Source organism: Curtobacterium sp. MCPF17_002, from assembly GCF_003234115.2.
GTDB lineage: Bacteria > Actinomycetota > Actinomycetes > Actinomycetales > Microbacteriaceae > Curtobacterium.
The window spans coordinates 1-57,671 of sequence record NZ_CP126251.1 but is presented as its reverse complement, the minus strand read 5'-3'; the positions used below and the strand labels follow the sequence as shown (position 1 = coordinate 57,671).

Sequence of the window (57,671 nt, the reverse complement as noted above, 5' to 3'; positions counted from 1 at the left end):
GACATGAGCGAGACGATGAGCCCGGACACCAGCGGGATGACGAAGAACACGCAGAGGTACGCGGTCCCGACGAGCGCGAGCAGGAACGGCGTGCTCCGCCGACGACCGCGACGGACCGGAGCGGGACCGGCGGCGCCCGGCCCGGTGCCGACGCCGGCGAGACCGGCGGTGCCGACCGCGCTCACGACTGCACCACCGCGTTGAAGATGCCGTTCCACTCCGAGTACTCGTCGTAGTTCTCGAACACCCGGAACTCGTGCGACTTCTCGAGGACGTCCGACGACGGGAACACCAGCGGGCTGTCCGCCACGGTCGGGTCGTCGAGCACGTCCCGCACGTAGTCCTCGGCGCCGGGCACCGGGCAGACGTAGTTCACGTAGTCCTCGACGATCCCGGCGGCCTTCGGCGTGTAGTAGAAGTTCATCCACGCCAGCGCGGACACCGGGTTGGACGCCTGCCGCGGGATGAGCATGTTGTCGTGCCAGGTCATCTGGCCCTCCTCCGGCGTGACGAACTCCAGGTGCGGGAACCCGGACTGCTGCGCCTGGAAGACGTCGCCCGACCACGCCTGGGTGATCCAGGTGTCGCCGTTCTCGAGCCGGTTGATGTAGCTCTGGTCGTAGAAGCCGGTGACACTCGGACGCAGCTTCCGGAGCCAGTCCTGCGCCTTCCGCCAGTCCGAGGGGGTCGAGGTCTCCGGCGAGATGCCGAGCGCGAGCAGGCCGAGCGACCCGAGTTCGGTGTTGTCGCTCATCAGCCCGATGCGGCCGGCGAACTCCGGGTCGAGCAGGTCCTGGAACGACGTGATCTTCCGCCCGGTGTACTTCGGGTTGTAGGCGAGCCCGGTGAAGCCGGTCTGCCACACGACGGAGTGCTCGTTGCCCGGGTCGTAGATCGGGTCCTGCACGGACTTCGATGCGTTCGCGGCGAAGTTCGGCAGCCGCGAGTGGTCGAGCTTGCAGACGAACCCGTTCTTGATCATCTCGGTGAGCTCGTACCCGTTCGTCATGACGACCAGGTCGTACCCGGTGGCGCCGTGCGCCCGGAGGATCGGCGACACGGTGGCGTAGAACGTCGCGTTGTCCTGGATGACCGCCTGGTAATCGACGGCGATGCCCGTCTCCTGCTTGAACAGGGCGAGGGACTCGGACTTGCCGTGGTCCGAGTCGATGTAGAGCGGCCAGTTCGCGAAGTTGAGCTCCTTGGTCGCCTTCGCGTCCTTCCAGAACCGGTTCCAGTCCACGGTGTCGTCGGCCGAGGCCGCCGACCCCTTGATGCTGCAGCCGGCGAGGAGCGCCGCCACCGCGGCGGCCCCGCCGCCGGCCAGGAAACCGCGTCGGCTGACGCGGCCGGACGTGAGTCCGCGGAGCAGGTCGGGACCCGGCTCCGGCACGGGACTCACGCGACCGCTCCTGCGGTGGCCGGTGCGGACTGGAGGCGCGGGTCGGCTCCGGCGGTGACGGTCTGGTCGGACGCGGGGTGCGCCTCCAGGCCGAAACCGTGGTCGACGCCCCACGTGAGCCAGACCTCGGTACCGGTCTGGACACGGGGCCCGCCCTTCGAGTTCTGCGCGAAGACGGAGACGCGACCCGCGCCGGGCACGTCGACGAGGTACTGGGTGCTCACCCCGGAGAACGAGACGTCGACGACGCGGCCGGGGCCGAGGATGTTCCGGCCGGCCTCGGGGGTGGGTTCCGTGCTGCGGATCTTGAGCTTCTCGGGACGGACGCCGACGACGACGCGACCGGAGGTGGCGACGGCCCGCGCCGCGGGGACCGCGATGGTGCCGGCGGCGGTCGCGACGACGAGCAGTTCACCCTCGGTGCCGCGGACATCGCCCTCGAGCAGGTTCGACTGGCCGAGGAAGTTCGCGACGAACACGGTGCGGGGCAGCTCGTACAGGTCCTGCGGGCTGCCCATCTGCTCGATCCGGCCGCCGTTCATGACGGCGACCGTGTCGGCCATCGTCATCGCCTCTTCCTGGTCGTGGGTGACGTGCAGGAAGGTGAGTCCGACCTCGGCCTGGATCGTCTTCAGCTCGAGCTGCATCTGGTGCCGGAGCTTCAGGTCGAGCGCGCCGAGCGGCTCGTCGAGGAGCAGCAGGGCCGGACGGTTCACGATGGCCCGGGCCAGGGCGACGCGTTGCTGCATGCCGCCGGAGAGCTGCGCGGGCCGCTTCGACGCCGAGCCCTCGAGCTCGACGAGCCGGAGCGCCTCCTTCGCCTTCGTCATCGGGTCCGGGATCCGTCGTCGCTTCAGGCCGAACGCGACGTTGTCGAGCACGCTCATGTGCGGGAACAGTGCGTAGTTCTGGAACACCGTGTTGACCGGCCGCTGGTACGGCTTCGTCTCGGTGACGTCCTGGCCGCCGATCGTGATGGTGCCGCTCGTGGGTTCCTCGAGTCCGGCGACGAGCCGCAGTGTCGTCGTCTTGCCGCAGCCGGAGGGGCCGAGCAGGGCGAAGAACGAGCCGGCCGGCACGACGAGGTCGAGGGAGTCGACCGCGGTGTGGCCGGGGAAGGACTTGGTGATCCGGTCGAGCCGGAGGTCCGCTCCGGATTCGGCGAACGTGCCGGTCATTGCCATGGTGCCTCCAGGAGGTGTCGGGTTCAGCCGATGTAGGACATGACGTGCTTGATGCGGGTGTAGTCGTCGAACCCGTACTGGGACAGGTCCTTGCCGTAGCCGGAGTGCTTGAAGCCGCCGTGCGGCATCTCGGCGACGATCGGGATGTGGGTGTTGATCCACACGCACCCGAAGTCGAGGTCGCGGGCGAAGCGCATCGCCCTCGCGTGGTCGGTGGTCCACACCGAGCTCGCCAGGCCGTACTCGACGCCGTTCGCCCAGCGCAGGGCTTCGTCCTCGGTCGAGAAGCGCTGCACGGTCTGCACCGGGCCGAAGATCTCCTGCTGCACGGCACGGTCGTCCTGCCGGAGCCCGGCGACGATCGTGGCCTGGTGGAAGTAGCCGGTGTCGCCCTGGCGCGCTCCGCCGAGTGCGATGGTGGCGTGGTCGGGCAGCGTGTCGACGAAGGACTGCACGTGCGCGAGCTGGTTCGCGTTGTTGACCGGGCCGTAGTAACCGTCTGACCCGGTTCTCGCGTTGACGCGTGCCTCTGCTGCGAGCGCCGCCACGAACTCGTCGTGGATGCCGTCCTGCACGAGCAGCCGGGTCGCCGCGGTGCAGTCCTGCCCGGCGTTGAAGAACCCGGCGGCGACGATCCCGGCGACGGCGGACGGGATGTCGGCGTCGTCGAACACGATCACCGGCGCCTTGCCGCCGAGTTCGAGGTGCGTGCGCTTGAGGTCGCCGGCAGCCGCACGGGCCACCTCCATCCCGGCACGGACCGAGCCCGTGATGGACACGAGCTGCGGTGTCGGGTGGTCGATCATCGCGGCGCCGGTGGTGCGGTCCCCCACGACGACGTTGAGGACACCGGGCGGCAGGAACTCGGCGGCGACCTCGGCGAGGAGCAGGGTCGACAGGGGTGTGGTGTCGCTCGGCTTCAGCACGGTGGTGTTCCCCGCGGCGAGCGCTGGGGCGAACTTCCACACCGCCATGTTGAGCGGGTAGTTCCACGGGGTGACCTGGGCGACGACGCCGATCGGTTCGCGGCGGACGAAGGACGTGTGGTCGGCGAGGTACTCGCCGGCGCTCCGCCCCTCGAGGTTCCGGGCGGCGCCGGCGAAGAAGCGGATCTGGTCGACGGAGAGCAGGATCTCGTCCTCGACGAGGGTGGCGCGGGGCTTGCCGGTGTCGAGCGACTCGAGGTCGGCGAACTCCTCCGCCCGCTGCTCCATCGCGTCGGCGATCCGGAACAGGGCGAGCTGCCGCTCCCCCGGGGTGGTTCGACGCCAGGTCTCGAACGCGCTGCTCGCGGCCGTGAAGGCGGCGTCGACGTCGGCGGCGGTGGAGACCGGCGAGGTGCCGTAGACGTGCTCGTCGGTCGGGTCGACCAGGTCGAAGGCGGTGTCGGCGCGCGACTCGACCGAGGCGCCTCCGATGAAGTTCCGCACGGTGTCCGGCATGGCGGTGATACTGGCACGGATACCGCCGGTTCGGAAGACTTGTAACAACGGAAATCGTCGTGAAACACGGTGTTCACAACGGAATCCCTTGCTTTCGCGGTCAAGGCACTGCAATGCTGTCCGGCATGGCGGCAGCACCACGACGTCCGGGTCCGATCGACGACATCTCCAAGCGCATCATCGAACAGCTCCAAGCGGACGGCCGCCGTCCGTACGGCGAGATCGGCAAGGCCGTCGGGCTCAGCGAGGCGGCGGTCCGGCAACGGGTCCAGAAGCTCACCGAGACCGGCGTCATGCAGATCGTCGCGGTCACCGACCCCATGCAGCTCGGGTTCCACCGGCAGGCGATGATCGGCATCCGCGTGAACGGTGACACCCGGAGCGTCGCCGACGAACTCGAGAAACTGCCCTCGGTCGACTACCTCGTGATGACCGCCGGCAGCTTCGACCTCATGGTGGAGGTCGTCTGCGAGGACGACGACGACCTCATCGAACTGCTCAACGGCACGATCCGGGCCATCCCGGGCGTGACCGCGACCGAGACCTTCGTCTACCTGCAACTCCGCAAACAGCTCTACGACTGGGGAACGCGATGACCATCTCCGAACAGCCGACCACCCGCCTCGGGTCGTACGACCCCTTCGCGCCGGTGGACGACGCCGCCCTGCAGCAGAAGTCCCGCGACCACCTGTGGATGCACTTCGCTCGGCACGGCGCGAACCAGGCCGGCGCCGACGTGCCGATCATGGTCCGCGGCGAGGGCCACCACGTCTACGACAGCCACGGCAAGGGCTACATCGACGGCCTCTCCGGGCTGTTCGTCGTCGCGGCCGGCCACGGCCGGAAGCGCCTCGCCGAGATGGCCGCGAAGCAGGCGGAGACGCTGAGCTTCTTCCCGATCTGGTCGTACGCGCACCCCGCGGCGATCGAGCTCGCCGACCGTCTGGCCGACCAGGCGCCCGGTGACCTCAACAAGGTGTTCTTCTCGACCGGTGGCGGCGAGGCCGTCGAGACCGCGTTCAAGCTCGCGAAGCACTACTGGAAGCTCCGCGGCAAGCCGATGAAGCACAAGGTGATCTCCCGCGCGGTCGCGTACCACGGCACCCCGCAGGGCGCCCTGGCGATCACCGGCATCCCGGCGATGAAGCAGATGTTCGAGCCCCTCACCCCCGGCGGCCTGCGCGTGCCGAACACGAACTTCTACCGTGCCGCGGAGATGGGCTTCGCCGGTGCGAGCGAAGAGGAGTTCGGCTTCTGGGCGGCCGAGCGGATCCGCGAGATGATCGAGTTCGAGGGCCCGGACACGGTCGCCGCCGTCTTCCTCGAACCCGTGCAGAACTCCGGCGGCTGCTTCACGCCGCCGCCCGGGTACTTCCAGCGCGTGCGCGAGATCTGCGACGAGTACGACGTGCTGCTCGTCTCCGACGAGGTCATCTGCGCGTTCGGCCGCATCGGCACCATGTTCGCCTGCGACACCTACGACTTCGTGCCGGACATGATCACGTGCGCGAAGGCGATGACCTCCGGGTACTCGCCGATCGGCGCGACGATCATCAGCGACAAGCTGTTCGAGCCGTTCTCGAAGGGCGACACGACCTTCTACCACGGGTACACGTTCGGCGGGCACCCGGTCTCCGCCGCCGTCGCGATGGAGAACCTCGACATCTTCGAGGAGGAGGGCCTGCTGCAGAACGTGCAGCAGAACGCCCCGCTCTTCAAGGCCGAGCTCGACACCCTGCTCGACCTGCCGATCGTCGGCGACGTGCGCGGTGCCGGGTACTTCTACGGCATCGAGCTCGTGAAGGACAAGGCGACGAAGACGACCTTCGACGACGACGAGTCCGAGCGCCTCCTGCGCGGCTTCCTGTCGAAGGCGCTCTTCGACGCGGGCCTGTACTGCCGCGCGGACGACCGGGGCGACCCCGTCGTGCAGCTCGCCCCGCCGCTCACCATCGGGCAGCCGGAGTTCCGCGAGATCACGTCGATCCTGCGGAGCGTCCTGTCCGAGGCCGCGTCGAAGATCTGACCGTGACCGGCTACCGGGGCGTCTCGTTCTGGCTCGACCAGCTCGTGGCCACGGGCCGCGACGACCTGACGCCCCGGCCACCGCTCGACGGTGACACCACCGCGGACGTCTGCATCGTCGGTGCCGGACTGACGGGTCTCTGGACCGCGTGGTACCTGCACCAGGCCGACCCGCGCCTCCAGATCGTCGTCGTGGAACGCGAGATCGCCGGTTTCGGTGCCTCCGGACGGAACGGTGGCTGGTGTTCCGCCCTCTTCCCACGGTCCGCGTCGTCGATCGCGGAGCAGCACGGCCGCGAGGCCGCGCTCGCCCTCCGCGACACGGTCGACGAGGTCGGCCGGGCCGCTGCGGAAGCCGACGTGGACTGCGACTTCGTCAAGGGCGGCACCGTCCTGTACGCACGGTCCGCCGTGCAGGAGCGCGCCGCCCACGACGAGGTCGCGTCCTCCGCGGCATGGGGCGACGACATGACGTGGCGACCGGCGCGGCCCGGGGACGCCGCCGGGTCGGCCGGCGTCGCGTGGACCCCGGACTGCGCGCGCGTCCAGCCCGCAGCACTGGTGCGTGGCCTGGCGGCCGCCCTGGAGGCACGGGGCGTCCGGATCGCGGAGCACACGCCCGCCGTGTCGTGGGCTCCAGGGCACGTGGTCACCTCACGCGGGACCGTCTCGGCCGGTGCCGTGGTCGTCGCGGTCGAGGGCTACGGCGCGCAGCTCGCCCAGACGAAGCGGCGGATCCTGCCGCTGTACTCGCTCATGATCGCGACCGCACCCCTGCCCCCTGCCGTGTGGGACCGGATCGGGCTCGAGCACGGGCAGACCTTCTCGGACTACCGGCACCTGCTCGTGTACGGGCAACGGACGGCCGACGACCGCCTCGCCTTCGGTGGCCGCGGCGCCCGGTACCACTGGGGGTCCGCGATCACGCCCGGGTACGACCGGGTGCCACGGGTGTTCGAGCACCTGCGGAACGCCCTCGTCGACCTGTTCCCCGCCGTCGCCGACGCACCGATCACGCACACGTGGGGCGGGCCGCTCGGCGTGCCACGCGACTGGTGCGCCTCGGTCACGTGGGACGGCCGGGTGGGGACCGCCGGCGGCTACGTCGGCGACGGCCTCTCGACGACGAACCTCGCGGGGCGGACCCTCGCCGACCTCGTGCGCGGGGTCTCATCGCCGCTGACCGCGCTGCCGTGGGTGAACCACCGCTCGCCGGACTGGGAGCCCGAGCCGCTGCGGTTCCTCGGGGCGAACGCCGGACTCGTGGCGACCGACCTCGCCGACCGCGAGGAAGCACTGACCGGGCGTCCGAGCCTGGCCGCGCGGCTGATGGCGCCGCTGACCGGAGGACACTGATGGCCGTTCCGACCGGGGTCGACGTGGTCGTGGTCGGGGCCGGGGTCTCCGGGCTCGCCGCCGCGCGTGCACTCGTGCACGGCGGGCAGCGGGTCGTCGTGCTCGAGGCCCGGGACCGCATCGGCGGACGGACCTGGACGGACAGCGCGCTCGGGGTGCCCGTCGACCTCGGAGCGTCGTGGATCCACGGCGTCGACGGCAACCCGCTCTGGGCGCTGGCGTCGTCGTTCGGCATCGACACCGTCGAGTTCACGGTCGGGAGCTTCCAGTTCGACGGCCGACCGATCGCCTGGCACGGCCCGTCCGGAACGCGGCTGTCCCCGTCCGCCGCGTCGTCGTTCGTGGCCGACCTGCACACCGTCGACGCCGCGCTCGCCGACGTCGTCGCGTCCGCTCCCCCGCCCTCGACCTACGCCGCCGCCATCGACACGGTCCTGCGGTCGCTCCGCTGGGACGGCGACCCCGCCGCACGGATCCGCGAGTACGCCGCGCACCGCTCCGAGGACCTCTGCGGGGCCCCGGTCACCGTGCTCGACGCGCACGGCCTCGACGAGGAGCACGTCGCGGGTGACGAGGTCGTGTTCCCCGGCGGCTACGGGCAGTACGCGGCCCGGCTCGCCGACGGCCTCGACGTGCGGATGTCGGCGGTCGTGCAGTCGGTGACGCAGTCCGACTCCGGTGTGGTCGTCGGGCTCGCCGACGGATCGTCGATCGCCGCCGCGCACGCGGTCGTCACGGTCCCCCTCGGGGTCCTGCAGGCCGGGGACGTGACGTTCGACCCGCCGCTGTCCGATCCGGTGACCGGCGCGATGGGTCGACTCGGGATGGGCGCCTACGACAAGGTCTTCCTGCACTTCTCCACGCGGTTCTGGGGTGACGACTGGGTCATCCGGCAGCAGGGGTCCGCCGGCGTCGACTGGCACTCCTGGTACGACATGTCCCGGGTGACCGGCGAGCCCGTGCTCGCGGCGCTCGTCGGGGGGTCCGGGGCACGGCGACTCGAGACGCTGCCCGACGCGATGATCGTCGAGGAAGGGGTGGCCGCGCTCCGCCGGATGTTCGGCGCCGAGGCCGTGCCGGAGCCCGAGGCGTCCCGGATCACCCGGTGGGCGGAGGACCCCTTCGCCCGTGGCTCGTACTCGTACCTGCACGTCGGCGCGTCCGTCGACGACCACGACCTGCTCGGCACGCCGTCCGGCCGGGTGCAGCTCGCCGGCGAGGCCACGTGGGGCGACGACCCCGCGACGGTGCACGGCGCGCTGCTGTCCGGGCTCCGTGCCGCGTCACGCCTGCTCGGCACCGAGGTGCACGCGTCCTCGCTCGCGGCCCCGCTCCCCGTGGTTCCGGCCGTCTCGTGAGCGGCCGCCCGCCGAGATCGCACTTCGGCGGGCTCCTCGCGGCACCGCGGGCGCGAAAGTGCGATCTCGGCGCACCGGGAACGCCGCGGCGCTCGCGCCGACCCGACTCGCCGCCCGCGATCAGCTCCGGCCCCTTCGGGTGCGGGACACTCCCCCCGTGACAACGACGAGGACTCGTCCCCAGCACGAACACCGCGCACCGGTCGCGGTCGCGATCCTCGTGAACCTGGCGCTCAGCCTGTTCCTGCCGAACGAGGTGCTGTTCTTCCCGTCCTGGGTCGTCCCCGTGCTCGGCGTCCTGCTCCTCACGCCGCTCATCGTCTTCAACCCGCGACGGCTGACCCGGGAGACGACGTGGTCGCGGTGGCTGTCCTTCGCGCTCGCGATCATGCTCACCGTCGCGAACCAGCTCACCGTGCTCCGGACGCTCGAGGTGCTGCTCAGCGGGCACGCCGACGGGGGCGCGGTCCTGCTCACGGCGCTGCAGGTGTGGGTGAGCACGATCATCGCGTTCGGACTCGTGTACTGGGAGCTCGACCGAGGCGGCCCCGTCGCTCGCCGGCGTCCCGAGTTGTGGACGAGTGACGAAGCCGACTTCCAGTTCCCACAGGAGACCGACGCGAAGACGGCGGCGTGGCGTCCGGTCTACCTCGACTACCTCTACGTCGCGATGACGAACATGATGGCCTTCAGCCCGACCGACACGATGCCGATGACCGTCCGCGCGAAGATGATCATGGCGTACCAGGCGCTCGGCGGGTTCATCCTGCTGGCCCTCGTGATCTCGCGGGCGGTCAACATCATCAGCTGACCCGGTCGCCCGACCGGCGGTTCGTCGTCGTTCGACATCGGACCACCTTCGTGTCAGCGCCGGCGGACACGAGAAGTGCAGGCCGAGGGATGCAACTCGCTCGAGGAGCGGGTTACACTGGCTCCGAGTTTCAGGCTCGGGACCCAGTTCGTCCCTCGTTCTCCACTCGGAGGACAAATCGAAGCCCACCACTGTTGTCGCAGTGGTGGGCTTCATCCTTGTCCGGACCGTCATCCCGGCGGTGACTCGGGCCCGCGGCCAGCATACCGATATTCCGGGTCTGGTCCTCGGTCTTGTAATCGTTGATCGTGTGATCAACAATGGCGACATGGACGTCATCACCGGAACGCCGCAGCGGTCACCCCTCCACGAGGACACCGGCGCACCCCGTCGCACCGTGCGGGTCGCACTCGTGCAGACCCACTGGCACGCAGACCCGGACGAGCACCGCCGGCAGCTCGCGGACGGCATCGACACCGCGGCCGCCAACGGCGCCACCGCCGTGTTCCTGCAGGAGCTCACGCTCTCCCGCTACCCGGGCGACACCCCGGCGAGCGGCGTGCCGAAGGACCTGGCGGAGTCGCTCGAGGACGGCCCGACGATGACCTTCGCCCGGGCGCAGGCCATCGAGCACGGCGTGTTCGTGCACGCCTCGCTGTACGAACGTCCCGCCGACGACGACCAGCCCGACGACCCGCGCGGCTACAACACGGCGGTCCTCGTCGCGCCGGACGGCTCCCTGGTCGGCCGGACCCGCAAGACACACATCCCGATCAGCGCCGGCTACTACGAGGACACGTACTTCCGCCCGGGCAGCGACGCGGACGCCTTCCCGGTGTACGAGCCGGCGGGACTCGGCGCACGGGTGGGCCTGCCGACCTGCTGGGACGAGTGGTTCCCCGAGGTCGCCCGGTCCTACGGCATCGCCGGGTCAGAGATCCTGGCGTACCCGACCGCGATCGGCTCGGAGCCCACCTTCCCGGACTTCGACACCGCGCCGATCTGGCGGCAGGTGATCGTCGCGAACGGCATCACGGCCGGGCAGTTCATGGTGGTGCCGAACCGATGGGGCGACGAGGGCGACATCACCTTCTACGGGTCGTCGTTCATCTCGGACCCGTTCGGCCGAGTGCTCGTCGAGGCCCCGCGCGACGCGGACGTCGTCCTGGTGGCGGACCTCGACCTCGACGCCCGCGTCGAGTGGCTCCGGCTGTTCCCCTTCTACCTGACGAGGCGACCCGACCTGTACGACGGCCTGGTGCAGGAGATCGACCCCTTGCGCGACGGTCACGGCGCGCGTGAGGCGATCCGCGCCTCCGTGGCGGGTGTGCGCTCGTGAGCTGGCGGATGCCGGCGGAGACGGCGCCGCAGGAACGCACGTGGATGGCGTTCCCCCGCCCCGGCAACACCCTCGGCGACGACCCGGCGAGCGCCGAGGCGGCGCGCACCGCGTGGGCCACGACGGCGAACACGATCAGCGAGCACCAGCCGGTGACCGTGGTGGTGGACCCGGTGGCGCGCGCCGATGCCGACCGGCTGCTGTCCGGTGCCGTGGAGGTGCTCGAGGCGCCGCTCGACGACTTCTGGATGCGTGACATCGGCCCGACGTTCGTCGTGGACGACGAGACCGGCGAGGTCGGCGCCGTGGACTGGGTCTTCAACGGCTGGGGCGCGAACGCGTGGTCGACCTGGACCCGTGACGCCGAGATCGCGGCGACCGTCGCTCGGGCTGCGGGTGTCCGACGGCTCCCCTCGCTCCTGGTGAACGAGGGCGGTGCGATCCACGTCGACGGGACGGGCCGGGTCCTCGTCACCGAGACCGTGCAGCTCGACCCTCGACGGAACCCGTACGCCGACCACGCTCGGGTCGAGGAGGAACTGGCGCGGACGATCGGTGCGACCGACGTGATCTGGCTCCCCCGGGGCCTCACCCGCGACTACGACGGGCTCGGCACCCGCGGGCACGTGGACATGGTCGCGACCTTCACCGAACCGGGCGTCGTCCTGCTGCACGCGCAACCGGACCCGTCGCACCCGGACCACCTGGTGATGCCGCAGATCCGCCGGGCGCTCGAGCAGGCGACCGACGCAACGATCGTGGAGGTCCCGGCGCCGGCGACCCTGACGGACGACGGCGGGCCGGTGGACTGGAACTACGTCAACCACGTCGTGGTGAACGGTGCCGTGATCGCCTGCGGGTTCGGTGAGGCTGCGGCGGACGACCGGGCGCGGGGCATCCTGGCGGACGTGTACCCGGGGCGGGAGGTGCACACGCTCGACGCCCGAGCGGTCTTCGCCCGTGGCGGCGGTCTGCACTGCATCACGCAGCAGCAGCCGGCGGGGAACCTGCGGCAGCCGGCGGGGAACCTGCGGCAGCCGACGACGGACCTGCAGCACCCGGCCCCGTAGCCGCAGCACCCGACGCGGTGTACATCGTCACCGACGACCCTGTACACCGCGTCCGGTCCGCTGGGCCCGAGCGCATCGGTATGGTGCACCGAACCGAACCGGCCCGGGCACCGACGCCCGGCCCCGATCCAACAGGGAAGTCAACGCTCATGGCATCACCCATCGCGGTCACCGCCCCGGCAGCCCCGGCGCGCGGCGGTTCACTGAAGCGCAGCCTCGGGCTCTGGGCGATCGTCGGCCTCGGGCTCGGGTACATGACCCCGACCGTCGTCTTCGACACGTTCGGCATCGTGTCCGACGAGACGAAGGGCGCCGTCCCGAGCGCCTACCTGATCGCCCTCGTGATCATGCTCCTGACCGCGGTGAGCTACGGGAAGATGGTCCGGGTCTACCCGGCGGCCGGCTCCGCGTACACGTACGTGCGGGAGTCGATCCACCCGAACGCCGGGTTCATGGTCGGCTGGGCCTCGCTCCTCGACTACCTGCTGCTCCCGATGGTGAACGCGCTCATCATCCGCCTGTACCTCGAGCAGGTCTTCCCCGCCCTGCCGGCCTGGGTGACCGTCGTCGTCTACACGGTGTTCGTCACGACGGTGATCTGCCTGTCGATGCGCGGCAGGTCGAACCTCAACATGGTGCTGCTCATCGGCGCGATCCTCGCGATGATCGCGTTCGTGGTCTTCGCCGTGATCGAACTCGTCAAGGGTGCCGGTGCCGGGACGATCGTCAGCACCGAGCCGTTCGTCCACGACGGCGTGACGATGTCGGCGCTCCTCACCGGGGCGACGGTCGTCTGCTTCTCGTTCATCGGCTTCGACGCCGTGACGATGTACACGGAGGAGGCGAAGTCGATCCGCATCATGCCGAAGGCCATCCTCATGACGGTCCTCATCGGCGGTGTGATCTTCCTCGTGTCGTCGTACTTCGCGCAGCTCCGGTTCCCGACGAACGCCCCGTTCGGCGAGTTCACCGACGACCCGCTCCCCCAGATCGGCCTGCTCGTCGGCGGCCGGGTGTTCCAGGCGATCCTCGTCGCCGCCGGGTTCATCGCCGCACTGGCGTCCGGCCTCGCGTCGCACGCCAGCGTGGCCCGGATGCTGCTCGTGATGGGCCGGAACAACGTCCTGCCGAAGAAGGTGTTCGGTCACGTCAGCCCCCGGACCCGCACGCCCATCCCGAACGTCATCATCGTGGGCGCCGTCACGCTGCTCGCGATGTCGTTCTCCCTCGACACGATCTCGTCCTACATCAACTTCGGCGCCCTCATCGCGTTCACCTTCGTCAACCTGACGGTGATCGTGCACTTCGCCTGGCGCGAGGGCCGCCGGCACACCGTCCGCGACCGTTTCGCCTTCGTGGTGATGCCCGGCGTCGCGATGCTCCTCACGGGTGTTCTCTGGTCCCAGCTGCACGCCGACGCGCTCATCGCCGGCGGTGTCTGGGCCGCGATCGGGTTCGTGTACCTGCTGGTCATCACGAAGGGGTTCCGCGTCCAGCCGAAGGGCTTCGACGAGAACCAGCCGGTGACCGGCGTCAACAAGCAGCTGACCGACGAACAGGCCTAGGAGCACCATGACCGACACCGTTTCCGCCACCGCCACCGCGTACGCGGTCACCGACCCGACCACGGGCGAGGTGCTCCGCACGTTCCCGACCATCACCGACGACGAGCTCCGCGGGGCGATCGACGCCGCCGACCGGGCCCACACCGCCGACACCAGCACCGTCGCCGACCGAGCCGTGCTCTTGCGTCGAGTGGCCGAGCTGTACCGGGAGCGCCGCGACGACCTGGCGGCCACGATCGTCCGCGAGATGGCGAAGCCGATCGACCAGGCCGTCGGTGAGATCGACTTCTGCGCCGACATCTACGACTACTACGCCGACCACGCGTCGGAGTTCCTGGCGGACGAGCCCATCACCCTGGCCTCCGGCAGCGAGGGCTCCGCGTTCCTCCGGAAGTCGTCGATCGGGGTGCTGCTCGGCATCATGCCGTGGAACTTCCCCGCCTACCAGATCGCCCGGTTCGCCGGACCGAACCTGCTCATCGGCAACACCGTGCTGCTCAAGCACGCCCCGCAGTGCCCGGAGTCGGCGCTCGCGATCGAGCAGGTCTTCGCCGACGCCGGGTTCCCGGAGGGCGCCTACACGAACGTGTTCGCGACGAACGACCAGGTGGCCGACGTCATCGCCGATCCGCGGGTGCAGGGCGTCTCGCTGACCGGATCGGCGCGCGCCGGTGCTGCGGTCGCCGAGATCGCCGGCCGGAACCTCACGAAGGTCGTCCTCGAGCTCGGCGGTTCCGACCCGTTCATCCTGCTCTCGACCGAGGACCTCGACGCCGTCGTGGAGTCGGCGGTCGCCACCCGCCTCGAGGGCAACGGCCAGGTCTGCAACGCCGCGAAGCGCTTCCTCGTCGCCGACGACCTGTACGAGCCGTTCCTCGCGAAGTTCACCGCGGCGATGTCCGCCGTCGCACCGACCGACCCGACCACGCCCGGTGCGGAACTCGGGCCGCTCTCCTCGCCCGCTGCGGCCGATCGACTCGAACAGCAGCTGGCGGACGCCCGCGGGCAGGGTGCGACCGTCGTCACGGGTGGCGAGCGCCGGGGGAACGCCTTCACGCCGACCGTCCTGACCGACGTCACGGCGGACAACGACGCCTACCGCGAGGAGTTCTTCGGCCCGGTCGCCGCCGTGTACCGGGTGGCCGACGAGACGGCTGCGATCGCACTCGCGAACGACACCCCCTACGGCCTCGGCTCGTACCTCTTCACGACCGACGCCGAGCAGGCTCTCCGTGTCGCCGACCGCATCGAGGCCGGCATGGTCTACGTCAACATCGTCGGCGCGGACAGCCCGGAACTGCCGTTCGGCGGCGTCAAGGGCAGCGGCTTCGGCCGGGAGCTCGGCCCGCTCGGCGCCGACGAGTTCGTCAACAAGAAGCTGATCCGCATCGGCTGACGGGCCGACAGGTGGTCGGCTTCACAGCGGACTGGAGGCGCGGTGCCGGTTGGCACTGCACCTCCGGCCCGCGAGACCTGCGACCACACCGCGGGGCGGCTGCCGACCACTCACTTCGAAATCGAGTTATTCAAGGCTGCTCCGGCGGCCGTAGCGCCGATACAGCCAATGAGGATAGTGGCCGCACAGACCCCGTCGACGGCCGCCCAATTGGGAACCCGTAAACAACATTGAAAGCCGCAGAAACAGGCTCGAACTAATTAAGCTGCAACTGCATAGCACCCTGCTGTCGCGATGGCCCCGACACCGCTGTCCATGTTTAGGCCAAGAACTCGAGACAAGGTAGTCGTTCTACTTTACTTGCGCCGTTTATAGTCCGAGATTACCGTAAAAGCAATCAATGCGACGATCATTGGGATTGCCGCACCCGCTGCAAACATTTCTCTTTTTATCTAGGAGGTTGCGTATGCTGCATCCCTCAAAGGCTGTGCAGACCGAGGATGAGCAAGGAGGTTCCGATCACAGGACTGCGAACCCCAGGGCAGTCGAGACGCACTCCATCGAGCATGCGCTACTTTCGCGATCTCCTCGATTGCACGAAGAGAACTAGCGCCGACGCAACGATGAGAGCGAAAAATATTGCCAAGTAGGGCAGAGCGGAATCCACCACTGCAGGCAAACCCGGAACAAGAGTTGCACCCAGGGCCAGGATCACGCCGACTGCACCGATGACCGCGATGATGCGGAATCGTTTGCGTCGTTCTTCGTTCGTGCGAGTCACTTCAATGCCTTTCATCTCAAAGTGCGCCAAGTCCCAAGGTAATGCCGCCTGCAAGAAGTCCAAGACCCGCACCGATCGCCGCGCCTTCGCCCACGTTGTCTCCATTGGAGTAGGCCACATACCCGCCGGCGATCCCGCCGCCCACGGCACCTCCGATGAGTGCTCCTGCCACGCAACCAGCGCCGAAGGTTTCGACCGCGGTCAGAGCACAAATTCCCGCTCCCACTCCGAATCCGATGACACCGGCGATGATTGTAGAAGCGAGACCGTCACCGAGCGCATCCCGACCAGCAGGATCTGAGCGGTTGATGGGGTCTGCGCCAGCGTAGGCGTAACGGTTGGCGTTGTTGGGGTCGAGGGGCGCGTCGAGGGTGTCGCGTTCGATCCACCCGCCCGTGTCGCTGGACTGCCAGCGGTAGCCGAACTTGGTGAGCCCGGTGTCGGTGTTGCTTGAGCGGAGTCCGTTCTTGTACCCGTACGGGTTCTGCTGCCACTGCGCGCTCGCGGCGCCGTCCGTCGAGATGGTCTCGGCACCATACGGGTCGTAGGACACCGTGTACGCCGTCTTGCCAGTGTCGGCGATCGACGCGGCGGGGTTCCCGATGCCGTCCGTGACGTACATGCTGGTCGTCCCGTCCGTCGTGCGGAGATCCAACGCCTGCCCGGTCGTCGGGTCGCTGATCACAGCCGCCGTCCCGGTGCCGGCGATGGTGTGGTTCGCGATCACGGGAACACCATTGCTGTCAGAGGTGCCATACGTGTAGTCGTACTCCGCGCCCCCGTCGGTGGCCTGGTGGAGCAGCTTGAGCATGTCGGCGCCGGCGTACTCGTACGACGTCTTCACGCTGTCCTTCGTGGACGCGGTGAGCTGCTGCGCCCCGTTGTACGTGTACGTCTCACCGGGTGCGACGGTCATGTTGCCGACACCGTCGTAGGAGTACCCGGCGGTGGTGATCTGCCCGACCGCGTTGAAGCTCAGCTTCTGATCGGACTTGAGCGCCCCGGTCGCCGCGTTCGTGGCTTTCGCTTCGGTGCGGTTGCCGGCGGAGTCGTACGTGTACGCCCAGTTCGTCGGGTTCGCCCCTCCGGTCTGGGTGATTCCGGTCAAACGGTCCGTCGGGGTGTCCCCGTCGGCTGCGAGGTAGCCGTAGTTCGTTGCCTGCTTGCCGATGTTGTCGTAGGACCACTGCAGCTTGTCGCGGTCGTTCGCCGTGGACGTGGTGCAGGTCGGCGCCGTAGTGGTCGCCATGTAGCAGTAGTCGGTGTCGACCACGACGGTCGGGTTGCTGCTGTCAGACCAGGCCTGCACCTTGGTGACCTTTCCGGACTTGTCGTAGGTCAGCGTCTGGTGCGCCGCCCACGATGCCGGCTCGACACCGGCGGTGGCGGTGTTGGAGGCGCCGAGCCAGGTGTCGGTGCGGCGGCCCTGCTTGTCGGTGAGGTAGATCTGCTTCGCGGTGCCCGAGCTGGTCGGGTACGTCGTCGCGGTGAGGACCTCGGTCGGGTCGTACTCGTGCGTGACGGTTCCGGTCTGATCCGTGACCTGCACCGTGTTCCCGGCAAGGTCGTACCCGTAGGACACGGTGCCGCCGCCAGCGGTGTTCACCGTGGAGGTGAGCCGGTTCCGCTGGTCGTACGTGTTCGTGACGATTCCGGTTGCGGACTGCTGGGTGAGCTGGTTGCCGTTGCCGTCGTACGTGCTCGTCACCGTCGCCGTGCCGTCACTGAATGCGGTGGTGAGGAGCCGGTCGTCGTTGTCGTACGTGTACGTGGTGACACCGCCGTCACCGTCGGTGTGGTTCTTCACCCGGCCGAAGTCGTCGTAGGCGTACTTCTGCACCCCGAGGCTGGTGCCGGTGGGCTGGGTGATCGATCCGAGCTGGTTGTTCGTGTCGTACGCGTAGACCGTCGGGTTGCCGCTGTTGCCCGGAGCGGTGGCGGTCTTCACCGCACCCCACGCGTAGTTGTCGGTGCCCTTCTTGTTGTACGTCAGGGTCGAAGTCGCAGCCGGGTCACTGCTCGACTGGGACGAGGTCGCGTTGCCGACACCGTCGTAGCCGATGCTGGTCGACGTGCTCGAGCTCGAGGTCACCTTCGACGGCAGGTACGCCGTTGCCGATCCCGAACCGTAGTCAGCAGTGGAGGACGACCCGGTGCCGGAGGTGGACTGGGTCAGCGACTGGCTGCTGTTCTTCCCGTACATGTTCTTCGTCGTCCCCGACCCCGCATCGCCTGCGGTGCCGGTGGTTGCCGTGGCGACACCGTTGTTCGCCGGGTTGTACGTGCGAGACCGTTCCCGGCCCGCAGCATCCACCGCCTTCAGGACGAGGTCGTTGCTGTCGAGCGTGTACGTGGTGTGCTTCGCATTCGCGACCGTGGCGGACTGATCCGATCGCGGGTCAGCGACCTGTGTGGTCGTGTCATTCGCGTACGAGAACCGCGTCACCGCGGTGCCCGCGGAACCGGCGCTGGTGTTGCGCTGCTGCACCTGCGTGACCCGATCAGAGGAGTCGTAGGTGAACGTGGTCGCTCCGCCGGTCGGCGCGGTGATCGAGGTGAGGTCCCCGCTCGTGTACGCGAACGTGGTCTGCTTCCCGGTCGAGTCCGTGTACGTGGTGACGTCACCCGCCGCGCTCTTCGCCCACGAGACCGAACGGGTGCTCGAGCCGCTGGTCTGCTTGAAGGTCTGCACCCCGTTCGCGTAGGACGACGTTGCCGTCCGCCCGCCGGTTGGTCCGGCGGTGGAGACCAACGTGCTCAGCCGGTACCCGTCGGAGGTGTTGAAGCTGACCTGGTTCTGATTGCGGTCCACGATCGAGGTGGGCTGCCCGGCGAGGTTGAAGTGGGTGGTCGAGTTCGTCGTCCACCCCTTCAGCGTGTACTCGTAGTTCGTGCCAGACGTGTTCACCCGCGTCAGGGTCTGCTGGATACCCGCCGGGGTGGTGAACGCTCCCTGCGACCCGGAGGGCTTGAACAGCCATGCGGTACCGGCAGCGTCGGTGTAGACCACGCCAGCGGAGTTCGCTGAGAGGTCACCGGCACCGGCGAGGGCGTACTGCCACCGGTTCGCGTCCATCGTGTTGCTGTTCGCCCTGTTCGCCCTGTTCGTCGCTCGCGAGTTGTACGCAGCACCGATCGTGGTGTTCTGCGTCACGCCCGGCAGCGACAACGCAGTCGTCGTCACCAGCAGGTTGCCGGTGCCTACATCGACCGACGCGTTCGTCTGGTCGGTGATCGGGAACGGCAGCGTCGTCGCGGACTTCCGCTGACCGGTCTGGTTCGTGTTCGACGGACCGCCCGGCAGAGAGTTGTACGTGCCCTGCAGGTCGACCACGAAGTCCGTGGCGGCTGCGGAGACGTTCTTGATGCGGATCTTCCCGTTCACGCCGACCGGGATCGTCGCGGTCGTCGTCCGGGTCTGCGTGTTGCGGGAGTAGTCCATGACGCTGCCATCGGGCTCAGGCGCACCGTCTGCCCACGCCTTCGCGTAGCCACCATCGGCACCTTGGTGCACCTCGGTCAACGTGATCGCCACCGCGGACAGCCCACCCTCCACGGACGGGATGCCGGTCTTCGCGCCCGCAATCTGCACGGCGAGTGACCCGTTCGACGCAACGGCAGAGCCGCTGCGGGTGTCGATCAGTCGTCCGGTCTGCGGGGTGAACCCGCCGCCGGGGTTGCTCGGCATGAAGTATCCCTGCACGTCGACGATCACGTTCAGACTGCTGCCGTTGTCCGCCGTGTCGATGGTGATCTTGCCGCCGGACCCGACCGCGACCTGCGCACTCATCGCCGTGGACAACCCACCCGTCGGACCGTAATTCAGCGCCCCCGACGGGTCAGTCGCACCGGCCGGGAATGGGCGCACCCAACCCGCGACACTGTTGACGTTGTTCACGATGATGTTCACCGCCACGGCGGCAGCATTCGCCGGCACGCCGTTCGCACCCGCAGCCGTGAACGTGAAGCTCTTCCCACCGGTAAGCGGCCCTTGCGGCGCGTTCGTCGCGGTACCCGTGTTCACGATCCGCTTGCTCGACACCGGCACGAACCCACCCGCGCCCACACCGTTCGCGGTGCTGGTGTAGTACCCGGTGACATCGATCACGACGCGCGTTTGCGAGGTCTGCGTGTTGACACGGATCTTGCCGTCATCACCCACGGCCAGCAGCGACGTGTTCGACGTGTTCCCATCGACACCAGCGCCGTAGATCATCAGCAACGTGTTCGCCCCGTCCGCGTCCGGCCGACCCACGAACTGGCCCTGACCGTTCGGGTTCACCACCGTCAGCATCAGACTCACCGCACCGATACCACTGGTCGGGAGACCATCGACACCGGCGATCTGCACCGTCTTGAACGAATCCGAGGACGTCGCCCCGTCATAGACGCGGGAATGCTCGTTCATCGGGACGTACTGACCACCGGTGCCCGTCACCTCCGCGTGCGCCGCCTGCGGCGCCGAGACCACCGCCAACAACGACCCCAGCAACGCCACCAAGGTGACCACCGCGAGCATCACCCAACGAGAACGGACAGACAACGGCGACGTCGCGAACACGCGCAGAACCCCTCAACAGGTCACGACCAGCTATGCCGCCCCCATGACGGCGCTGTGCGACCACCGGAGACGCTACGGAGCTTCCCTCAGCAACGTACCCCCACATGAGGGGGTAGAAAGTCCGCTAGTGGAACCAGTACGCGGTCGACGTCCTGAGCAGCTTCGGCGACGACCCTAGGATCGGCTCGTGACCAATGGTGCCCCGCGCTCCCGCCCCACCCTCGTGACCACGGCCGTCGTCCTCTGGCTGGTGGTGATCGCGTTCCAGGTCGTCTCGACGCTCGTCGGGGCGGTCCACCGGGTGTCGACGGACGGCCCCTGGACGCTCGTACCCGTCCTGATCGTCCTGGCGATCTGGGCGCTGTTCGTGTTCGGGGCGCTACGGGTGGGCCGTGGTTCCGGCCGCGCACGGTTCTGGATGGCCGTCCTCGGCGTCCTCGGCCTGCTCGGTGTGGTCCTCCCGCCGTACGGCCTGGCGACGCTCGCGGGTGTCGCCGGCGTCGTCGCTGCGGGTCTCCCCTACCTGCCGGCCGCACGCGGGTACTTTCCGCCGTCCCCGCCGCGTGCTCGGCGCACGGCGGAACCGCGCGTGGTCGGCTGGGACCCCGACACCGGGGAACCGATCCGCGCCACCGACGGCACGCGCTGAGGGGCGGACCGCGCCGGCTAGTCCTGCGGGTCCGCGGGCTCGCCGCCCGAGTCCACGTCGCTGTCCTGCTCCGGGTCCTGGGTGGCGTCGCCGGACGCCGACCCGTCGGGCAGGTCCTCGGTGCGCTTCGCCTGCTCGTCGGTGGGCTCGCTCGATCCGTTCGGTGTCGTCTCGCTCATGATCCGGACGCTACGCGGTCGCGTCGACGCGACCGCTCAGGAGGGCGGGTAGCCGACGCTCTGGGCCGGACCCTGAGCGGACTGGAGGCGCGGTGCCAGCTGGCACCGCGCCTCCAGTCCGCTCGGTGTGGGTCTACTGCACCGCCGGCTGCGGCAGGGCGGCGAGGATCTCCGCAGCCGCTTCGCGGCCCATCCGGACCGCTCCGTCGACGTGCTGGTACCCGTGCCCGGCCAGGTCGCTCGACGCGAACCGGATCGGACCGACGGCCGCGCGCTGGTCAGCTCCGTACCGGACGAGCCCGCCGAGGTCGAAGCTCGCTGCGTAGGCACCGCGGGTCCACTCCTCGGTGCCCCAGTCGCTCTCGTAGTAGACGACGGGGCGGAGCGCCTCGTCACCGTAGTAGTGGGCGAGCGACGCGAGGACCCGTGCCTTGCGTTCCTCGGACGACAGCGCGAAGACGTCGTCGGCGTGCACGTCCGAGACGAACCCGACGAGCGTGCCCTGCTCGGAACCGAACGAGGTGTTGTCGTACGACTCGTGGACGAGCTCGTACGGGCTGAACGCCGTGCCGGAGAGCCCGGCGCCCCGCCAGAACGGCCGGTCGTAGACGGCGTGCACCTTGATGACGAAGCCCATCGACAGGTGCTGGTGGAGCTGGTGCTGGCGACGCGGCAGCGGCGGCTCGTAGGAGATCCGCGAGTACAGGGGCGGTGGCACGGCGACGAGCGCCTGCCGGGCGTGCAGCTCGATGCCGCCGTCGGCGAGCGCCACCACTCCCGCGTCACCGTCGGAGCCGGTGTCCCAGCGCAGGGTGCGCACCGGCGCGTTGAGGTGCACGTCGTCACCGAGCCGCGCGGCGAGCCGCTCGGAGACCTGCTGCATGCCGCCGACGACGCGCTTGTCGAGGATGAAGTCGGCGTCGACGAGGTTCGAGAAGCTGCCCGCGGACGCCGCCATGAGCAGTGCCTGCAGCGCCGAGAAGGCGTGCGCGGGCTTCGTGAGCATCGCGCCGGCGATGAAGAGCTCGACGTTGTCGGTCGCGACCCGGTCGGTGCTGAGGGCGTGCAGCCAGGCGCGGAAGCTCGTTTCGTCCAGGCGGGCCGCCTCCGGAGCGGCCCAGGGGCGTGCCGGGTCGACGGTGGCGACGTACTCGTCGACGACGGCGACGAGCCGCTCGATCTCGGCCGCGGTCGCCTCGGGCAGCGGGAAGATGTCCCCGGTGTACTCGGTGCGGGTGCCGTGCTCGTCGACGTAGACGCTCGAACCCTCGCGGTAGCGGTCGTACGTCTCGAGGCCGAGCTCGTCGAGGGTCTCGAGCAGCGCGGTCTGGTCCGGGGAGACCCACTGGCCGCCGATCTCGAGCGTGACGCCCTCGATGTCCTCGGTCCACGTGCGGCCGCCGACCCGGTCCCGGGCCTCGAGCACGGCGACGGTCTTCCCCTCGGCGACCAGGCGGGCCGCGGCGGTCAGGCCGGTCACCCCGGCGCCGATGATGACGACGTCTCTCTCGATCATCGTGCTGCTCCTTCGTTGGTCGTCGTGGTCGTCGTCGTGGTCGCGGCCGCCGTCGCGGTCGCTGGCGTGTGCGTGTGCGTGTGCGTGTGCGTGTGCGTGTGCACCGTCGGGCGGGCCCGGAACGGGTCCGGCGTCAGCGTGTACATGGTCTCGAGGTACTCGCCGATGCCCTCACCACCGCCCTCGCGGCCGAGGCCGGACTGCTTGACACCGCCGAACGGTGCCGACGCGTTCGAGACGACGCCGGTGTTGAGCCCCAGCATGCCCGTCTCGAGCCGCTCCATGAGCCGCTGTCCGCGCGCCGGGTCCGACGTGTACCCGTACCCGACGAGACCGTACTCGGTGTCGTTCGCCGCGGTCACCGCCTCGTCCTCGGTGGCGAAGGTCCGGATCGCCAGCACCGGGCCGAAGATCTCGTCGCGGAGCAGGTCGCTCCCGGGCTGCACGTCGGCGAGGACCGTCGGCGCGTAGAACGTGCCGGGCCGGTCGACGGGCTGCCCGCCGGTGTGGAGTGTCGCTCCGCGCTCGAGTGCGTCGGTGACGAGCCGGTGCGCCTTGTCGACGGCGCGGGAGTCGATGAGCGGGCCGATGGCGACGCCGTCCTCGGTCCCACGGCCGACCGGCATCGCGGCGACCCGTTCGGTGACCCGGCGGGTGAACTCCTCGGCGACGTCCTCGTGCACGAGGAACCGGTTCGCGGCGGTGCAGGCCTGCCCGGTGTTGCGGAACTTCGCGGCGAGCGCCCCCTCGACCGCCTCGTCCAGGTCGGCGTCGGCGAACACCAGGAACGGGGCGTTGCCGCCGAGCTCCATGCTCGTCCGGAGGACCGTGTCGGCGGCCTGGCGCAGCAGCGTCCGTCCGACCGGGGTCGATCCGGTGAACGAGAGCTTCCGGAGCCGGGGATCGGCGATCACGGGTGCGGAGAGGGCGGCGGCGTTCGTGGTGGGGACGACGTTCACCACGCCGGCGGGGACGCCCGCCTCGAGGAGCAGGGCCGCGAACAGCAGCGTGGTGAGCGGGGTCAGCTCGGCGGGCTTCACGACGACGGTGCACCCGGCGGCGAGTGCCGGGGCGATCTTCCGCGTGGCCATCGCGAGCGGGAAGTTCCACGGCGTGATGAGGAACGCCGGACCGACGGGCTTGTGCGTGACGATCGCCCGACCGGTGCCCTCGGGGTTCGTGCCGTACGAGCCGCCGATGCGCACCGCCTCCTCGGAGAACCAGCGGAGGAACTCGCCGCCGTACGTCACCTCGCCCCGGGCCTCGGCGAGGGGCTTCCCCATCTCGAGCGTCATGAGGAGTGCGAACTCCTCGCGGCGCTGCTGCAGCAGGTCGAAGGCGCGGCGGAGGACCTCTGCGCGCTGCCGCGGCGGGGTGGCCGCCCACCCGCTCCTGGCTGCCTCCGCAGCGTCCAGAGCGGCGACACCGTCTTCGGGGGTTGCATCCGCGATGCGCAGGAGCGTCTCGCCGGTGGCGGGGTCGACGACGGGGAACGTGCCGCCGTCGGCTGCCGGTCGCCAGGTGCCGCCGACCAGGAGGCCCGTGGGGACCCGGTCGAGGACGGCCTGTTCCGCTGCTGGTCCGGTCGCGTCGGGGACGGACGGCCATTCGGTCGCGGGGGCTGCCGCGGTGCTCGCCACTGCGCTTGCCGCTGCGTTCGCTGCGGTCACGGGGGCTGCCGCCGCGGTCATGCTGCGGCCAGTCCGTCGAGGACGACCGAGAGGCCGTCGCGCAGCAGCACGTCGTCGATCGCGAGCGGCGGCAGGAACCGCACGACGTTGCCGTAGGTCCCCGCGGTCAACGCGATGACGCCGTGTTCGTACGCGTACCGCACCACCCGGCCGGTCAGCGCGGGGTCGGGATCACCCGTGGCGGGGTCGACGAGTTCGATCGCGACCATCGCCCCGCGGCCACGGACGTCGCCGATCCGCGGGTCGGACGCCTGGGCGGTGCGGAGCGTCTCCAGGACGATCGTGCCGATCTCCCCCGCACGCTCGATCAACCCGTCGTGCTCGAACGCGTCGATCGCGGCGAGGGCGGCTGCGCAGGCGATCGGGTTGCCGCCGTACGTGCCGCCGAGCCCACCGACGTGCGCCGAGTCCATGATCTCGGCACGTCCCGTCACCCCGGACAACGGCAGGCCACCCGCCATGCCCTTCGCGGTGGTGACGACGTCGGGGACGATGCCCTCGTGCTCGCTGGCGAACATCGAGCCGGTGCGGGCGAAGCCCGTCTGCACCTCGTCCGCGATGAACACGACACCGTTGGCCGTCGTCCACTCGGACAGCGCGGCGAGGAACCCCGGCGCGGGCACGACGAAGCCGCCCTCGCCCTGGATCGGCTCGATGAGCAGCGCGGCGGTGTTCGCGGCGCCGACCTGCTTCTCGATCTGGCTGATCGCCCGCTTCGCCGCCTCGGCCCCGGAGAGACCGTCGTGGAAGGGGTAGGACATCGGCACGCGGTACACCTCGGGCGCGAACGGACCGAAGCCGTCCTTGTACGGCTGGTTCTTCGCGGTGAGCGCCATCGTCAGGTTCGTCCGACCGTGGTAGGCGTGGTCGAACACCACGAGGGCCTGCCGACCGGTGTGCTTCCGCGCGATCTTCACGGCGTTCTCGACGGCCTCGGCACCGGAGTTGAACAGTGCGGTCCGTTTCTCGTGGCCGCCCGGGGTCAGACGGTTGAGGGCCTCGGCGACCGCGACGTACCCGTCGTAGGCGGCGATGGTGAAGCACGTGTGGGTGAACGCGGCGACCTGTTCGGTCACGGCGGCGACCACCGCGGGGTGCGCGTTGCCGACGGAGGTCACGGCGATCCCGGAACCGAGGTCGACGAAGGAGTTGCCGTCCGCGTCGACGACCACACCGCCACCGGCTGCGACGACGGCGATGGGGACCGCCACCCCGACGCCGGCCGCCACCGCGGCGGACTTCCGGGCGAGGAGCTCGCGGGAGCGCGGACCCGGCACCTCCGTCACGAGCCGCCGTTCCTGGGGCAGCGAGGGGCCGCCCGCAGCGGCGCTGATCGAGGGTGCAGCGGTGGAGGACATGCGGCGATGGTAGGAGGGAGCGGGACCGGAACCCACTGTCCACTGTGTACATCGGGGCCCGTCCGGATCGACGCAGCGGATAGGGTGCCCTCATGCCCGCGACGCTGCGTTCCCTGCTGCACCGAGCCGACCTGCACCTCCGGCTGCTGACCGGCGCCGACGGCGGCACCGCGAACGGCGCCGACACCGGGGCCCTCGACGCCCCGCTGTCCTGGCTGCACAGCTCCGACCTCGCCGACCCGACGCCGTTCCTCGCCGCCGGCCAGGGGCTCCTCACGACCGGCACGCAGTTCGACGTCGACACCGAGGTCGCCGAGTCGTTCGCCGACGAGTACGTCGCCCGGCTCCGTGCACGTGGCGTCGTCGCGCTCGGGTTCGGCACCGAGGTGGTCCGTGACGGCACCCCGGCCGAACTCGTCGCCGCGTGCGAACAGCAGGGTCTCCCGCTGTTCGAGGTGCCGTACGAGACGTCGTTCATCGCCGTGGCCCAGGCGAACGCCGATGCCGTCGCCCGCGATGCGAACGCGCGGAACGCCTGGGCCCTCGCCGCCCAGCGCGCGATCTCCCTCGCCGCGATGCGACCGGACGGGCTCGGGGCGACCATCGCGGAGCTGTCCCGGCAGCTGGACTGCTGGGTCGGGCTCTTCGACGTCTCCGGCCGACTCGACCGCTCCCACCCGGCGAACAGCACCCCGGCTAGCAGCGTCCCGGCGAGCAGCGTCCCGGCGGACGGGGTCCCGGCGGACGCGATCCCGGCGGAGGACCTCGACCTGCTCCGGACCGAGTCGCTCCGGCTCCTCCGCGCCGGACAGCGGGCGAGCCTGCCCGTCACGACCGAACACCACACCGGGTTCACGCTGCAGACCCTCGGCAGCGGCGGACACCTCAGCGGCGTGCTCGCCATCGCGAACGGCGGCGCGCTCGACCGTGCGGGACGCGAGGTCGTCACCGCCGTCATCGCCCTCGCCGGACTCGCACTGCAGCAGAACCGCGAGCTCGCCCGCGCCCGCGGTCTGCTCCGGACCGGGCTCCTCACCATGCTCTCCGTCGGCGACCCCGGCGTGGTCGACACCACGTCGCGGGAGGTCTGGGGGCCCCTCCCCGCCGAGCCCGTCCGGATCGCGGCCGTGGACGTCGCCCACCACGACCTCGACACCGTGGTGGACCTCCTCGAGCTCTGGGTGCAGGACCGTCCCGGCCACCTCTTCTTCGCGGTCGACGACGCCCTCTTCCTGTGCGTCAGCGCCGACGACACCGCGGTCGTCGAGGAACTCGTCACCCGGTACGACCTCCGGGCCGGGCTGTCCGACGGTGCGTCCTACCGGTACTTCGGGCGCGCCCGGACCGAGGCGGTGCAGGCACTCGACCGCCGGCGTGAGGGTCGCCCCGGGACCACCGAGTTCGGCGACCTCGCCCGTGAGGGGGTCCTCGCGCACCTCGCCCACGTGGACGTCGACGCGGGTGCGGTCGCGCGGGCCTTCCTCGCGCCGCTGCGGGGCCACGACCGGACCGCCGGTACCGAGCTGACCCACACGGTCCGCACCTGGCTCGAGCAGAACTGCGAGTACGACCGCGCGGCACAGACGCTCGGCGTGCACCGGCACACCGCTCGCGCACGGATCGAGCACGCGGGGCGGCTGCTCGAGCGGGACCTGTCGGTGTTCGCCACCCGGGCCGACCTGTGGGCGGCGTTCGTCGTCGACCACGGCCCCGAGGACGTCGTCGAGCGCCGGGCGCGCACCCCCTCCGCCTAGGCTGGGACCGTGCCGACGACACCGGCCCGCCGGCGGCTGAGCCCGGCCGAGCGCGAGGCCCAGATCACCGCCGCCGCGATCGCCGTCGCCCGTGCCGACGGGCTCGCCGGGGTGACGCTGCGCGGGGTGGCCGCCGCGATCGGCGTCGCACCGTCCCTCGTCGCCCACTACCGGCCCGCGATGGAGGACCTCGTCGGCGAGACCTTCCGCACGGTCGCGAGCGCCGAGGTCGCCGAGGTCCGCTCGCTCGTCACCGCCGCCGACGGCCCCGTCGCGCAGCTGCGGACGCTGCTCGCCTGCATCGCCGACCCCGACCGGGACGACGTCGCGACCCTGTGGGCGGACGCCTGGAGCACCGGACGGACGAACCCCGTGTTGGCCGCCGCCGCTCGGGAGGTCATGGACGACTGGCAGCTCCTCGCCACCACGGTCGTCGCCGACGGGGTCCGTGACGGCGTCATGCGCACCGACGACCCGGACGGGGTGGGTCGCCTGCTCTTCGCACTCGTCGACGCCACGAACGGCTACGCCCTCGTCGACTACCTCGACCGCCAGACCCGCGAGGGGCTCGTGCGCACCACGATCGCCCACACCGTCGGCCTCGACGTCGACGCCCTGTCCTGATCTGCCCCGTTCGTCGGCGTGCTCCTCCGGACCGAGTCCGCATCGAGCTCCGAGATCGAGCACCTCACGGCGGGGAGTGGACGTCGCCGACACCCGCGGTACTGATTGCCACCGTCGGTACGCTCGTGACGTCGCACAGGGAGCGGCAGGGACGGGGCACCATGACCACGACGCACGACCTTCGACGCCCGCGACGGGCACGCCCCAGGGCGGTGACGGTCTCCGTCCTGCTCTGGGCCGTGTGGCTCGTCGTCGGCGTGGCTTCGACCGTGGTGGTCTTCGCGCTCGGCTGGGGTCTTCCCGGCTTCGGCGGCGTGGTGGCACTCGTGGTGTCGCTGGTGGTCTGGGCGGCCGTCGTCTGGGCGGTGCTGCAGGTCCTCCGCGGATGGGGCACGGCGCGCTTCGTGCTCGTCGTGGTCGCGGCGTTCCGGGCCGCTCTGAGCATCACGACCGGCGGCATCTCGCTCGCGATGGTGCTGCTCTCCGTGGTGGCGGCGGTCCTCCTCTTCCTGCCCAGCGTCCGCCCGTGGTTCCGTTCCGAGCGGCGCGTCGTCCCGCCCACGGACGTGGGCTGACGGCGGTCGTCGCGAGCGTTCGACGGACTGGAGGCGCGGTGCCAGCTGGCACCGCGCCTCCAGTCCGTCAGCCGGTTGGGTCCCAGACCGTCACGCCGTCAGGCGATCAGGCCGTCGGATCAGGCGTGGCGACCGCCGCGGCGTCGCCGGGTCAGGAGCAGCACGCCACCGGCGAGCAGCATGGCGAGTCCGCCGATGCCGGGCCAGAGCAGCTCGGCCCCGGTGAACGCCAGCTTCCCGGCGGGCGCCGCTGCCGGCGAGGTCGTCGCGGTCGGTGCCGGCGTCGTGTCCGCCGGTGACGGGGTCGGGTCAGCAGGAGTGGGCGTCGGCGTCACGGCGACCGCGTCCTGGTAGCCCACCTCGACGGCGGCAGTGACGGTGTCACCGGACGCGTCGGCGACGCGGTACTCGACGGTCGACGGGTTCCCGGTGAAGCCGGCCTCGGGGACGAAGGTGTTCCGGCCGGTCGTCGTGTCGACGGTCCAGGTGCCCTCGTCGTCGACGGTCATCGACGTTACCGCGGAGCCGTCCGCCTCGAGGAGCCGGACCGTGGTGGGGTCGACGTTCCGCGAGTCGTTGGCGGTCACGTCGACCGTCGCGCTCGCGCCGACGGCGTGGCCGAGCGAGGAGTCGTCGACGGCGGCGGGCAGGAAGGTCACCGTGACGAGCGCGGTGGTGGCGTCCCCGGCCGCGTCGGACGCCGTGTACCGGATCGGGGTCGGGTTGCCGGTGAACCCGGCGATCGGCGTGAAGGTCACCGCGCCGGTCGTCGCCTCGACCGTCCACGTGCCCTGTTCCGCGACCGTGACCTCCGTCCGCGGCGTCCGGTCCGTGTCGAGCAGCCGGACCGAGGCGGCGTCGGTGTTGGTCGAGTCGTTCGCCGTGACGTCGACGGTGACCGGCCCACCGAGGGCGTGACCGGAGGTCACGTCGTCGACGGCTCCCGGCAGGTAGCCGACCTCGAGCTCCGCCGTGGTCGTGTCGCCGCGGTCGTCCTGCACGCTGTAACGGACGGCGGTGGGGTTGCCGGTGAACCCGGACTCGGGGGTGAAGGTCACCTTCCCGGTCGTGGTGTCGACGGTCCAGGTGCCCTGGCCGCGGACGGCGAGCTCGGTGACGGGGTCGCCGTCACCGTCGAGCAGGCGCAGCGTGCGGGGATCCACGTTCGTGCTGTCGTTGCCCAGCACGTCGACCGTGACGGCTGTGCCGAGGGTGTTCCGGCCGGAGACGTCCTTCGTCGCGACCGGTGTGAACCCGACCGAGACCGCTGCCGTCGTGGCGTGACCCGCGGCGTCCTGCGCGGAGTAGCTGACCGGGGTGGGGTCGCCCCGGAAGCCGGCCACCGGCGTGAAGGTGAGGTGCCCGGACGTGGTGTCCACCGACCAGGTGCCCTGCCCCGCGACCGTCAGCTCGGTGACGAGTGCGGCACCGTCCACCAGTCGGACAGTCGACGCGACGACGTTCGCGGAGTCGTTCGCGGTGACGTCGACCTCGACCGGGGAGCCGAGTGCGTTCCCGGTGGAACGGTCTGCGGCGGCCTTCGGCAGGTAGGAGACGGCGACCGCGGCGGTGACGCCGTTCTCGAACGCGTCGCCGGCGTTGTAGCGAATGGCAGTGGGGTTGCCCGTGAAGCCGTCCTCGGGAGTGAAGGTGATCTCGCCCGTGTCCGCTGCGACGGTCCACGTGCCCTCGCCGTCGACGACGAGCGTGCGGGTCGCGTTGTCGTCCTCGTCGGACAGGGTGACCGAGGTGCGCTCGATGCCCGCCGAGTCGTTCGCCAGGACGTCGACCGTCACCGGCTCGCCGATGGTCGGTGCGACGGTGGCGTCGTCCGCGGCGGTCGGGGTGTACCCCACCTGGACCGAGGCGGTGGACGAGTGGCCCTGGCCGTCGTCGACCGTGTACTCGACCGGGGCCGGGTTGCCGGTGTACCCGCGCTCCGGGGTGAAGGTCACGACGCCGGTGTCGGCGTCCACGGTCCACGTGCCCTCGCCGGGGACCACGAGCGTCGTGACGGCCGAACCGTCCGCGCCGCGCAACCGGACCGTCCTGGGGTCGACGTTCGCCGAGTCGTTCCCGGTGACGTCGACCGCGACGGGTGCGCCGATCGTGTTGTCACGGGCGTCGTCGGCCCGTGCTGCCGTCGCGTACCCGACCGTGATCGTGGCCCGGACGGTGTGCCCGGCGCCGTCGCCGACGGTGTACTCGACGGGGGCGGGGTTGCCGGTGGAGCCCGACGCCGGGGCGAAGGTGACCTTGCCGGTCGAGCTGGACACGCTCCAGGTGCCCTGGCCGGCGACCGGCAGCGACCGCACCGGGTCACCGGAGGCGTTCAGCAGCTGGACCGTCGTCGGGTCGACGTTCGCGGAGTCGTTCGCGGTGACGTCGACCACGGCCGAGGTGCCCTGCGGCGTCCCCGCTGCGGAGTCGTCGGCCGCGGTCGGCAGGTAGGTGACGACCACCTTCGCGCCGGTGCGCAGTCCGCGGCTGTCCCGGACCGTGTAGTCCACGGGGGTCGGGTCGCCGGTGAAGTCCTGCTCGGGCACGAAGGTGATCGACCCGGTCGCGGTGTCGACCGACCAGTCGCCCTGCCCGGGGACGTGCAGCGCCGTGACGTCCTTGCCGTCGGGGTCGGTGATGCGGAGCGAGGCGGGCAGGAGGTCGCCGGAGTCGTTGCCGACGACGTCCACCGTCACGGCCTGGCCCGGCTGGCTGACCGGGGCGGCGTCCGTCGTGGCGACCGGCTTCGGCTTGACGGCGTTCGTGAACGAGCAGTCGACCGAGGCGACGCCCGCCGGGATGGTGAAGGTGCCCGTCGTGCCGGCGCCGTCGATGACCGCCTTGCCGGTGGCAGGGTCCTTGCAGAGCCAGGTCGTCGTGTAGTTCACGGGGTTCGTCGAGGAGGATGCCGGGGTCTGGGTGATCGTGTACGGCTCCGGCTGGTCCGGGAGCAGCAGCAGCGGGCCGGCGGTTGCCGTCGGGGTCGTCGACGTCGTCGTGGCCGAGTTGTTCTTCGTGACGCCGTTCCCGGTCAACGTGACGGTGAACTGGTCGTCGGGGTCGAACGTGGTCGTCGGCCGCTCCACCGAGACGGAGCCGGTGTACGGCAGGGCATTGCTCGCGAGGTCCAGGAGCGCCGCCCCGACGTTGGACCGCTGCACCACGTCGCCCGTGATCGGGTTGACCTTGAGGAAGGCGTTCGTGCCGCTGCCGGCCACGTAGAGGTAGCCGTCGTCGCCGAACGCCATCGACGTCAGGCCCGTCCCGGCGGCGATCACGTCGCCGACCTTCTCGGCCGACGCGGTCTGGGAGGCAGCGAGGTCCATCGCGTCGACGCGGAAGATCTGTGCGTTCTTCGTCTGGGTGTCGCTCTTGACGAAGTACATGTTGCCCTGGCCGTCGAAGGCGAGGTCACCGTTCGTCCCGGTGAAGTTCGACGCGTTGACCGTCACGACCGCCTTCGTGTTCGCGTGGTCCGACGGGTCGTAGCTCGTGAACTGCAACTGCGCATCGTTGTTGCTGACGTTGCCGCCGTACCAGTAGCGGCCGCTCTTCGGGTCGACGCCGCCCATGTTCGTCGGGAGCGACCCGTAGCGAGTCGTCTTGCTGACCGAATCACCGGTGACGTCGTACTCGTACACGTTGGCCGAGTCCGTGAAGAAGACGGTCTTCCCGTCCACTGCGAGCCCGAGCTGGTTGATCGACGACGTTGCTCCCGACGGCACCGGGATCTTCCGCTCGTACGAACCGTTCGTCCGGTTGATGGCGACGACGCCCTCGCTGCCGGAAGGACCGGAGGTGGCGCCGTAGAGCATCGTCTTCGAAAACGGCTCCGCGGCCGAAGCGGACTGCGGGAGGCCGACCACGGCACCGGCGGTGACGAGGGCGGCGACCAGGGCGGCCCCGCCGATCCGGAGGGCGGGCGGGCACGACGAACGTGCGGCATCGGGCATGCGCAAGAGGGAGTCCTGACAGGAGGTTCGGGTTCGGGTCAGCTGCGGGCGGGCGGTGCCCATGCCCAGCGGGCTGTCCGCTCATCGTGACCGATACCGAACGGTCTCGGGGCCAAAACCCCCGGACTGGGGACGGTTCGAGCAGTCCCCCTTTGTGGGGACCGGCTCTGCCGGGCACACGGGGTGGAGCCCGCAGAACGCGCGGTGGGCCGACGTGGCGGAGCCGAGCCGCGCCTCCAGTCCGTCCGGGGAACAGAGAAGGCCCCCGGATCTCTCCGGGGGCCTTCTCGTTTCGCCTGTTCTTCGAACAAGCGTTTTCGCCTGCTCTTCGAACAAGCACTGGTGTGCGCGAGGGGGGACTTGAACCCCCACGCCGTTTCCAGCACACGGACCTGAACCGTGCGCGTCTACCAATTCCGCCACTCGCGCCAGCCCGAGAACACTACCATGCACAGACGGTGCCAGACGCCAACCACTACCATGCAGAGGTCGACGACCGAGAACACTGGAGACCCATGGGCCTGTTGGACAGCTTCGAGCGAGGGCTGGAGCGCGCCGTGAACGGCGCGTTCGCGAAGACCTTCCGCTCCGGCGTGCAGCCCGTCGAGATCTCGAGCGCACTCCGCCGCGAACTCGACACGAAGGCTGCGGTGGTGTCGCGTGAGCGCATCCTCGTGCCGAACGAGTTCACCGTGCGCCTCGCGCCGCCGGACTTCACCCGCATGAACGACATCGGACGTCCGCTCATCGACGAGCTCTCGCAGATGGTGCAGCAGCACGCCGTCGCGCAGAACTACTCGTTCTCCGGACCGGTCGAGATCACGCTGCGACAGGACGGCACCTTGTCGACCGGCATCCTCCAGATCGACTCGACCACGGTGCAGCGGGACGTCGCCTGGGTCGCGGTCCTCGACATCGGTTCGCAGCGGCACAAGCTGCAGCGCGGACGCACCGTGATCGGCCGCGGCACCGACGCCGACATCACCGTCGCGGACACCGGCACCAGCCGGAAGCACGTCGAGGTGATCTGGGACGGCAAGCACGCCCAGGCCAACGACCTCGGGTCGACGAACGGGTCGAAACTGAACGGCGAACGCTTCCAACAGGCCATCGTGGAGCCGGATTCGACGATCGAGATCGGTCGTACCCGTATGGTGTTCCGGGTGATCCCCGAGAACGACGGAGGTACCAGGTGACCACAGGGCTGACCCTGCTCGTCCTGCGCTTCGCGTTCCTCGCGGTGCTCTGGCTGTTCGTGTTCGTGATCGTCTTCGCGCTGCGCAGTGACCTCTTCGGTCAGCGCGTGCGCACCATCCCCACCGATCCGAAGGCCGGTGCGTCCGGTCCGACGACCCCCGCGGTGCCGGCAGCGGCCGCCCCGGCGCCGGCGTCGAACGGTGCGTTCACGGATCTCATCGGTCAACCTGCAGGGGGGCAGCAGTCCGCCACGCCGGTCGCCACCCGTCTCGTCATCACCGAGGGATCGCGCGAGGGCATGGAGATGCCGCTCGGCGGCGGACCGATCACGATCGGCCGGTCCAGCGAGTCCAACGTGGTGATCCGCGACGACTACACCTCCACGAACCACGCCCGCCTCGACCTGCGCGCCGACGGCTGGCTCCTCACCGACCTCGAGTCCACGAACGGCACCTTCGTCAACGGTCAGAAGGTGACCGCACCCGTGATGATCGCCGAGCGGACGCCGATCACGATCGGGACGACGACGTTCGAGCTTCGGCGGTAACCCCGGATGACGGCTCGCACGCTGAGCGCCGCTGTGTCCCACGTGGGGCGCATCCGCGCCAACAACCAGGACTCCGGCTACGCGGGTCAGCACCTGTTCGCGGTGGCGGACGGCATGGGCGGACACGCCGGTGGCGACGTGGCCTCCGCGATCGCGATCCGTCGCATCAGGGAGGTCGACCGCGAGTTCCCGTCGGCGCACGACGCCGAGTTCGCGCTGCAGTCCGCGCTCATCGCGGCGAACCAGCTCATCACCGAGACGGTGTTCGAGCACCAGGAGCTCACGGGCATGGGCACCACGGTGTCCGCGATGATCCGGGTCGGGGAACAGCTCGCAATCGCGCACATCGGCGACTCGCGCATCTACCGCCTCCGCGACGGCGAGCTGCAGCAGATCACGTCCGACCACACCTTCGTGCAGCGACTCGTGGACAGCGGCCGCATCACGCCGGAGGAAGCCGCGGTCCACCCGCGTCGCTCGGTCCTCATGCGCGTGCTCGGCGACGTCGACGCCGCCCCCGAGGTCGACACCGCGATCATGGACATCCAGCCGGGCGACCGCTGGTTGCTCTGCTCCGACGGTCTCTCGTCGTACCTGGCGGAGGAACGCATCCGGCACGCCCTCGCGTCGAACATGGACGCGAACCAGGTCACCCAGCGCCTCGTGAAGGAGACGCTCGACCACGGCGCTCCCGACAACGTGACCGTCGTCGTGATGGACGTGACCGACACCGAGCCGATCGACGACGACGACGCGGCCACCACCGTCGGCTCCGCAGCGGCACCCCTCACGTTCGAGGCGTCGACCGGCCGCAAGCCGATCCGCCTGCCCACGATCCTGCTGCACCCGCTCAAGGTCACGACGGCCCCCGAGGACTCGCACTTCGAGCCGGAGTCCGACCAGTTCTTCGCGGAGCTCATCGCCGAGGACCGCCGTCGCCGGATCCGGCGCCGCATCTCGTGGACGATCGCCCTCGTGGTGGCCGTCGCCGTGCTCGTCGGAGCCGTCTTCCTCGGCTGGCGGATCATCCAGGACCACTACTACGTCGGCACCGACCGCGGCACGGTCGCGATCTACAAGGGCGTGCAGCAGTCGATCGGGCCGATCGCACTGTCGGACGTCTACGAGGACACCGACGTCACGGTGTCGTCCCTGCCGGACTACACGCGGGAGAACGTCCGCTCGACGATCAACGCGCAGTCGCTCGACGACGCGCGCGACATCGTGGACCGGCTGCGGAAGGCCGCCGAGACCGGCCAGGACCAGGCGGGCACGGGTGGTGACGGCGGTTCGTCGTCGCCGACGCCGACGCCGTCCGGCTCCCCGTCGTCCTCCCCGTCCGCGTCGCCCGGTGCGAAGCGATGAGCACCGCCACGGCGCAGTCCTTCACGCAGGCGATCACGATCAAGCTGCGTGAGCCCGCGCGCGCCCGGAACCTCGAGCTCGTGCTGCTCGTCATCGCGTGCGGCATCTGTGCCGGCGCGATGGTGCTCGTGCAGCTCGGCACCAAGGGGCGGCTGTTCGACACCTCGGTGCTGTGGGTCGGCGCGGGGATCCTCGGACTGGCGCTCGTCATGCACGTCGTGCTCCGGATCGTCGCGAAGAACGCCGACCCGTTCATCCTGCCGGTGGCGCTCGTGCTCAACGGCATCGGCATCGCCGAGATCTACCGGATCGACGTCCACAACGACCTGACCGGCTGGTCGGCGATCGGCGTCAAGCAGATCGTGTGGACGATGCTCGCGATGGTCCTGGCGATCGTCACGGTCATCCTCGTGCGGAACCACCGGTTCCTGCAGCGGTACCGCTACATCTTCATGTTCCTGACGATCGCGCTGCTGCTCATGCCGATGCTGCCGGGGATCGGCGAGAACATCGGCGGTGCACGGGTCTGGATCAAGGTCGGGCCGTTCTCCTTCCAGCCCGGTGAGCTCGCGAAGATCACGATGGCGCTGTTCTTCGCCGGCTACCTCGTGACGGCGCGCGACTCGCTGTCCATCGTCGGGCGCAAGTTCCTCGGGATGACGTTCCCGCGGGCACGCGACCTCGGCCCCATCCTCGTGATGTGGGGCGCCGCGATGAGCGTCCTGGTGTTCCAGCGGGACCTCGGCACCGCGCTGCTCTACTTCGGCCTGTTCCTCGTGATGCTCTACGTCGCGACCGGCCGGATCAGCTGGGTCGTCATCGGCCTCGTGCTCTTCGTCGGCGGTGCCCTCGTCGCCCAGTCGGCCCTGGTGTACGTGCACGGCCGGTTCGAACAGTGGCTCGACCCGTTCAACCAGGAGATCTTCGCGCGGCAGACGCAGGGCAGCTACCAGCTCGTGCAGGGCCTGTTCGGCTTCGCGAACGGCGGCATCACCGGCACCGGCCTCGGCCAGGGCCGTCCGTACATCACGCCGGTGGCCAACGCGGACTACATCATCGCGTCCCTGGGTGAAGAGCTCGGGCTCATCGGCGTCTTCGCGATCCTGGCGCTCTTCATCATCCTCGCCTCACGCGGGATCCGGGTCGCGTTCATGGCGCAGGACGACTTCGGCAAGCTGCTCGGCGTGGGCTTCGGCTTCATCATCGCCCTGCAGGTGTTCGTCGTCGTCGGCGGCATCACCCGCGTCATCCCGGTGACGGGGCTCACCACGCCGTTCATGGCGGCCGGTGGTTCCTCGCTCATCGCCAACTGGATCATCGCGGCGATGCTGCTGCGCCTGACCGACGCCATCCCAGCCGAACAACGCGTCCAGCAGGGCGCGATCCCCGCCGCCCGCGGACGGAACGCGCGCGGTGCGACCAGGAAGGAGCGCAGCCGGTGAACCGACAGCTCCGCGGTGTCTCGACCGTCATCGTGCTCATGTTCGTCGCGCTCTTCGTGTCGACGACCTCCATCCAGTTCTTCTCGGCGGACTCGTTGCGCGCCGACTCCCGCAACTCCCGAACCATCTTGGCCAGTTACTCGACCAAGCGTGGGGCGATCCTGGTGAACGGCAGCCCCATCGCCGAGTCGACGCCGGTGGACGACCAGTACCAGTACCAGCGCAAGTACACGAACGGTGAGCTCTACTCCGCCGTGACGGGGTACTTCACCATCGGCCAGGGCAACACCGGCATCGAGAGCGCCGAGAACACCGTGCTCTCCGGCAACTCGGACGCCTCGTTCTTCCAGAACCTCAACGCGATCCTCACCGGACAGGACGTCCAAGGCGACAACGTCAACCTGACGATCGACCCCGACGTGCAGCAGGCCGCGTACGACGCCCTCGGCGACAACAGTGGCGCGGTCGTCGCGATCCAGCCGAAGACCGGCAAGATCCTCGCGATGGTGTCCAAGCCGTCGTACGACCCGAACTCGCTCACCTCGCACGACACCGCCCAGGTGAAGGCGCAGTACAACGCCCTGCTCGACCAGTCCCCGACGCCGCTGCAGAACCGCGCGATCGGCGGCGACCTGTACACGCCCGGATCGGTCTTCAAGCTCATCGTCGCCTCGGCGGCGCTCGAGGGCGGCAAGTACAACCTCGACTCCGAGTTCCCGAACCCGTCGCGCCTGCAGCTGCCCGGCACGAGCACGTACATCAACAACGCCGAGGGCGGCTCGTGCGGCGGTGGCGACACGGTGAAGCTCCGGACGGCCATCCAGCACTCGTGCAACATCCCGTTCGCCGAGCTCGGTCAGAAGCTCGGGTACGACGCGATCAAGAGCATGGCCGACAAGTACGGCTTCGGCGACGCGATCGACGTCCCGATGCGTGCCACGGCGAGCCAGTACCCCGCGGTCGACTCGACGGCGCAGCTGATGCTCAGCTCGTTCGGTCAGGCCAGCGTCCGGGTGTCGCCGCTGCAGATCGCCATGGTCTCGGCGGGGATCGCCAACGACGGCAAGGTCATGCAGCCCTCGCTCGTCGACTCGATCACCACGAGCGACCTGAAGACCGTCGAGTCCTTCTCGCCGAAGCAGTACAGCAACCCGCTGTCGGCGTCCGAATCGGCCGACCTGACCGAGGCGATGCAGAGCGTCGTCAGCTCCGGGACCGGCACCAATGCCAAGATCAACGGTGTCGACGTCGCAGGGAAGACGGGCACGGCCGAGGGTGGCACGGGCGACCCCTACACACTCTGGTTCACGGGCTTCGCCCCGGCGAAGAACCCCGAGGTGGCCGTCGCGGTCGTCGTCGGGAACGGCGGCGGGCTCGGGCAGTCCGGAGTCGGCAACACAGTCGCGGCCCCGGTCGCGAAGAAAGTCATGGAGGCGGTGCTGAACAAATGAGACCCACCAGCGGACTCACCTTCGGTGGGCGGTACCAACTCTCGTCCCGAGTCGCCATCGGCGGCATGGGAGAGGTGTGGCAGGCCACCGACCTCGTCATCGGCCGGACCGTGGCACTCAAGATCCTCAAGGACGAGTACCTCGGCGACCCGGGCTTCCTCGAGCGCTTCCGCGCCGAGGCCCGTCACGCCGCGCTCGTCAACCACGAGGGCATCGCCAACGTGTTCGACTACGGCGAGGAGGACGGCAGCGCCTACCTCGTCATGGAGCTCGTGCCCGGCGAGGCGCTCTCGACCATGATCGAGCGGGAGCACACGCTGCCGGTCGACAAGGTCCTCGACATCGTCGCGCAGACGGCGAACGCCCTGCAGGCCGCACACGCCGTGGGCCTCGTGCACCGCGACATCAAGCCGGGGAACCTGCTCATCACCCCGGACGGCCGGGTCAAGATCACCGACTTCGGCATCGCCCGCATCGCCGACCAGGTCCCGCTCACCGCGACCGGCCAGGTCATGGGCACCGTGCAGTACCTCTCGCCCGAACAGGCCAGCGGTCACCCGGCGTCCCCGTCGACGGACATCTACTCGCTCGGAATCGTCGCGTACGAGTGCCTGGCTGGTCGTCGTCCCTTCACGGGCGAGTCGCAGGTCGCGATCGCGATGGCGCACATCAACGAGCAGCCGCCAGCGCTCCCCGGGGACATCCCGGAGCCCGTCTCGGCCCTCGTGATGTCCTGCATCGCGAAGAAGCCCGCCGACCGACCGGCCACCGCCGCCAACCTGGCGCGCGCGGCCCAGGCGCTCCGTCGTGGGGACGTCGCCGCGGCGACCGTCGCCGTCCCGGCCATCGCCGCCGGCGGCACCGTGGCGTTCAACCCGCCGCAGGGGCAGGGCAACGACGCGGCCACGGCACTCATCGGCACCACCCAGGCCGGTGCCGTCACCGGAGGCCCCGGCACCCCCGGTTCGCCGGTCGACGGTGCCGACGAGGAGCCCAAGAAGAAGCGGGCGTGGATCTGGTGGCTCGTCGGCGTCATCGCCGTGCTCGTCATCGGTGGGGTCATCGCGGCATTCGCCCTCAACGGGAACAGCTCGCCCGAGCCGTCCTCGTCGAGGTCGTCCTCCACACCGACGCAGACCCCGACACCGTCGGAGACGCCGAGTTCCACGCCGACGCAGACCCGCGTGCTCGTCAACCCCGCGGACTACGTCGGGCTGTCCGTGACGGATGCCCAGGCGAAGCTCCAGCAGGCGAACCTGACGTCACGCGTCGAGGACGGCGACCCCGCGCCGAGCGCCGACAAGGCCAACACGGTCCAGTCGATCAGTCCGACCGGCAGCCTCGTCGTCGGTTCCCTGGTCGTCATCCAGCAGTACACGGCGCAGCCGACGGTGAACCAGCCGAACTCGGCCTCGCCGGGCACGGTGTCCTCCGACGGGCAGGTCACCTTCAGCTGGGCGGCCGCGACGTGCCCCACCGGGTACACCGTGGCGTCGTACGCGTACACGATCACCGGCGGCAAGGACGCCTCGAGCAAGAACTCGGGCACCCTCGACGCCGACCACCGCTCGGTCCCCGTGCAGATCGACGCGGTCGGCACGTCCGCCTCGCTGACCTACACCGTGACGTGTGGCAACCTCCCCGCATCGGCGGCGTCCGAGAGCGCGGCGAGCGACGAATGGCAGGCCACGGGCGAGCCCACGGTCGACCCGACGGACGGCAACAACCCGAGTCAGGCTCCGCAGGACTGACCCCCGGACGGGGGCTCGCGACACCGTTGCGTAACGGTTCGGTCGTGGCCCCCGTCGCCAGCATCTCACCAGGAACGCCTGCCGTACACTAGCCCGGACGGACATTCGGAGGAGTACGTGCCAGAAGGTGTGACCGCGGGGATCACCCTCCTCGCCAACCGCTACGAGATCGGTGAAGTCATCGGTCGGGGCGGCATGGCCACTGTGCATCTGGGCAACGACACACGCCTCGGACGCAAGGTGGCGGTGAAGCTGTTGAAGCCGAGCCTCGCGAACGACCCGGCGTTCCGCATGCGGTTCCGGCAGGAAGCCCAGGCCGCTGCGCGCATGGCGCACCCGACGATCGTCCGCGTCTACGACGCCGGCGAAGAGACCGTCACCGAGACCTCGGGCGCCGAGGTCCAGGTCCCGTTCATCGTCATGGAACACGTCGAGGGGCGTCCGCTCTCCGACATCATCGGCGAGGGCCCGGTCGACCCGGACGAAGCCGTCCGCATCACCGAGGGCATCCTCACCGCGCTCGAGTACTCCCACCGTGCCGGTGTCGTGCACCGCGACATCAAGCCCGCCAACGTCATGGTCACGCACACCGGCCAGGTCAAGGTCATGGACTTCGGCATCGCCCGGGCCATCACCGACACCTCGGCGACGGTCGCGCAGACGACGTCGATCCTCGGGACCGCCTCCTACTTCTCCCCGGAGCAGGCACGCGGCGAGACGGTCGACGCCCGCACCGACGTCTACTCCACCGGCGTGGTGCTGTTCGAGCTCCTCACCGGCCGTGCGCCGTTCATCGGTGACTCGCCCGTCGCCGTCGCGTACCAGCACGTCAGTGAGCAGCCGGTCGCCCCGTCGTCGCTCACGCCCACCGTCTCACCGGCGCTCGATGCCGTGACGCTGCACGCGCTCGTCAAGGACCGCACCCGCCGGTACCAGAACGCCGCCGAGTTCCGGACCGAACTGCAGCAGGCCGCGACAGGGCACGTACCGGCATCGACCCGCAAGCTGCACCAGCGGTCCGCGAACGACGCCTCCACGATGCTCTTCGGGGTGAACCCGCGAACGACGTCGAACCCTGCGGTCGCCTTCCGCGAGCTCGAGGACGACACCGCCGAGCACCGCCCGCAGCGGACGCAGAACCGTCCCCCCGTGGCGTGGATCTGGGTCGGCATCCTCCTGACGGCGGCCGTCATCGTCGCGGTCGTGTTCTTCGTCGCGAACCTGCAGCCGGGCAAACCGCCGGTGTCCTCGTCGGTGAGCGTGCCGAACGTCGTCGGTGCCACGTGGGAGTCCGCGTCCGCCGCCCTCGAGAAGCGTGACCTCGGCGCGGTGAAGGTCGAGGAGAACTCCGACGACGTCGAGAAGGGCACGGTCGTCCGCACCGAACCCGGTTCGGGCACGAACGTGGCGCGCAGTCAGGACGTCCGCGTCGTCGTCTCGATCGGGCCGGAGCAGATCGCCATCCCTGACCTCGCGAGCCAGGCGCAGGACGCCGCCGAGAAGACCCTCACCGACGCCGGGTTCACGATCGGCGCCATCAACTCCGACTACTCACCCGACGTCCCCGAGGGCACGGTCATGAGCACCGACCCCGCCAGCGGCACGCAGCACACCAAGGGCTCGGTCGTGAACCTGACGGTGTCGAACGGCAAGGTCGAGCTGCCGGACGTCACGCAGCAGCCGTTCTCCACGGCGAACGCCACACTGGCCGCGCTCGGCCTGACGGTCACGCCGGCGCCCACGTACTCCTGCACGGGCGGGACGGTCACGCAGCAGAACGCTCCGGCCGGTGACATCGCGCAGGGCAGCACCGTGGTCCTGACCTACTGCGCTGCTTCCTCGCAGCCCACGCAGCCCGCAGCGCCCAGTGCCGGCGACAACGGTGGCGACGACAACGGTGGGGACGACGGCGGCGACGGTCGCTGACCGCTCCTGCCCGGCCACGTCACGGCCAGCAGGCAGCATCGCCCGGGATCAGGCCCGGTGACCTGCGATGAGTGGGTTGAGTCCGGCCGCGCGTTCCGCCGCCCCTTCGAGTCCGGTGCTCTCGAGCCAGTTGCCGACCATGCGGTAGCCGCCCTCGGTGAGGACCGACTCCGGGTGGAACTGGACGCCGTACACCGGGTGCTCGCGGTGCTGCACACCCATGATCACACCGCCGCCCGTCCGGGCCGTCACGGTGAGTTCGTCGGGAACGGTGCCGTCGACGATCGCGAGGGAGTGGTACCGCGTCGCGGTGAACGGGTGGGGAACACCCGCGAAGAGCGCACTGTCGTCGTGGTCGACCTGCGACGTCTTCCCGTGCATGAGCTCGTCCGCGTGGGTGACGGTCGCGCCGAGGGCTTCCGCGATCGCCTGGTGGCCCAGGCAGACACCGAACAGCGGCTTGTCCGCAGCGAGGGCGGCGTGGACCGTGGCGATCGAGATGCCCGCGTCGGCCGGCGTCCCAGGGCCCGGGGACAGCAGCACGCCGTCGTAGTCGGCGATGCGGTCGGCGATCTCCGATTCGGGGAAGGCGTCGTTCCGGACCACGTCGGTGTCGGCACCGAGCTGCTGCACGTAGCCGTTCAGCGTGTAGACGAAGCTGTCGTAGTTGTCGACGACGAGGATCTTGGTCATGGCGCTCCACCGTACTCGTGGGGGATGTGTGCAGCAGGCTGAGAGTCTTCCCACACACTCGGTCACGGTAGGATACCGGCCATGGCCAAGGACAAGGACCGCACCAAGCCCGCCCGGACGACCCGAGCCGACTCGGTGGACACCGCGGGGGACCAGCCCAACCCCGTGTGGTTCAAGCCGGTCATGTTCGGCTTCATGCTCATCGGGCTCGCCTGGGTGATCGTCTTCTACATCTCGAACACGACGCTGCCGGTCCCGTCCCTCGGGTCGTGGAACATCCTCATCGGCTTCGGCATCATGTTCGTCGGCTTCCTCATGACCACCCGTTGGCGCTGACGCTCCGGCCGAACGCTTCCTCGACGCCCGTCGCACCGCAAGGTGCGACGGGCTTCGTCGTTCCTGGCAGTACTTCTCCACAGTCTCACTGGGTTCGATCGCCCGTTCTCCCCACGACCGGCCGGATTCTCCACAGTTCTCCACACTTTCCACACGCTCCTCCACACCCCGGACCCGGAGTTATCCACAGCTCAGTCCACAGTGGGGATAATCACATCGGTGTAACTCGCCGAGTTGTCCACAGCTGTGGACAACTCGGTCGTGCACGTGTGGACAACGCACCCGTTCCTGATGATCGAAACCGCGGCCGCGCTCGACGGCGAACCGAGGGAACGGCGAACGCCTGCCGGGGAACGACGAACGCCCCGCCGCAACGTACGACGGGGCGTTCGTGCCGGGGCAGTGGTCAGATGCCGATACCGACCTGGAGACCGGCGTACGCGGCGAAGATCGCGCCGATGACGACGACGGCCTCAGCCACGAGCAAGCTGATCTGGAGCGTTCGCTGTCGGATGTTCCGGGTCCTCGCGAAGACGAACCCGGTGATGAACCCGAGGACGATCCCACCGACGTGCGCCTGCCAGGAGATGTTCGTCCCGGGCAGGAACCCGACGACGAGGTTCAGTCCCATGATCACGAGGAGCTGCACGGCGTTGTAGCCGAGACTCCGCTGGATGACGAAGAACGCCGCGAAGAGGCCGAAGATCGCGCCGGACGCTCCCACGACCTGGGTGCCGGGGCTGAGCCAGGCCACCGCGAGGTCGCCGCCGAGCCCGGCCAGGAAGTAGAGCGCGAGGAAGCGCCACGTCCCCAGGATGTTCTCGAGCATCCGCCCGAAGATCCACACCGCCCACATGTTGAACAGGATGTGGAAGAACGACGAGTGCACGAACAGTCCGGTGATCAACCGCCACGGCTGCGTGCCCGCCAGCGGCGTGTAGAAGCTCAGCCAGGCGTTGACGTACCCGCCGCTCACCTGGTTGAGCAACCACAGCACGACCGACACGACGACGATGACGACCGTCGCCTTCTGGTCGAGCATGGCGAACCGCCGTCGGGCGACCGTGATCCCACTGGGTCCGCTCGCCCGACGGTTCTGCGTGAACCGTGCGCGCTGTTCACGCACGCACTCCGGGCAGTGCACCCCGACCGCCGCCGGCGTCTGGCACTCCGGGCAGATCGTCCGCCCGCACCGCTGGCAGAGGACGAAGCTCTGACGGTCGGGGTGCCGGTAGCAGGTGTTGTTCGAGTTGTACGCCGGATCGCTCACGTGGTGGCTCAGACGTCCTCGACGTCGATGCTCTGGATGACGACGTCCTCGACCGGCTTGTCACGACCGTCGGTGGCGACGCCCTCGATCGCGTCGACGACGGCACGGGACTCGTCGTCCGCGACCTCACCGAAGATGGTGTGCTTGCCCTGCAGCCACGGCGTCGCCACCGTGGTGATGAAGAACTGCGAGCCGTTCGTGCCGCGACCGCCCTGGATGCCGGCGTTCGCCATCGCGAAGATGTACGGGTTCTGGAAGGTGAGCTCCGGCGAGATCTCGTCGTCGAAGCGGTAGCCGGGGCCGCCGATGCCCTGGCCGAGCGGGTCGCCGCCCTGGATCATGAAGTCCTTGATGATGCGGTGGAAGACGACACCGTCGTAGAGCTTGTCCGTCGACACCTTGCCGGTGCCCGGGTGGGTCCATTCCTGCTGGCCCGTCGCGAGGTCGACGAAGTTCTTGACGGTCTTCGGAGCGTGGTTGCCGAACAGGTTGACGCGGATGTCGCCCTTGTTCGTGTGGATCGTTGCGACAGCGGTGTGCAGAGACATGTTCCGATTCTCGCATGTACTGCTGATGGTCAGACGGATCCCACAGGTACGGTTCCGTGACCTGTCAGGGACTCCGGTGGCAGGATGGGACCCACGCCGATCCGATGGAGGTACCAGATGACGACGATCGAGATCCCGCGCAAGCGTCGGAAGCAGATCAAGAAGCTCAAGGGCCAGACCGCCTCGCTCCTCGGAGAGCAGCGCAAGGTCCTCGAGCACGCGAACGCGATCTTGGCGGAGGCCCGGTCCAACGCCGCGGACACCGCCCGCAAGGACATCGCGCCGCGAGTGCAGAACGCGATCGACAACGGGATCCGCCCGGCTGTCGCGACGGGTGTGCACGCTGCGACGAGTGCAGCGCAGAACGCTTCGCACCGCTTCCAGTCCGAGGTGGTCCCGGGCCTGGTGTCCACGGCCGGCTCGGTCCTGAGCGTGGTCGACCTCGCGAAGGACCCCCGGGTCCAGAAGATCGTGAAGGACGCCCAGAAGAAGGGCAAGAAGGCGAAGAAGGCAGCCGTCAAGTACGTGCCGGCCGCTGCGCAGAAGAAGAAGGGCATCGGCTTCGGCGGTGTCGCGCTGATCGTGGTCGGCGTGGTCGCCGTCGCCGGCGCCGCGTACGCCGCGTACCAGACGCTCCGCGCCGATGACGACCTGTGGGTCGCCGACGACGCCGACACGGCGGAGAAGCCCTCCGCCTGACCTCCCGGTTCGCACGAAGGGCCCCGGCTTCCGCCGGGGCCCTTCGTCGTCTCCGTGCTGGCGAGCGCGAATTGAGCGGCGCACCACGTGCCTGTGACGCATCACCCACCGGCCGGGAGGCACGTGCCGGCCCCGCCCCGCGCCTCCAGTCCGCCCGCGCGCACCTCGAGATCGCACTTCCGCGCCCTCCCAGCACGGCGGCCCCCGCCAAACTGCGATCTCAACAGCCCACCACCAGCCGCGGACGGACCATCGCAGAGCGGCGCCGCCGAAGGCGGCCAGCGGGCGGACGGACCATCGCGGAGCGGCGCGCCGAAGGCGCAGACAAGCACGACGAAACGCCCTGGTGAGGCGAGGAACGAGCCGAACAGCGTCGACCCGAGCGGAGTGGAGCCTAGGAGAATCGAACTCCTGACATCCTGCTTGCAAAGCAGGCGCTCTACCAACTGAGCTAAGGCCCCGAGTGCCACCGATCGTGCCAGTGACGGGTACTGCTTGGATTCTTGCGTGGTGGGGCTACAAGGACTTGAACCTTGGACCTCTTCGTTATCAGCGAAGCGCTCTAACCGCCTGAGCTATAGCCCCTCAGACCGGATGAAAGCCTACCGTACCGATCCCGGAGAACGAAATCGAGCGGTCGGCCACATCCGGCCGGGTGTGTCAGTTGTTCGTGAAGCCCACGAGCAGGCCGCCCGTGATCCGCACACTGAGGTTGTAGAGGACGCTCACGATCGCGCCGAGCACGGTGCCGACGACCACGTTGAGGATGCCCACGACGATGGAGAACCCGAGCACCTGACCCAGCGAGAACTGGTCCATGATCGAGTAGTTGTTCTGCCCCGTGACGTCCTTGAGCAAGGAGTCGATCTCGCCGAAGACGCCGGTCTGGTTGAGGATGACCCACACCAGCGCGGTGGCGACGACGATCACGATCGATCCGGCCAGGGCGATGAGGAAGCTGAGCTTCACCATCGACCAGAAGTCGACGTACACGAGCCGCAGTCGCACCTGACGGGTGCCGACGGGCCGCTTCGCCTTCTTCTGGAGCTTCTCGGCGACACTACTCATTGCTTGACTGGTCCTCTCCGGCCACGGTGTCCGTGGGCGTGCGGTCGGTGGGCACTGCATCGGCGGGCGCTGCATCCCCGGGCGCTGCGTCGGCGGGGTCGGCGGCCGCTTCGTCCGGGCTGACCGTCTCCACCGGGCCCGCGGGCTCGATCTCGGCGTCGTCCTGGTCGTCCAGGTTCCGCTCGGTGTTCCGGGCCACAGCGATGATCCGGTCGTTCTCCGCGAACCTCGCGAAGACCACACCCATCGTGTCGCGACCCTTGGCGGGCACCTCGGCCACGGCAGACCTTACCACCTTGCCCGATTGCAGCACGACGAGCACCTCGTCGTCCTCGCCCACGATGAGAGCACCCACAAGCTCGCCTCGGTCGGCGGCCAGCTTGGCCACCTTGATGCCGAGACCACCACGGCCCTGCACGCGGTACTGGTCGACCGAGGTGCGCTTGGCGTAGCCGCCCTCGGTCATGACCCACACGTAGCCGTCGTCGGACACGACCCGGGCTGCGAGGAGTGCGTCGTCGTCGCGGAAGGACATGCCCTTCACGCCGGAGGTCGATCGACCCATCGGGCGCAGGGTGTCGTTCGTGGCGGTGAAGCGCAGCGACATGCCGTGCTTCGACACGAGGAGCAGGTCGTCGTGCTCGTCGACGAGGAGCGCCTGCACCAGGGTGTCACCGTCGCGGAGGTTGATCGCGATGATGCCGCCGGTGCGGTTCGTGTCGTACTCGGTCAGCGCCGTCTTCTTGACGAGGCCGTGCGCGGTGGCGAGCACGAGGTACTGCGCAGCCTCGTAGTCACGGATGTCGAGGACCTGCTGGATCTGCTCGTCCGGCTGCATCGCGAGCAGGTTGGCGACGTGCTGGCCCTTCGCGTCGCGGCTGGCCTCCTGCAGTTCGTACGCCTTCGCGCGGTAGACGCGGCCCTGGTCGGTGAGGAACAGCAGCCAGTGGTGCGTCGTCGTGACGAAGAAGTGCTCGACGATGTCGTCGGCGCGCAGCTGCGCACCCTTGACCCCGCGTCCGCCGCGGTGCTGGGAGCGGTAGTTGTCGCTCCGGGTCCGCTTGACGTACCCGCCGCGGGTGATGGTGACGACCATCTCCTCTTCGGGGATGAGGTCCTCGATGGACATGTCCCCGTCGAAGCCGAGCAGGATCTCGCTGCGACGGTCGTCGCCGAAGCGTTCGACGATCTCCGCGAGCTCGTCGCCGATGATCGTGCGCTGGCGGGTCTCCGACGCCAGGATGTCCTGGAAGTCGGCGATCTTCCGCTCGAGCTCTTCCGCCTCGTCGTGGATCTTCTGCCGCTCGAGGGCGGCGAGGCGACGGAGCTGGAGTTCGAGGATCGCGCGCGCCTGGATCTCGTCGACGGACAGCAGGTCCATCAGGCCGGTGCGGGCCTCTTCGACGTCGGGCGACCGGCGGATGAGCGCGATGACCTCGTCGAGGGCGTCGAGCGCTGCGAGGTAGCCGCGCAGGATGTGCGCACGCTTCTCGGCCTCGCGGAGTCGGTACTGGGTCCGGCGGACGATGACGTCGATCTGGTGGTCGACCCAGGCGGAGATGAAGCCGTCGAGCGCGAGGGTGCGCGGGACGCCGTCGACGATCGCGAGCATGTTCGCGCCGAAGTTCTCCTGCAGCTGCGTGTGCTTGTACAGGTTGTTCAGGACGACCTTGGCGACGGCGTCGCGCTTCAGCACGATGACGAGGCGCTGCCCGGTGCGGCCGGAGGTCTCGTCGCGGATGTCCGCGATGCCGGAGAGCTTGCCGTCCTTGACGCCCTCGGCGATGCGGATCGCGAGGTTGTCGGGGTTGACCTGGTACGGCAGCTCGGTGACGACGAGGCAGGTGCGGCCCTGGATCTCCTCGACGTTGACGACCGCGCGCATCGTGATCGATCCGCGACCGGTGCGGTAGGCGTCCTGGATGCCCTTGGTGCCGAGGATCTGCGCCCCGGTCGGGAAGTCCGGTCCCTTGATCCGCTGCATGAGCGCGGCGAGGAGTTCCTCACGCGTCGCGTCCGGGTGCTCGAGTGCCCACTGCGCACCGGCGGCGACCTCGCGCAGGTTGTGCGGCGGGATGTTCGTGGCCATGCCGACCGCGATGCCGACCGAGCCGTTGACCAACAGGTTCGGGAACCGCGCCGGCAGGATGGCGGGTTCCTGCGTGCGACCGTCGTAGTTGTCCTGGAAGTCGACGGTGTCCTCGTCGATGTCCCGGACCATCTCCATGGCGAGCGGCGCCATCTTGGTCTCGGTGTACCGCGGGGCGGCCGCGCCGTCGTTGCCGGGCGAGCCGAAGTTGCCCTGGCCGAGTGCGAGCGGGTACCGGAGCGACCACGGCTGCACGAGGCGGACGAGTGCGTCGTAGATCGCGCTGTCACCGTGCGGGTGGAACTGCCCCATCACGTCGCCGACCACGCGCGAGCACTTCGAGAAGGCCCGGTCCGGCCGGTAACCGCCGTCGAACATCGCGTAGATCACGCGGCGGTGCACCGGCTTCAGTCCGTCACGGACCTCCGGCAGCGCACGGCCGACGATGACCGACATCGCGTAGTCGAGGTACGAACGCTGCATCTCGAGCTGCAGGTCGACCTGCGAGATGCGGTCACCGGAGACGACGATGTCCCCGCTGTCGCCGTGGACGATCTCGGGCTGCTCGTCGGCGCCGTTCTCGTTGTCGTCAGCCATGTGGCTTGGTCACCTTTCTGGTGGCCCTCCGGGCGATGGCCTGGAGGCACTGGTTCCGTTCGTCGCGCCGGGCGCGACCACAGGTGGTCGGGACTGGTCGACGCGGCTCACGCCGCGCCTCCAGGCCGAGGTGTCTCAGATGTCCAAGAACCGGACGTCCTTGGCGTTCTGCTGGATGAACTGGCGACGGGACTCGACGTCCTCGCCCATCAGCGTCGCGAACACGCTGTCCACCGCGGCGGCGTCCTCGAGCGTGACCTGCAGGAGCGTCCGGGTGTCCGGGTTCATCGTGGTGTCCCAGAGTTCCTTGTAGTCCATCTCACCGAGACCCTTGTAGCGCTGGATCCCGTTGTCCTTCGGGATGCGCTTGCCGGCGGCGAGACCGGCCTGCATGAGCGCGTCGCGCTCGCGGTCGCTGAACACGTACTCGTGCGCCGAGTTCGACCACTTGATCCGGTACAGCGGCGGCTGGGCGAGGTACACGTAGCCGCGCTCGATGAGCGGCCGCATGTAGCGGAACAGCAGGGTGAGGAGCAGCGTCGTGATGTGCTGGCCGTCGACGTCGGCATCGGCCATCAGCACGATCTTGTGGTACCGGGCCTTGTCCGCGTCGAAGTCCTCGCCGATGCCGGCGCCGAACGCCGTGATCATCGACTGGATCTCCTGGTTGGCCAGGGCACGGTCGAGACGCGCCTTCTCGACGTTGAGGATCTTGCCGCGGAGCGGCAGGATCGCCTGCGTCATCGGGTTGCGGCCCTGCACGGCGGACCCGCCGGCGGAGTCACCCTCGACCATGAAGATCTCGGAGAGCGTCGGGTCCTTCGACTGGCAGTCCTTGAGCTTGCCGGGCATGCCACCCGACTCGAGGAGGCCCTTGCGGCGGGTGGTCTCACGCGCCTTGCGGGCGGCGAGCCGTGCCTGCGAGGCCTGGATCGCCTTGCGGACGACGTCGCGGGCCTGCGTCGGGTTGCTCTCGAACCAGTGGGTGAGCTCGGTGCCGACGACGCGCTGCACGAACGACTTCGCCTCGGTGTTGCCGAGCTTCGTCTTGGTCTGGCCCTCGAACTGCGGCTCGCCGAGCTTCACGGAGATGACGGCCGTCAGACCTTCACGGATGTCGTCACCCGTGAGGTTGTCGTCCTTCTCCTTGATGATCTTCGCCTCGCGCGCGTACTTGTTGACGAGCGAGGTGAGCGCGGCGCGGAAGCCCTCTTCGTGGGTCCCGCCCTCGTGCGTGTTGATCGTGTTCGCGAAGGTGTGGACGCTCTCCTGGTAGGAGGTGTTCCACTGCATCGCGACCTCGAGCGCGATCTTGCGCTCCGGGTCCTCGGCCTCGAAGCCGATGACGTCCGGGTTGACGAGGTCGGCCTTCTTCTGCGAGTTGAGGTACTCGACGTAGTCGGCGAGGCCGCGCTCGTAGCGGAAGGAGTCCTGACGGGCCTCTTCCCCTTCGTCCGGGGTGCGCTCGTCCTGCAGCGTGATCCGGAGGCCCTTGTTGAGGAAGGCCATCTGCTGGAAGCGGGTGCGGAGCGTCTCGTAGTCGAAGACGACCGACTCGAAGATCTCGGCGTTCGGCCAGAAGGTGATCGTCGTGCCGTGCTCGTCGGACGCTTCGTCCTTCGACAGGGGCGCGACGGGGACGCCGTCGGTGTAGCTCTGGCGCCAGACGTGGCCCTGCTGGCGGACCTCGACGTCGAGCTCGCTCGAGAGCGCGTTCACGACGGAGGAACCGACACCGTGCAGACCACCGGACACCGCGTACGCGCCGCCGCCGAACTTGCCGCCGGCGTGCAGGACGGTCAGGACGACCTGGACGGTCGAGACGCCCTCGGCGGCGTGGATCCCGACGGGGATGCCACGGCCGTTGTCGACCACGCGGACGCCGCCGTCTTCGCGGATCGTGACGTTGATGGTGTCGCAGTAGCCCGCGAGTGCTTCGTCGACGGAGTTGTCGACGATCTCCTGCACGAGGTGGTGCAGACCGCGCGGACCCGTGGACCCGATGTACATGCCCGGACGCTTGCGGACGGCTTCGAGTCCCTCGAGCACCTGGATCTGGTCTGCGCCGTACGCTGGATCGCTCTGCGGGGTCGCCTGGCCGGACGAGTTCTGTCGGTCGTCGTCAGATCCGGATGTCATTCGAGAGTGCTCCTGCCTGCGCGCGGAACACCCACGCACTGCACCCACCAGTCTACCTCAGGACCCCCTCGTCCGAGGGCTGAAATCGGCCGTTCAGCGGCCGAATCTGGCACCAGAGGATGATTTCGTCGGCTCAACCGTAGGTGTCGCGAGGACCGCGCCCCTGGACCGTCCTGGGGCCGCGTTTCCAGGTGGGGGCGTCAGGCCCGGAAACCCGGATCGATTCCACCCCTGCCTCCGGGTGCCGTTCGGCGATGGTCGTGGTGATGGTGCTGCGCATCAGCCGGAGCTGCGTCGCCCACGCCGTGGAGTCGCACCGGATCACCAGCGCACCGTCGTCGATCGTCATCGGTCGGGAGTGCTTCGCGAGTTCGTCGCCGACCACAGCGGGCCAGTCGACGAAGAGTTCCGAACGGGCGAGCGGCTCGGTCCAGCCGAGTTCCTGGGCGAGCGAACCGACGACGTCGGCGAGGCCCTTCGGTTCGCGACCGCGGCCGTAGGGGACGGAGTCGGGGTCGAGCGCGCTCATGCGTCGGCGACGAGCGTCGACGCCGCGCTTGGAGGGGTCGCCGAAGACGGCGCGGAGGTGGCGGTAGACCCGCGAGGGCTCGGTCGGCTTGGATGGCTTCGGCATCAGGCGCCGGCTTCCGTCACGTCGGCTTCCGTCACGTCGGCTTCCGTGACGATCGTCCCCGCCTCGATCCGCACCGTGTGTGCGGCCAGCTGTTCCGGCACGTCACCGAACACCGCTGCGGTGATGAGCACCTGCTCGTAGTCGGCAACCGCTCCGGCCAGGCGTTCGCGGCGCGATTCGTCGAGTTCGGCGAAGACGTCGTCGAGGATGATGATCGGGTCGCCCAGGTTCGACTCGGCGCGGAGGATCGAGGCGCTGGCGAGCTGGACGGCGAGCGCGAACGACCACGACTCCCCGTGACTGGCGTACCCGCGGGCCGGTAACCCGTTCAGTTGGAAGAGCACGTCGTCGCGGTGCGGTCCGACCAGGGTCAGCCCGCGGTCCAGCTCGTCCCGCCGGCGACGCTCGAGCGCTGCGCGGAAGGCATCGGCGACGGCCGCGATCGTGACCGGTTCGTCGGGTGTGCCGGCCGTGGATCCCGTGCCGTCCGCGAGTTCGGGATCGTCGCCCCGGACGCTCAGCACGCCGGAGATCGAGGCCTCGTGCCGCTCGCCGGCGACCGTCGCGTAGGCCTCGGCGACGAACGGTGCGAGGCGACGCGTGAGGTGGTCACGGGCGGCGACGATCTCCGAGCCGAACGCCACGAGCCGCTCGTCCCAGACGTCGAGCGTCGCGAGGGCGCCGGCCTTCGCACCGGTCGCCCGCGCGGTCTTCAGCAGGGTGTTCCGCTGGCGGAGCGTCCGGTCGTAGTCCGCGAGGACGCCCTGCATCCGCGGCGCGATCTGGCCGAGCAGCTCGTCGAGCATGCGGCGCCGGCCGGCCGGCTCGCCACGGACGAGTGCCAGGTCCTCGGGAGCGAAGAGCACGCTCGTGCAGTAGCGCGGGAGTTCGCGCGGCTTGATCGCCGCACGGTTGACCTGCGCACGGTTCGCGCCGGTCCGGTTGATCTGCACCTCGGCGAGGATGCTCCGGTCCTCGTGCGCGAGCCGGGCCCGGACGATCGCCGCGTCACAGCCCTGGCGGACGAGCGCGGCATCGGTGGGCACCCGGTGCGAGCCGAGGGTCGACAGGTACCCGATCGCCTCGACCAGGTTCGTCTTGCCCTGGCCGTTGCGTCCGACGAACAGGTTCGGCCCGCGTGCGAGGTCGACGTCCGCCTCCCGGTAGTTCCGGAAGTCGGTGAGCTGGAGATTGTCGACGTGCACGCGGGCCGATACGGGTCGAGGTGGTTACCTCGGCAGGACTACGCCTTCTTGACGGCGTGTCCGCCGAACTGGTTGCGGAGCGCCGCGACGGCCTTCATCGTCGGGGACGCGCTGCCCTGACGCGAGACGAAGCGCGCGAAGATCGACGCCGAGAGCGCGGGCATCGGCACCGCGAGCTCGATGCCCTCTTCGAGCGTCCAACGGCCCTCGCCCGAGTCCTCGACGTAGCCCTCGAGCTCGTCGAGCTTCGGGTCCTCGTTGAGGGCGAGCACCATGAGGTCGAGCAGCCAGGAGCGCACGACCGTGCCGCGCTGCCAGCCGGCGAACACGGCGGGGACGTCGTGGATGATGTCCTTGGCCTCGAGGAGCTCGAAGCCCTCGCCGTACGCCTGCATGATCGCGTACTCGATGCCGTTGTGGACCATCTTCGCGTAGTGGCCGGCGCCGATCGGGCCGGCGTGCGAGAAGCCCTCTTCACGCGGGCCCTCGGGGCGGAGCGCGTCGAAGACCGGCATGGCGAACTCGACGTCCTTGACGTCACCGCCGACCATGAGGCCGTAGCCGTTGTCCTTGCCCCAGACACCACCGGAGACGCCGGCGTCCATGTAACGGATGCCCTTGGCACCGAGCTGCTCGGCGTGGACGGTGTCGTCCAGCCACTTCGAGTTCCCACCGTCGATCACCAGGTCGCCCTCGGCGAGGACGCCGGCGAGCTCGGTGATCACGTCGTCGGTGATCTTGCCGTGCGGGACCATGACCCACACGAGCTTCTGGCCCTCGGGAAGCGCTGCCGCGAGGTCGGCGAGGCTGGCCACATCGGAGACGGCGGGGTTCGCGTCGTACCCGGTGACCTCGATGCCTGCGTTGCGGAGACGGGCACGCATGTTGTTGCCCATGCGACCGAGGCCGACAAGACCGATGTGCATGATTTCCTCTTCTGTTCGTCGTCGCGCTGATGCAGGGGTGGCGCGTCAGCGCAGTGTTCGGCTGTTGCGGTTACCGCAGCAGGAGATTGGGCTGCAGCAGGTACCGGTATCCGTCCGCAGCCGGCGCCTCTTGCGAGGTCTGGCCGGTGATGAGCACCGGTCCCGGCTTGTTGGGGTTCTCCGTCTTGGTGAAGGAGATGCGGACGAATTCGGAGTGCACCGCATTCAACCCGTCCAGGAGGAAGGCGGGCTTCAGGGAGACCACCGTTTCCTCACCGGTCAGCAACGCACTGATCGACTCTGACGCCTGCGCTTGTTCGGAACCGATCGCCTCGAGCGTGAGCCCGTCGACCGTGAAGGAGAACCGGAGCGCTGCTTCGCGCTCCAGGACGAGGGAGACCCGTCGGACCGCTTCGACGAGTTCCGCGGTGTTGATCACCGCGTGGTCCTCGACGGTATCGGGGAAGAGCCGGCGGACCGGCGGGTAGTTGCCCTTGATGAGCAGCGACGTCACGGTCTTGTCGTCGGCGTGGAACGCGATGAGCTCGCGCTCGGACGAGCCGCTGATCGAGACCGAGACGGTGGACGCCGAGCCGAACGTGCGGCCGACTTCCTGCAGGGTGCGTGCCGGCACGAGTGCGTGCAGCGGTGCGGTGTCGGTTTCGCCGGAGCGGCCGGAGTCCCACTGGATCGTGCGCACGGCGACGCGGTAGCGGTCGGTCGCGATGAGTGAGAGGTCGTGGTCGCTGACCTCGAGCTGCACGCCGGTGATGACCGGGGTGACGTCGTCGCGGCTGGCTGCGACGGCGACCTGCGAGACCGCCTCGGAGAAGGCGTCGCCGGGGATGACACCGGTCTGTGCACCGATCTCCGGGAGGGTCGGGTACTCCTCGACCGGCATCGACAGCAGGGTGAAGTGGGCGGACCCGCAGCTGACCGAGATCTTCGAGTCCTCGGTGGTGAAGGTGACCGGGGCGTTCGGCAGGCGGCTCGCGATGTCGTTGAGGAGTCGGCCCGAGACCAGTACGGTGCCCGCGTCGTCGATCTGCGCCGTGATGGACGTCTGCGCCGAGACCTCGTAGTCGAACGACGACAGCGTGAGCCGATCGCCCTCGGCGTGGATGAGGACACCCGACAGGATCGGGAGGGTCGTGCGCTGTGGGAGGAGCTTCACCGCGAATGAGACGGCTTCGGAGAAGACGTCCCGGTTGACCTCGAACTTCACAGCTGGAACCCCTGTCGATCGGTTGGACTGCCCGGCCGCCCCATTGTGGCACAGCCCGACCGGGCCGGGATTTCTTGTCATCCCGCCGTCCACAAGGTTGGCCCGCTGAGATCAATCGTTAACCAGGAGTAATGGTGTTAACGCCTGTGCACACTGTGGATAACCCTGTTGAGACCGCTCAGCGACAGGGAACTACAAGCGTGTGAGTTGTGAGTGGCCTGTTGGCGACATCTGGATGAGTGAATCTCAGGTATCCACTTCCATCCCCAGTTTCCACAGATGGCCCCTCTCCTGTGAACAACCGAGCGGCGTGTCCTCCACAGTTATCCACAGGCTTTCCACACTGTGAGAACTCCGGCGCATGGAACCGTCTCAGATGGTGGATGCGCGCGGAGACAGGCCGATCTGACGGTCGTCAGCCGTGCCTCCAGGCCGGATCTTCCGTGCACGTCGGATCGCGAGCCGCGCGGACCTGCCGGGTCGACGCACGGCGATGCGGGCCCGCGATCAGCGGTAGCGGCGGTCCTGCTTGATGCGACTGGTGAGCTCGGTGACCTGGTTGTAGATCGACCGCCGCTCCTTCATGAGCTCGGTGATCTTCTTGTTCGCGTACATGACCGTGGTGTGGTCGCGGTTGCCGAACAGCTGCCCGATCTTGGGCAGGGACAGACTCGTCAGCTCACGGCAGAGGTACATCGCGATCTGTCGGGCGGTCGCGATCGCCTGCGAGCGGGAGGACCCGTAGAGGTCGTCGACGGAGAGCTTGAAGTACTCCGCGGTGTGGTTGATGATGTCCGTCGGCGCCACGACGTTGTCGTCGTCGAGGGTGATCAGGTCCTTCAGGACCGTCTGCACGAGCGCCATGTCGACGGCCGTCCGGTTGAGGCTCGCGAACGCGGTGACCCGGATGAGCGTCCCCTCGAGCTCCCGGATGTTGCTCGAGACCTTCGACGCCATGAACTCGAGGATGTCGTCCGGCACCTGCAGGTGGTCGGACTGCGCCTTCTTGCGGAGGATCGCGATGCGGGTCTCGAGCTCGGGCGCCTGCACGTCGGTGATGAGGCCCCACTCGAAACGCGAGCGCATCCGGTCCTCGAACCCGGTGAGGTGCTTCGGCGCGACGTCCGAGGTGATCACGACCTGCTTGTTGTGGTCGTGCAACGTGTTGAACGTGTGGAAGAAGGCCTCTTGCGTGGAGTCCTTGCCCTGCAGGAACTGGATGTCGTCGATCAGCAGGATGTCGATGTCGCGGTAGCGCTGCTGGAACTGGTTCGAGCGGTTGTTCGCGATCGAGTTGATGAAGTCGTTGGTGAACTCCTCACTCGACACGTACCGCACCCGGATCCCCGGGTAGAGGCTCTCGGCGTAGTGGCCGATCGCGTGCAGGAGGTGTGTCTTGCCGAGTCCGGAGTCGCCGTAGATGAAGAGCGGGTTGTACGCCTTGGCCGGTGCTTCGGCGACCGCGACCGCTGCGGCGTGCGCGAACCGGTTCGAGGAACCGATGACGAAGTTGTCGAAGTTGTACTTCGGGTTGAGGCGCGACTCGGGGCGGCCGCCTGTTCCCTGGGAGTCGATCTGGCGCGGGACGAACGGCGCCTCGATGTACTGCCGCGGTGCAGCGCTCTGCTCGACCGGCTGCTGCACGGGTTCGGCGTACTCGGGGACGTGCGACGCGACGGTCGGGTCGACCCGGGGTTCCGACGCCATGTCCGGGTTCACGGTGATGGCGAAGTTCGCGACGGTGTCGTCGCCGATCCGGGAGACGGCCTCGGTGATCGGGATCCGGATGCGCTGCTCGAGCATCCCGCGGGTGAGGTCGTTCGGGACCTCGAGGTAGAGGGTGCCGGCGAGGACACCCTTCGGTTCGACGAGGTGGAGGAAGCCCTCCAGCTGCGGGGTGACGCGGTCGTCCTCGGAGAGGAGTCCGAGGACCGATGACCAGAGGTCCTCGACGGGGTCGGCCGGCATCGTCAT

Annotated in this window: 43 protein-coding genes and 3 tRNA genes (1 of these 46 running past the window's edge); 22 read left to right on the top strand and 24 right to left on the bottom strand. The window is 69.2% G+C overall.

Annotation, left to right across the window (positions count from 1 at the left end):
• The 4 genes in view from DEJ28_RS00230 to DEJ28_RS00215 are tightly spaced (at most 23 nt apart) and all read right to left on the bottom strand, a layout consistent with a single transcriptional unit that may run on beyond the window.
• Positions 1–185, bottom strand: partial view of an ABC transporter permease gene (locus tag DEJ28_RS00230; protein WP_111114582.1) — the 5' portion only. 757 nt of this gene lie to the left of the window's left edge; the window shows 185 of its 942 coding nt (coding positions 1–185); the start codon lies at positions 183–185; its stop codon lies beyond the left edge, outside the window.
• Positions 182–1,402, bottom strand: coding sequence for an ABC transporter substrate-binding protein (locus tag DEJ28_RS00225; RefSeq protein WP_111114581.1), 1,221 nt, complete (start codon positions 1,400–1,402; stop codon positions 182–184). Before DEJ28_RS00225 ends, DEJ28_RS00230 begins: the two co-directional genes overlap by 4 nt.
• Entirely contained in the window at positions 1,399–2,586 is a 1,188-nt protein-coding gene (locus DEJ28_RS00220; RefSeq protein ID WP_111114580.1) for an ABC transporter ATP-binding protein, read from the bottom strand. The genes DEJ28_RS00225 and DEJ28_RS00220 overlap by 4 nt, the downstream gene beginning before the upstream one ends.
• A 23-nt stretch (positions 2,587–2,609) precedes the next feature.
• Positions 2,610–4,028, bottom strand: a complete 1,419-nt coding sequence (locus DEJ28_RS00215) for an aminobutyraldehyde dehydrogenase (protein ID WP_111114579.1) — start codon at positions 4,026–4,028, stop codon at positions 2,610–2,612.
• Between the two features lie 113 nt (positions 4,029–4,141).
• Here DEJ28_RS00215 and DEJ28_RS00210 point away from each other — a divergent pair, with 113 nt between their 5' ends.
• The 9 genes from DEJ28_RS00210 (at position 4,142) to DEJ28_RS00170 (ending at position 14,948) form a co-directional block, all read left to right on the top strand.
• Positions 4,142–4,624, top strand: coding sequence for an Lrp/AsnC family transcriptional regulator (locus DEJ28_RS00210; protein ID WP_111114578.1), 483 nt, complete (start codon positions 4,142–4,144; stop codon positions 4,622–4,624).
• Positions 4,621–6,054 carry an aspartate aminotransferase family protein gene (locus tag DEJ28_RS00205; RefSeq protein ID WP_111114577.1) on the top strand — a complete coding sequence of 478 codons (1,434 nt, stop codon included), beginning with the start codon at positions 4,621–4,623 and terminating at the stop codon, positions 6,052–6,054. The genes DEJ28_RS00210 and DEJ28_RS00205 overlap by 4 nt, the downstream gene beginning before the upstream one ends.
• A 2-nt stretch (positions 6,055–6,056) precedes the next feature.
• Positions 6,057–7,409 (top strand): NAD(P)/FAD-dependent oxidoreductase, encoded by a 1,353-nt coding sequence (locus DEJ28_RS00200; RefSeq protein ID WP_111114576.1) that lies wholly within the window; start codon positions 6,057–6,059, stop codon positions 7,407–7,409.
• The gene (locus tag DEJ28_RS00195; RefSeq protein WP_111114575.1) at positions 7,409–8,767 is read left to right on the top strand and encodes a flavin monoamine oxidase family protein; all 1,359 of its coding nucleotides are present in this window, start codon (positions 7,409–7,411) and stop codon (positions 8,765–8,767) included. The genes DEJ28_RS00200 and DEJ28_RS00195 overlap by 1 nt, the downstream gene beginning before the upstream one ends.
• 157 nt (positions 8,768–8,924) lie before the next feature.
• Positions 8,925–9,578, top strand: a complete 654-nt coding sequence (locus tag DEJ28_RS00190) for a DUF1345 domain-containing protein (protein WP_111114574.1) — start codon at positions 8,925–8,927, stop codon at positions 9,576–9,578.
• A 328-nt stretch (positions 9,579–9,906) separates the two neighbouring features.
• On the top strand, positions 9,907–10,917 hold the full coding sequence (locus tag DEJ28_RS00185; protein ID WP_111114573.1) for a nitrilase-related carbon-nitrogen hydrolase: 1,011 nt from the start codon (positions 9,907–9,909) through the stop codon (positions 10,915–10,917).
• A complete protein-coding gene (locus DEJ28_RS00180; RefSeq protein ID WP_111114572.1) occupies positions 10,914–11,987 on the top strand; it encodes an agmatine deiminase family protein in 1,074 nt (357 codons plus the stop codon). Before DEJ28_RS00185 ends, DEJ28_RS00180 begins: the two co-directional genes overlap by 4 nt.
• Positions 11,988–12,136: 149 nt before the next feature.
• Complete coding sequence (locus tag DEJ28_RS00175; RefSeq protein WP_111114571.1) at positions 12,137–13,552, top strand: APC family permease; 1,416 nt, start codon at positions 12,137–12,139, stop codon at positions 13,550–13,552.
• A 7-nt stretch (positions 13,553–13,559) separates the two neighbouring features.
• Positions 13,560–14,948: an NAD-dependent succinate-semialdehyde dehydrogenase gene (locus DEJ28_RS00170; RefSeq protein ID WP_111114570.1), complete on the top strand. Its 1,389-nt coding sequence runs from the start codon at positions 13,560–13,562 to the stop codon at positions 14,946–14,948.
• A 797-nt stretch (positions 14,949–15,745) separates the two neighbouring features.
• On the opposite strand, the gene DEJ28_RS00165 is transcribed toward DEJ28_RS00170, so the two are convergent.
• Entirely contained in the window at positions 15,746–20,137 is a 4,392-nt protein-coding gene (locus tag DEJ28_RS00165) for a beta strand repeat-containing protein (RefSeq protein WP_181433617.1), read from the bottom strand.
• A 340-nt stretch (positions 20,138–20,477) separates the two neighbouring features.
• Between DEJ28_RS00165 and DEJ28_RS00160 the strand changes: the two genes are divergently transcribed.
• Positions 20,478–20,939 (top strand): hypothetical protein, encoded by a 462-nt coding sequence (locus DEJ28_RS00160; protein WP_146248802.1) that lies wholly within the window; start codon positions 20,478–20,480, stop codon positions 20,937–20,939.
• Positions 20,940–20,956: 17 nt separating this feature from the next.
• On the opposite strand, the gene DEJ28_RS00155 is transcribed toward DEJ28_RS00160, so the two are convergent.
• From DEJ28_RS00155 to gabT, 4 genes are all read right to left on the bottom strand, one after another.
• On the bottom strand, positions 20,957–21,118 hold the full coding sequence (locus tag DEJ28_RS00155; RefSeq protein WP_181433616.1) for a hypothetical protein: 162 nt from the start codon (positions 21,116–21,118) through the stop codon (positions 20,957–20,959).
• Between the two features lie 133 nt (positions 21,119–21,251).
• Positions 21,252–22,634, bottom strand: a complete 1,383-nt coding sequence (locus DEJ28_RS00150; protein ID WP_111114567.1) for a flavin monoamine oxidase family protein — start codon at positions 22,632–22,634, stop codon at positions 21,252–21,254.
• Positions 22,631–24,169: an NAD-dependent succinate-semialdehyde dehydrogenase gene (locus DEJ28_RS00145; protein ID WP_258367938.1), complete on the bottom strand. Its 1,539-nt coding sequence runs from the start codon at positions 24,167–24,169 to the stop codon at positions 22,631–22,633. The genes DEJ28_RS00150 and DEJ28_RS00145 overlap by 4 nt, the downstream gene beginning before the upstream one ends.
• 152 nt (positions 24,170–24,321) lie before the next feature.
• A complete protein-coding gene (gene gabT / locus DEJ28_RS00140; RefSeq protein ID WP_111114565.1) occupies positions 24,322–25,683 on the bottom strand; it encodes a 4-aminobutyrate--2-oxoglutarate transaminase in 1,362 nt (453 codons plus the stop codon).
• A gap of 92 nt (positions 25,684–25,775) precedes the next feature.
• Between gabT and DEJ28_RS00135 the strand changes: the two genes are divergently transcribed.
• From DEJ28_RS00135 to DEJ28_RS00125, 3 genes are all read left to right on the top strand, one after another.
• Positions 25,776–27,437 (top strand): PucR family transcriptional regulator, encoded by a 1,662-nt coding sequence (locus DEJ28_RS00135; RefSeq protein WP_111114564.1) that lies wholly within the window; start codon positions 25,776–25,778, stop codon positions 27,435–27,437.
• 9 nt (positions 27,438–27,446) lie between these two features.
• Positions 27,447–28,061 (top strand): TetR family transcriptional regulator C-terminal domain-containing protein, encoded by a 615-nt coding sequence (locus tag DEJ28_RS00130; protein WP_111114563.1) that lies wholly within the window; start codon positions 27,447–27,449, stop codon positions 28,059–28,061.
• Between the two features lie 161 nt (positions 28,062–28,222).
• Complete coding sequence (locus DEJ28_RS00125; protein ID WP_146248801.1) at positions 28,223–28,636, top strand: hypothetical protein; 414 nt, start codon at positions 28,223–28,225, stop codon at positions 28,634–28,636.
• A 119-nt stretch (positions 28,637–28,755) separates the two neighbouring features.
• On the opposite strand, the gene DEJ28_RS00120 is transcribed toward DEJ28_RS00125, so the two are convergent.
• Together DEJ28_RS00120 and DEJ28_RS00115 are read right to left on the bottom strand one after the other, a co-directional pair.
• Positions 28,756–32,589 (bottom strand): Ig-like domain-containing protein, encoded by a 3,834-nt coding sequence (locus DEJ28_RS00120; RefSeq protein ID WP_111114561.1) that lies wholly within the window; start codon positions 32,587–32,589, stop codon positions 28,756–28,758.
• A gap of 345 nt (positions 32,590–32,934) precedes the next feature.
• Positions 32,935–33,018 (bottom strand) — tRNA-Leu (locus DEJ28_RS00115).
• A gap of 86 nt (positions 33,019–33,104) precedes the next feature.
• Here DEJ28_RS00115 and DEJ28_RS00110 point away from each other — a divergent pair.
• The 7 genes from DEJ28_RS00110 (at position 33,105) to pknB (ending at position 42,268) form a co-directional block, all read left to right on the top strand.
• Positions 33,105–33,785 carry an FHA domain-containing protein gene (locus tag DEJ28_RS00110; protein ID WP_111114560.1) on the top strand — a complete coding sequence of 227 codons (681 nt, stop codon included), beginning with the start codon at positions 33,105–33,107 and terminating at the stop codon, positions 33,783–33,785.
• The gene (locus tag DEJ28_RS00105; RefSeq protein WP_111114559.1) at positions 33,782–34,333 is read left to right on the top strand and encodes an FHA domain-containing protein FhaB/FipA; all 552 of its coding nucleotides are present in this window, start codon (positions 33,782–33,784) and stop codon (positions 34,331–34,333) included. Before DEJ28_RS00110 ends, DEJ28_RS00105 begins: the two co-directional genes overlap by 4 nt.
• Positions 34,334–34,339: 6 nt before the next feature.
• Positions 34,340–35,698 carry a Stp1/IreP family PP2C-type Ser/Thr phosphatase gene (locus DEJ28_RS00100; RefSeq protein WP_111114558.1) on the top strand — a complete coding sequence of 453 codons (1,359 nt, stop codon included), beginning with the start codon at positions 34,340–34,342 and terminating at the stop codon, positions 35,696–35,698.
• Positions 35,695–37,140, top strand: coding sequence for an FtsW/RodA/SpoVE family cell cycle protein (locus DEJ28_RS00095; RefSeq protein WP_111114557.1), 1,446 nt, complete (start codon positions 35,695–35,697; stop codon positions 37,138–37,140). The genes DEJ28_RS00100 and DEJ28_RS00095 overlap by 4 nt, the downstream gene beginning before the upstream one ends.
• The gene (locus DEJ28_RS00090) at positions 37,137–38,591 is read left to right on the top strand and encodes a peptidoglycan D,D-transpeptidase FtsI family protein (protein WP_111114556.1); all 1,455 of its coding nucleotides are present in this window, start codon (positions 37,137–37,139) and stop codon (positions 38,589–38,591) included. The genes DEJ28_RS00095 and DEJ28_RS00090 overlap by 4 nt, the downstream gene beginning before the upstream one ends.
• Positions 38,588–40,342, top strand: a complete 1,755-nt coding sequence (locus DEJ28_RS00085; RefSeq protein WP_111114555.1) for a protein kinase domain-containing protein — start codon at positions 38,588–38,590, stop codon at positions 40,340–40,342. The genes DEJ28_RS00090 and DEJ28_RS00085 overlap by 4 nt, the downstream gene beginning before the upstream one ends.
• 117 nt (positions 40,343–40,459) lie before the next feature.
• Positions 40,460–42,268: a Stk1 family PASTA domain-containing Ser/Thr kinase gene (pknB, locus tag DEJ28_RS00080; RefSeq protein ID WP_258367931.1), complete on the top strand. Its 1,809-nt coding sequence runs from the start codon at positions 40,460–40,462 to the stop codon at positions 42,266–42,268.
• A 48-nt stretch (positions 42,269–42,316) separates the two neighbouring features.
• Here pknB and DEJ28_RS00075 read toward each other — a convergent pair whose 3' ends face one another.
• Positions 42,317–42,961, bottom strand: a complete 645-nt coding sequence (locus DEJ28_RS00075; RefSeq protein ID WP_111114553.1) for an anthranilate synthase component II — start codon at positions 42,959–42,961, stop codon at positions 42,317–42,319.
• 81 nt (positions 42,962–43,042) lie between these two features.
• Here DEJ28_RS00075 and DEJ28_RS00070 point away from each other — a divergent pair, with 81 nt between their 5' ends.
• On the top strand, positions 43,043–43,297 hold the full coding sequence (locus DEJ28_RS00070) for a cell division protein CrgA (RefSeq protein WP_070417459.1): 255 nt from the start codon (positions 43,043–43,045) through the stop codon (positions 43,295–43,297).
• 406 nt (positions 43,298–43,703) lie between these two features.
• Here the strand turns inward: DEJ28_RS00070 and DEJ28_RS00065 are convergent, their stop codons facing one another.
• Together DEJ28_RS00065 and DEJ28_RS00060 are read right to left on the bottom strand one after the other, a co-directional pair.
• A complete protein-coding gene (locus tag DEJ28_RS00065) occupies positions 43,704–44,567 on the bottom strand; it encodes a rhomboid family protein (protein ID WP_111114552.1) in 864 nt (287 codons plus the stop codon).
• 8 nt (positions 44,568–44,575) lie between these two features.
• The gene (locus DEJ28_RS00060) at positions 44,576–45,115 is read right to left on the bottom strand and encodes a peptidylprolyl isomerase (RefSeq protein ID WP_181433615.1); all 540 of its coding nucleotides are present in this window, start codon (positions 45,113–45,115) and stop codon (positions 44,576–44,578) included.
• A gap of 117 nt (positions 45,116–45,232) precedes the next feature.
• On the opposite strand from DEJ28_RS00060, the gene DEJ28_RS00055 reads away from it, so the two are divergent.
• On the top strand, positions 45,233–45,814 hold the full coding sequence (locus tag DEJ28_RS00055) for a hypothetical protein (RefSeq protein ID WP_181433614.1): 582 nt from the start codon (positions 45,233–45,235) through the stop codon (positions 45,812–45,814).
• 388 nt (positions 45,815–46,202) lie between these two features.
• Here DEJ28_RS00055 and DEJ28_RS00050 read toward each other — a convergent pair.
• The 10 genes from DEJ28_RS00050 to dnaA form a co-directional block, all read right to left on the bottom strand.
• Positions 46,203–46,275 (bottom strand) — tRNA-Ala (locus tag DEJ28_RS00050).
• Between the two features lie 47 nt (positions 46,276–46,322).
• Positions 46,323–46,399: transfer RNA gene (locus DEJ28_RS00045), tRNA-Ile, on the bottom strand.
• A gap of 75 nt (positions 46,400–46,474) precedes the next feature.
• Positions 46,475–46,882, bottom strand: a complete 408-nt coding sequence (locus tag DEJ28_RS00040) for a DUF3566 domain-containing protein (protein WP_071291657.1) — start codon at positions 46,880–46,882, stop codon at positions 46,475–46,477.
• Positions 46,875–49,568 carry a DNA gyrase subunit A gene (gyrA, locus tag DEJ28_RS00035; RefSeq protein ID WP_258367930.1) on the bottom strand — a complete coding sequence of 898 codons (2,694 nt, stop codon included), beginning with the start codon at positions 49,566–49,568 and terminating at the stop codon, positions 46,875–46,877. The genes DEJ28_RS00040 and gyrA overlap by 8 nt, the downstream gene beginning before the upstream one ends.
• A 135-nt stretch (positions 49,569–49,703) precedes the next feature.
• Positions 49,704–51,707: a DNA topoisomerase (ATP-hydrolyzing) subunit B gene (gene gyrB / locus DEJ28_RS00030; RefSeq protein WP_111114550.1), complete on the bottom strand. Its 2,004-nt coding sequence runs from the start codon at positions 51,705–51,707 to the stop codon at positions 49,704–49,706.
• A 133-nt stretch (positions 51,708–51,840) separates the two neighbouring features.
• Entirely contained in the window at positions 51,841–52,341 is a 501-nt protein-coding gene (locus tag DEJ28_RS00025; protein WP_111114549.1) for a DciA family protein, read from the bottom strand.
• Positions 52,341–53,546, bottom strand: coding sequence for a DNA replication/repair protein RecF (gene recF / locus DEJ28_RS00020; RefSeq protein WP_111114548.1), 1,206 nt, complete (start codon positions 53,544–53,546; stop codon positions 52,341–52,343). Before recF ends, DEJ28_RS00025 begins: the two co-directional genes overlap by 1 nt.
• A 38-nt stretch (positions 53,547–53,584) precedes the next feature.
• Positions 53,585–54,472: a phosphogluconate dehydrogenase (NAD(+)-dependent, decarboxylating) gene (gene gnd / locus DEJ28_RS00015; RefSeq protein WP_111114547.1), complete on the bottom strand. Its 888-nt coding sequence runs from the start codon at positions 54,470–54,472 to the stop codon at positions 53,585–53,587.
• Positions 54,473–54,542: 70 nt separating this feature from the next.
• Positions 54,543–55,697, bottom strand: a complete 1,155-nt coding sequence (gene dnaN, locus DEJ28_RS00010) for a DNA polymerase III subunit beta (RefSeq protein ID WP_111114546.1) — start codon at positions 55,695–55,697, stop codon at positions 54,543–54,545.
• 507 nt (positions 55,698–56,204) lie between these two features.
• Positions 56,205–57,671 carry a chromosomal replication initiator protein DnaA gene (gene dnaA / locus DEJ28_RS00005; protein WP_111114545.1) on the bottom strand — a complete coding sequence of 489 codons (1,467 nt, stop codon included), beginning with the start codon at positions 57,669–57,671 and terminating at the stop codon, positions 56,205–56,207.

What these genes read in the sequence shown, in the direction of transcription:
- DEJ28_RS00165 (WP_181433617.1), bottom strand. Translation starts at nt 20,137, where the DNA reads ATGAACGAGCATTCCCGCGTCTATGACGGGGCGACGTCCTCGGATTCG.
- DEJ28_RS00040 (WP_071291657.1), bottom strand. Translation starts at nt 46,882, where the DNA reads ATGAGTAGTGTCGCCGAGAAGCTCCAGAAGAAGGCGAAGCGGCCCGTC.
- DEJ28_RS00055 (WP_181433614.1), top strand. Translation starts at nt 45,233, where the DNA reads ATGACGACGATCGAGATCCCGCGCAAGCGTCGGAAGCAGATCAAGAAG.
- DEJ28_RS00205 (WP_111114577.1), top strand. Translation starts at nt 4,621, where the DNA reads ATGACCATCTCCGAACAGCCGACCACCCGCCTCGGGTCGTACGACCCC.
- DEJ28_RS00135 (WP_111114564.1), top strand. Translation starts at nt 25,776, where the DNA reads ATGCCCGCGACGCTGCGTTCCCTGCTGCACCGAGCCGACCTGCACCTC.
- DEJ28_RS00150 (WP_111114567.1), bottom strand. Translation starts at nt 22,634, where the DNA reads ATGATCGAGAGAGACGTCGTCATCATCGGCGCCGGGGTGACCGGCCTG.
- DEJ28_RS00170 (WP_111114570.1), top strand. Translation starts at nt 13,560, where the DNA reads ATGACCGACACCGTTTCCGCCACCGCCACCGCGTACGCGGTCACCGAC.
- DEJ28_RS00095 (WP_111114557.1), top strand. Translation starts at nt 35,695, where the DNA reads ATGAGCACCGCCACGGCGCAGTCCTTCACGCAGGCGATCACGATCAAG.
- DEJ28_RS00120 (WP_111114561.1), bottom strand. Translation starts at nt 32,589, where the DNA reads ATGCCCGATGCCGCACGTTCGTCGTGCCCGCCCGCCCTCCGGATCGGC.
- gnd (WP_111114547.1), bottom strand. Translation starts at nt 54,472, where the DNA reads ATGCACATCGGTCTTGTCGGCCTCGGTCGCATGGGCAACAACATGCGT.
- DEJ28_RS00185 (WP_111114573.1), top strand. Translation starts at nt 9,907, where the DNA reads ATGGACGTCATCACCGGAACGCCGCAGCGGTCACCCCTCCACGAGGAC.
- DEJ28_RS00085 (WP_111114555.1), top strand. Translation starts at nt 38,588, where the DNA reads ATGAGACCCACCAGCGGACTCACCTTCGGTGGGCGGTACCAACTCTCG.
- DEJ28_RS00210 (WP_111114578.1), top strand. Translation starts at nt 4,142, where the DNA reads ATGCTGTCCGGCATGGCGGCAGCACCACGACGTCCGGGTCCGATCGAC.
- DEJ28_RS00215 (WP_111114579.1), bottom strand. Translation starts at nt 4,028, where the DNA reads ATGCCGGACACCGTGCGGAACTTCATCGGAGGCGCCTCGGTCGAGTCG.
- gyrB (WP_111114550.1), bottom strand. Translation starts at nt 51,707, where the DNA reads ATGACATCCGGATCTGACGACGACCGACAGAACTCGTCCGGCCAGGCG.
- gyrA (WP_258367930.1), bottom strand. Translation starts at nt 49,568, where the DNA reads ATGGCTGACGACAACGAGAACGGCGCCGACGAGCAGCCCGAGATCGTC.
- DEJ28_RS00070 (WP_070417459.1), top strand. Translation starts at nt 43,043, where the DNA reads ATGGCCAAGGACAAGGACCGCACCAAGCCCGCCCGGACGACCCGAGCC.
- DEJ28_RS00025 (WP_111114549.1), bottom strand. Translation starts at nt 52,341, where the DNA reads ATGCCGAAGCCATCCAAGCCGACCGAGCCCTCGCGGGTCTACCGCCAC.
- DEJ28_RS00075 (WP_111114553.1), bottom strand. Translation starts at nt 42,961, where the DNA reads ATGACCAAGATCCTCGTCGTCGACAACTACGACAGCTTCGTCTACACG.
- dnaA (WP_111114545.1), bottom strand. Translation starts at nt 57,671, where the DNA reads ATGACGATGCCGGCCGACCCCGTCGAGGACCTCTGGTCATCGGTCCTC.
- DEJ28_RS00100 (WP_111114558.1), top strand. Translation starts at nt 34,340, where the DNA reads ATGACGGCTCGCACGCTGAGCGCCGCTGTGTCCCACGTGGGGCGCATC.
- DEJ28_RS00110 (WP_111114560.1), top strand. Translation starts at nt 33,105, where the DNA reads ATGGGCCTGTTGGACAGCTTCGAGCGAGGGCTGGAGCGCGCCGTGAAC.
- DEJ28_RS00220 (WP_111114580.1), bottom strand. Translation starts at nt 2,586, where the DNA reads ATGGCAATGACCGGCACGTTCGCCGAATCCGGAGCGGACCTCCGGCTC.
- DEJ28_RS00125 (WP_146248801.1), top strand. Translation starts at nt 28,223, where the DNA reads ATGACCACGACGCACGACCTTCGACGCCCGCGACGGGCACGCCCCAGG.
- DEJ28_RS00195 (WP_111114575.1), top strand. Translation starts at nt 7,409, where the DNA reads ATGGCCGTTCCGACCGGGGTCGACGTGGTCGTGGTCGGGGCCGGGGTC.
- DEJ28_RS00060 (WP_181433615.1), bottom strand. Translation starts at nt 45,115, where the DNA reads ATGTCTCTGCACACCGCTGTCGCAACGATCCACACGAACAAGGGCGAC.
- DEJ28_RS00155 (WP_181433616.1), bottom strand. Translation starts at nt 21,118, where the DNA reads ATGAGCGAGACGACACCGAACGGATCGAGCGAGCCCACCGACGAGCAG.
- gabT (WP_111114565.1), bottom strand. Translation starts at nt 25,683, where the DNA reads ATGTCCTCCACCGCTGCACCCTCGATCAGCGCCGCTGCGGGCGGCCCC.
- DEJ28_RS00175 (WP_111114571.1), top strand. Translation starts at nt 12,137, where the DNA reads ATGGCATCACCCATCGCGGTCACCGCCCCGGCAGCCCCGGCGCGCGGC.